The 57,347-nt window shown below is 70.3% G+C and carries 51 protein-coding genes, 1 tRNA gene and 1 pseudogene (1 of these 53 running past the window's edge); 26 read left to right on the top strand and 27 right to left on the bottom strand.

What is annotated here, in order from left to right:
• Together AB0E07_RS31465 and AB0E07_RS31460 are read right to left on the bottom strand one after the other, a co-directional pair.
• On the bottom strand, positions 1–1,250 hold the 5' portion of the coding sequence (locus AB0E07_RS31465; RefSeq protein ID WP_362259794.1) for a trypsin-like serine protease. The gene continues 919 nt to the left of window position 1, outside the view; the window shows 1,250 of its 2,169 coding nt (coding positions 1–1,250); it begins with the start codon at positions 1,248–1,250; the stop codon falls past the left edge of the window.
• On the bottom strand, positions 1,250–1,564 hold the full coding sequence (locus AB0E07_RS31460) for a trypco2 family protein (RefSeq protein ID WP_362259792.1): 315 nt from the start codon (positions 1,562–1,564) through the stop codon (positions 1,250–1,252). The genes AB0E07_RS31465 and AB0E07_RS31460 overlap by 1 nt, the downstream gene beginning before the upstream one ends.
• A 216-nt stretch (positions 1,565–1,780) precedes the next feature.
• Here AB0E07_RS31460 and AB0E07_RS31455 point away from each other — a divergent pair, with 216 nt between their 5' ends.
• Positions 1,781–2,311: a GNAT family N-acetyltransferase gene (locus tag AB0E07_RS31455; RefSeq protein ID WP_362259790.1), complete on the top strand. Its 531-nt coding sequence runs from the start codon at positions 1,781–1,783 to the stop codon at positions 2,309–2,311.
• A 285-nt stretch (positions 2,312–2,596) separates the two neighbouring features.
• On the opposite strand, the gene snpA is transcribed toward AB0E07_RS31455, so the two are convergent.
• Positions 2,597–3,259: a snapalysin gene (gene snpA, locus AB0E07_RS31450; protein WP_362259788.1), complete on the bottom strand. Its 663-nt coding sequence runs from the start codon at positions 3,257–3,259 to the stop codon at positions 2,597–2,599.
• A gap of 181 nt (positions 3,260–3,440) precedes the next feature.
• On the opposite strand from snpA, the gene AB0E07_RS31445 reads away from it, so the two are divergent.
• Entirely contained in the window at positions 3,441–4,421 is a 981-nt protein-coding gene (locus AB0E07_RS31445) for a LysR family transcriptional regulator (RefSeq protein WP_362259786.1), read from the top strand.
• Positions 4,422–4,624: 203 nt separating this feature from the next.
• Here AB0E07_RS31445 and AB0E07_RS31440 read toward each other — a convergent pair whose 3' ends face one another.
• Positions 4,625–6,331 (bottom strand): glycosyltransferase family 4 protein, encoded by a 1,707-nt coding sequence (locus AB0E07_RS31440; RefSeq protein ID WP_362259784.1) that lies wholly within the window; start codon positions 6,329–6,331, stop codon positions 4,625–4,627.
• 555 nt (positions 6,332–6,886) lie between these two features.
• Here AB0E07_RS31440 and AB0E07_RS31435 point away from each other — a divergent pair.
• From AB0E07_RS31435 to AB0E07_RS31415, 5 genes are all read left to right on the top strand, one after another.
• Positions 6,887–8,221: a glycosyltransferase gene (locus AB0E07_RS31435; protein ID WP_362259782.1), complete on the top strand. Its 1,335-nt coding sequence runs from the start codon at positions 6,887–6,889 to the stop codon at positions 8,219–8,221.
• 220 nt (positions 8,222–8,441) lie between these two features.
• On the top strand, positions 8,442–9,041 hold the full coding sequence (locus AB0E07_RS31430) for a lipocalin family protein (RefSeq protein ID WP_362259780.1): 600 nt from the start codon (positions 8,442–8,444) through the stop codon (positions 9,039–9,041).
• 180 nt (positions 9,042–9,221) lie between these two features.
• Positions 9,222–10,361 (top strand): ferrochelatase, encoded by a 1,140-nt coding sequence (locus AB0E07_RS31425; protein ID WP_362259778.1) that lies wholly within the window; start codon positions 9,222–9,224, stop codon positions 10,359–10,361.
• 172 nt (positions 10,362–10,533) lie between these two features.
• Positions 10,534–11,112: an IS607 family transposase gene (locus tag AB0E07_RS31420; RefSeq protein ID WP_362259776.1), complete on the top strand. Its 579-nt coding sequence runs from the start codon at positions 10,534–10,536 to the stop codon at positions 11,110–11,112.
• Entirely contained in the window at positions 11,105–12,751 is a 1,647-nt protein-coding gene (locus tag AB0E07_RS31415; RefSeq protein ID WP_362259774.1) for an IS200/IS605 family accessory protein TnpB-related protein, read from the top strand. The genes AB0E07_RS31420 and AB0E07_RS31415 overlap by 8 nt, the downstream gene beginning before the upstream one ends.
• Here the strand turns inward: AB0E07_RS31415 and AB0E07_RS31410 are convergent.
• A complete protein-coding gene (locus AB0E07_RS31410; RefSeq protein WP_362259772.1) occupies positions 12,748–13,461 on the bottom strand; it encodes a hypothetical protein in 714 nt (237 codons plus the stop codon). The two genes, AB0E07_RS31415 and AB0E07_RS31410, sit on opposite strands and share 4 nt — an antisense overlap.
• 272 nt (positions 13,462–13,733) lie before the next feature.
• Between AB0E07_RS31410 and AB0E07_RS31405 the strand changes: the two genes are divergently transcribed.
• The 3 genes and pseudogenes from AB0E07_RS31405 to AB0E07_RS31395 form a co-directional block, all read left to right on the top strand.
• On the top strand, positions 13,734–14,330 hold the full coding sequence (locus AB0E07_RS31405; RefSeq protein WP_362259770.1) for a TetR/AcrR family transcriptional regulator: 597 nt from the start codon (positions 13,734–13,736) through the stop codon (positions 14,328–14,330).
• 131 nt (positions 14,331–14,461) lie between these two features.
• Positions 14,462–15,280 carry a TlpA disulfide reductase family protein gene (locus AB0E07_RS31400; RefSeq protein WP_362259768.1) on the top strand — a complete coding sequence of 273 codons (819 nt, stop codon included), beginning with the start codon at positions 14,462–14,464 and terminating at the stop codon, positions 15,278–15,280.
• Between the two features lie 314 nt (positions 15,281–15,594).
• Positions 15,595–16,298, top strand: a pseudogene (locus AB0E07_RS31395) (SDR family NAD(P)-dependent oxidoreductase); the annotation flags it as partial.
• A gap of 25 nt (positions 16,299–16,323) precedes the next feature.
• Here the strand turns inward: AB0E07_RS31395 and AB0E07_RS31390 are convergent.
• Both AB0E07_RS31390 and AB0E07_RS31385 read right to left on the bottom strand, forming a co-directional pair.
• Complete coding sequence (locus tag AB0E07_RS31390; protein ID WP_362259834.1) at positions 16,324–17,142, bottom strand: IS982 family transposase; 819 nt, start codon at positions 17,140–17,142, stop codon at positions 16,324–16,326.
• Positions 17,143–17,321: 179 nt separating this feature from the next.
• Positions 17,322–18,920 carry an MFS transporter gene (locus AB0E07_RS31385; RefSeq protein ID WP_362259766.1) on the bottom strand — a complete coding sequence of 533 codons (1,599 nt, stop codon included), beginning with the start codon at positions 18,918–18,920 and terminating at the stop codon, positions 17,322–17,324.
• A gap of 136 nt (positions 18,921–19,056) precedes the next feature.
• Between AB0E07_RS31385 and AB0E07_RS31380 the strand changes: the two genes are divergently transcribed.
• A complete protein-coding gene (locus tag AB0E07_RS31380; RefSeq protein ID WP_362259764.1) occupies positions 19,057–19,662 on the top strand; it encodes an XRE family transcriptional regulator in 606 nt (201 codons plus the stop codon).
• A 129-nt stretch (positions 19,663–19,791) separates the two neighbouring features.
• Positions 19,792–20,655: a class I SAM-dependent methyltransferase gene (locus AB0E07_RS31375; protein WP_362259762.1), complete on the top strand. Its 864-nt coding sequence runs from the start codon at positions 19,792–19,794 to the stop codon at positions 20,653–20,655.
• 124 nt (positions 20,656–20,779) lie between these two features.
• On the opposite strand, the gene AB0E07_RS31370 is transcribed toward AB0E07_RS31375, so the two are convergent.
• Together AB0E07_RS31370 and AB0E07_RS31365 are read right to left on the bottom strand one after the other, a co-directional pair.
• Positions 20,780–21,955, bottom strand: a complete 1,176-nt coding sequence (locus tag AB0E07_RS31370) for a cation:proton antiporter (protein WP_362259760.1) — start codon at positions 21,953–21,955, stop codon at positions 20,780–20,782.
• A gap of 4 nt (positions 21,956–21,959) precedes the next feature.
• A complete protein-coding gene (locus AB0E07_RS31365) occupies positions 21,960–22,460 on the bottom strand; it encodes a cation:proton antiporter regulatory subunit (RefSeq protein WP_362259758.1) in 501 nt (166 codons plus the stop codon).
• A 362-nt stretch (positions 22,461–22,822) separates the two neighbouring features.
• On the opposite strand from AB0E07_RS31365, the gene AB0E07_RS31360 reads away from it, so the two are divergent.
• Positions 22,823–23,104 carry a metal-sensitive transcriptional regulator gene (locus AB0E07_RS31360; RefSeq protein WP_010358257.1) on the top strand — a complete coding sequence of 94 codons (282 nt, stop codon included), beginning with the start codon at positions 22,823–22,825 and terminating at the stop codon, positions 23,102–23,104.
• Between the two features lie 111 nt (positions 23,105–23,215).
• Here AB0E07_RS31360 and AB0E07_RS31355 read toward each other — a convergent pair whose 3' ends face one another.
• The 4 genes from AB0E07_RS31355 to AB0E07_RS31340 form a co-directional block, all read right to left on the bottom strand.
• On the bottom strand, positions 23,216–23,791 hold the full coding sequence (locus AB0E07_RS31355) for a rhodanese-like domain-containing protein (protein ID WP_362259755.1): 576 nt from the start codon (positions 23,789–23,791) through the stop codon (positions 23,216–23,218).
• A 155-nt stretch (positions 23,792–23,946) separates the two neighbouring features.
• Complete coding sequence (locus tag AB0E07_RS31350) at positions 23,947–24,690, bottom strand: sulfite exporter TauE/SafE family protein (protein ID WP_362259753.1); 744 nt, start codon at positions 24,688–24,690, stop codon at positions 23,947–23,949.
• The gene (locus AB0E07_RS31345; protein WP_362259751.1) at positions 24,687–25,052 is read right to left on the bottom strand and encodes a rhodanese-like domain-containing protein; all 366 of its coding nucleotides are present in this window, start codon (positions 25,050–25,052) and stop codon (positions 24,687–24,689) included. Before AB0E07_RS31345 ends, AB0E07_RS31350 begins: the two co-directional genes overlap by 4 nt.
• Positions 25,053–25,087: 35 nt before the next feature.
• Entirely contained in the window at positions 25,088–26,452 is a 1,365-nt protein-coding gene (locus AB0E07_RS31340; protein WP_362259749.1) for an MBL fold metallo-hydrolase, read from the bottom strand.
• A gap of 392 nt (positions 26,453–26,844) precedes the next feature.
• Between AB0E07_RS31340 and AB0E07_RS31335 the strand changes: the two genes are divergently transcribed.
• The 4 genes from AB0E07_RS31335 to AB0E07_RS31320 all read left to right on the top strand — a co-directional run bounded on the left by AB0E07_RS31335 (position 26,845) and on the right by AB0E07_RS31320 (position 31,845).
• On the top strand, positions 26,845–28,356 hold the full coding sequence (locus AB0E07_RS31335; protein ID WP_362259747.1) for a SpoIIE family protein phosphatase: 1,512 nt from the start codon (positions 26,845–26,847) through the stop codon (positions 28,354–28,356).
• 418 nt (positions 28,357–28,774) lie between these two features.
• On the top strand, positions 28,775–29,569 hold the full coding sequence (locus AB0E07_RS31330) for a serine/threonine protein kinase (RefSeq protein ID WP_362259745.1): 795 nt from the start codon (positions 28,775–28,777) through the stop codon (positions 29,567–29,569).
• Entirely contained in the window at positions 29,566–31,113 is a 1,548-nt protein-coding gene (locus tag AB0E07_RS31325; protein ID WP_362259743.1) for a serine/threonine-protein kinase, read from the top strand. Before AB0E07_RS31330 ends, AB0E07_RS31325 begins: the two co-directional genes overlap by 4 nt.
• A 306-nt stretch (positions 31,114–31,419) precedes the next feature.
• Positions 31,420–31,845, top strand: coding sequence for a hypothetical protein (locus tag AB0E07_RS31320; protein ID WP_362259741.1), 426 nt, complete (start codon positions 31,420–31,422; stop codon positions 31,843–31,845).
• A gap of 108 nt (positions 31,846–31,953) precedes the next feature.
• On the opposite strand, the gene AB0E07_RS31315 is transcribed toward AB0E07_RS31320, so the two are convergent.
• The 13 genes from AB0E07_RS31315 to AB0E07_RS31255 form a co-directional block, all read right to left on the bottom strand.
• Entirely contained in the window at positions 31,954–32,613 is a 660-nt protein-coding gene (locus tag AB0E07_RS31315; RefSeq protein ID WP_362259739.1) for a DUF5825 family protein, read from the bottom strand.
• Between the two features lie 77 nt (positions 32,614–32,690).
• Positions 32,691–34,634: a RiPP maturation radical SAM C-methyltransferase gene (locus AB0E07_RS31310; RefSeq protein WP_362259737.1), complete on the bottom strand. Its 1,944-nt coding sequence runs from the start codon at positions 34,632–34,634 to the stop codon at positions 32,691–32,693.
• A gap of 95 nt (positions 34,635–34,729) precedes the next feature.
• Positions 34,730–34,852, bottom strand: coding sequence for a hypothetical protein (locus AB0E07_RS31305; protein ID WP_266720057.1), 123 nt, complete (start codon positions 34,850–34,852; stop codon positions 34,730–34,732).
• Positions 34,853–34,926: 74 nt separating this feature from the next.
• Positions 34,927–36,774 carry an alpha/beta fold hydrolase gene (locus tag AB0E07_RS31300; RefSeq protein WP_362259735.1) on the bottom strand — a complete coding sequence of 616 codons (1,848 nt, stop codon included), beginning with the start codon at positions 36,772–36,774 and terminating at the stop codon, positions 34,927–34,929.
• Positions 36,767–38,152 (bottom strand): MFS transporter, encoded by a 1,386-nt coding sequence (locus AB0E07_RS31295; protein WP_362259733.1) that lies wholly within the window; start codon positions 38,150–38,152, stop codon positions 36,767–36,769. The genes AB0E07_RS31300 and AB0E07_RS31295 overlap by 8 nt, the downstream gene beginning before the upstream one ends.
• Positions 38,153–38,895: 743 nt before the next feature.
• Positions 38,896–40,326, bottom strand: coding sequence for an NADH-quinone oxidoreductase subunit N (locus AB0E07_RS31290; RefSeq protein WP_362259731.1), 1,431 nt, complete (start codon positions 40,324–40,326; stop codon positions 38,896–38,898).
• Positions 40,323–41,831 carry an NADH-quinone oxidoreductase subunit M gene (locus AB0E07_RS31285; protein ID WP_362259729.1) on the bottom strand — a complete coding sequence of 503 codons (1,509 nt, stop codon included), beginning with the start codon at positions 41,829–41,831 and terminating at the stop codon, positions 40,323–40,325. The genes AB0E07_RS31290 and AB0E07_RS31285 overlap by 4 nt, the downstream gene beginning before the upstream one ends.
• A gap of 5 nt (positions 41,832–41,836) precedes the next feature.
• Complete coding sequence (locus AB0E07_RS31280; protein ID WP_362259727.1) at positions 41,837–43,780, bottom strand: proton-conducting transporter membrane subunit; 1,944 nt, start codon at positions 43,778–43,780, stop codon at positions 41,837–41,839.
• On the bottom strand, positions 43,777–44,082 hold the full coding sequence (gene nuoK, locus AB0E07_RS31275; RefSeq protein WP_362259725.1) for an NADH-quinone oxidoreductase subunit NuoK: 306 nt from the start codon (positions 44,080–44,082) through the stop codon (positions 43,777–43,779). The genes AB0E07_RS31280 and nuoK overlap by 4 nt, the downstream gene beginning before the upstream one ends.
• The gene (locus AB0E07_RS31270) at positions 44,079–44,642 is read right to left on the bottom strand and encodes an NADH-quinone oxidoreductase subunit J (protein WP_362259723.1); all 564 of its coding nucleotides are present in this window, start codon (positions 44,640–44,642) and stop codon (positions 44,079–44,081) included. Before AB0E07_RS31270 ends, nuoK begins: the two co-directional genes overlap by 4 nt.
• An 18-nt stretch (positions 44,643–44,660) precedes the next feature.
• A complete protein-coding gene (locus AB0E07_RS31265; protein ID WP_362259721.1) occupies positions 44,661–45,605 on the bottom strand; it encodes a complex I subunit 1 family protein in 945 nt (314 codons plus the stop codon).
• Positions 45,598–46,977, bottom strand: coding sequence for a hypothetical protein (locus tag AB0E07_RS31260; protein ID WP_362259720.1), 1,380 nt, complete (start codon positions 46,975–46,977; stop codon positions 45,598–45,600). Before AB0E07_RS31260 ends, AB0E07_RS31265 begins: the two co-directional genes overlap by 8 nt.
• Before the next feature lie 23 nt (positions 46,978–47,000).
• The gene (locus AB0E07_RS31255; RefSeq protein WP_362259718.1) at positions 47,001–47,351 is read right to left on the bottom strand and encodes an NADH-quinone oxidoreductase subunit A; all 351 of its coding nucleotides are present in this window, start codon (positions 47,349–47,351) and stop codon (positions 47,001–47,003) included.
• A 361-nt stretch (positions 47,352–47,712) separates the two neighbouring features.
• Here AB0E07_RS31255 and AB0E07_RS31250 point away from each other — a divergent pair, with 361 nt between their 5' ends.
• From AB0E07_RS31250 to AB0E07_RS31215, 8 genes are all read left to right on the top strand, one after another.
• Positions 47,713–48,747, top strand: a complete 1,035-nt coding sequence (locus tag AB0E07_RS31250) for a zinc-binding dehydrogenase (protein WP_362259716.1) — start codon at positions 47,713–47,715, stop codon at positions 48,745–48,747.
• A gap of 194 nt (positions 48,748–48,941) precedes the next feature.
• A complete protein-coding gene (locus AB0E07_RS31245) occupies positions 48,942–49,376 on the top strand; it encodes a hypothetical protein (protein ID WP_362259714.1) in 435 nt (144 codons plus the stop codon).
• A gap of 293 nt (positions 49,377–49,669) precedes the next feature.
• Positions 49,670–49,912, top strand: a complete 243-nt coding sequence (locus tag AB0E07_RS31240; protein WP_362259712.1) for a hypothetical protein — start codon at positions 49,670–49,672, stop codon at positions 49,910–49,912.
• A 209-nt stretch (positions 49,913–50,121) separates the two neighbouring features.
• Complete coding sequence (locus AB0E07_RS31235) at positions 50,122–50,328, top strand: cold-shock protein (protein WP_030578348.1); 207 nt, start codon at positions 50,122–50,124, stop codon at positions 50,326–50,328.
• Between the two features lie 58 nt (positions 50,329–50,386).
• A tRNA-Met gene (locus tag AB0E07_RS31230) sits at positions 50,387–50,460 on the top strand.
• Between the two features lie 661 nt (positions 50,461–51,121).
• On the top strand, positions 51,122–51,292 hold the full coding sequence (locus tag AB0E07_RS31225) for a hydrophobic protein (protein WP_362259709.1): 171 nt from the start codon (positions 51,122–51,124) through the stop codon (positions 51,290–51,292).
• 292 nt (positions 51,293–51,584) lie between these two features.
• The gene (locus AB0E07_RS31220) at positions 51,585–51,938 is read left to right on the top strand and encodes a PRC-barrel domain-containing protein (protein ID WP_362259707.1); all 354 of its coding nucleotides are present in this window, start codon (positions 51,585–51,587) and stop codon (positions 51,936–51,938) included.
• A 532-nt stretch (positions 51,939–52,470) separates the two neighbouring features.
• Entirely contained in the window at positions 52,471–54,870 is a 2,400-nt protein-coding gene (locus AB0E07_RS31215; RefSeq protein WP_362259706.1) for a ricin-type beta-trefoil lectin domain protein, read from the top strand.
• 204 nt (positions 54,871–55,074) lie between these two features.
• Here AB0E07_RS31215 and AB0E07_RS31210 read toward each other — a convergent pair whose 3' ends face one another.
• Positions 55,075–55,518: an ATP-binding protein gene (locus AB0E07_RS31210; protein WP_362259704.1), complete on the bottom strand. Its 444-nt coding sequence runs from the start codon at positions 55,516–55,518 to the stop codon at positions 55,075–55,077.
• 417 nt (positions 55,519–55,935) lie between these two features.
• Between AB0E07_RS31210 and AB0E07_RS31205 the strand changes: the two genes are divergently transcribed.
• Positions 55,936–57,347, top strand: a 1,412-nt coding sequence (locus tag AB0E07_RS31205; RefSeq protein ID WP_362259702.1) for a discoidin domain-containing protein, incomplete at its 3' end; no start/stop codon positions are given.

Here is a 57,347-nt window from a genome sequence, read left to right as displayed (position 1 = left end):
TCCCGGCCCAGGGCGGCGGCCACGCATTCGACGAGGCGCAGCAGCGCCGGTACGGGCGGGGTGCACTCCGGTACTGGTTCACTGTCGGACAGGGACTCCAGGTGCTCGACGACGGGTTCGAGGTCGTCGGCGCGGAGGTGGGGGCGGCTGAGCGTATCGGGCAGCCAGGCGTAGCGCAGGGCCTCACGGGCGGCGCGAGGGATCAGCGCCGGGTGCTTCTTGCAGATGCCGCCGAGCAGATCCAGCAGGCGCTCGCACTCGTCCAGGGCCAGCAGCAGGCAGAGCCCGCCGGCACGGGCACGAGTGAGGACGTCCGTCAGACGGGCGCGTTCGTCGTCCCCGGTCAGTGCCGAGGCCAGAGTGCTGCTCAGGGTGGGCAGGGCGCGGGGATGGGACGCCACGAGTGCCGCGAAGTCGGACATGCTCGGTTCATGGCTGTTGGGGGCGTCGTATCCGAGCCGCCGTACGAGGGCACGGGCATGTACCGCATAGCTGCTCCGGCCGCCGAGTACCGACCACAGGAGCCGTTCGGTCTCGCGCTCCGCCGAGCTTCGTTCCCCCTCGGGCCGGGCCGTCGGGAGGACGGCGCCCATCTCGGTGATGTGGGGCGGGCCGCCGGAGTAGCGCCGCAGGATTGCCTCGAAGCCCTGCTCCCGGACGAAGCGATGGGCCGGAAGGGCACGCAGGCGGCGATTGCCGTAGGAGAGGTCGTCGTGAATCACCACGCCCACCAGGTGGTCCTCGCAGAACACCGCGGTACCCGAGGCGCCGGCCCAGGCCTTTCGGCCGTCGTCGCGCCGGTCGGGTGAATGCTCCTGGTCGAGTACGTAGAGGCCTCGAACGCCGCAGGACAGGGGAGGCAGGACACCTCGCAGGTGTTCGGCGTCACGGCCGTCCTCGCCGGACGCCATGGGAAAGCCCAGTCCCTCGTAGCGCAGCGGGGCCGACTCCACGGGGTGGCCCCATCGAACCGACCCGGGCACGTCGACCTCGTCGTGGGTGAGCAGCAGGGCGACGTCCAGGTCCTGCGGATGACTCCAGATCAGCTTCGCTCCGGTGCGCAGCGTCTCACCCAGGCCCGGGTGTCCCACGCTGACCTGGATCTGCTCCCAGCAGGCGCCGCTCTCGTCGTCCCGAAGGACGTGTCCGGCGGTGAGGACCAGACGGGGGGCGACGAGATAGCCGGAGCCGATGCGGCGGGGCAGACGGGTGGTCCCACTGCGGATCAGCACCAGTCGGTGCGGGTCCATCAGTCCTCGTCCCAGGACCCGGTCCCGGTGTCGCTGATCTCGGGGCTGGTTCCGCCGCGGGCCCGGTCCTGGACGGAGAGCCTCAGCGTCAGCCTGTGCGTGCGGACCGTGGAGTGTTCACCGCCGGCGCCGACGGACGCGACACCGAAGCTGACCTTGCCGTCCCCCTTGCCGCTGTGGCGCAGCTCCAGCTGTAACTCCAGTTGGGCCTCCTCGATGCCGAACCTGAACTGTTGGTCCGCCCCCAGGTCCTGCGCTCGATAGAGCTCTTGTCGCAGTTCCTCGATTGCCGCGACAAGACCGATCCCCGCCATCCGCACCCCCAACGCGTACTGTGCTTGCGGGGGTAGTCTGCCAAGTTGGCAGGGCCGCGCGCCGGGGCTTCGCGGAACGGACGCGTCGAAGTGACGGGTCGAAGCCGACCTGAACTCCCGGCCCGGTGGGTGCACCCTTGGAGCGCTGACAAGGATGCCGTGCCCGGCCGGGAAACTTGCTGGTTGCCGCCGGGTGTTGGCGCCCATACTGCCGCGGTGGATCGAGTGACTCTTGAGACCGACCGTCTCGTGCTGAGGGCTTTCGCACCCGTGGACGTGGACGCGGTGTACGCAGCCTGCCAGGACGAGGACATCCAGTACTACACCCCGGTTCCGGTGCCGTACCGGCGTGCGGACGCGGAGCGGCTGATCACCGAGAAGCTGCCCGCTCAATGGGCCGAGGACAGGGACTACACCCTCGGCGCGTTCCGCAAGGACACCGGCGCCCTGGTCGGCTCGTACTGTCTGACCGTCGTCAGCCGCGGCGTCTGGGAGCTCGGCTACTGGGCGGTCAGGGAACAGCGCGGACGCGGGTACTCGGCGGAGGCCGCCCGTGCCCTGTGCGACTGGGGCTGGGCCACGCTCGACGTCCACCGCATCGAGTGGTGGGCCATGGCCGGGAACACCGGTTCGCGTGCCCTCGTCGAGAAGCTCGGCTTCACCCTCGAAGGAACCCTCCGCAACCGCGGCATCGCCAACGACGGCAAGCCGCACGACTGGTGGGTGGGCGGACTGCTGAGGCCTTGACGGAGCGCGATACTCATCCGTACCGGCCAGGGGGTGAGGTTCCGCACGACGCGGTCGTCGACGTCGTCGCCGGCGCGATAGTCGGCCCCCGCTCCGACTGCTGGGGCCGAAGGCCCAGGCCCTCCGAGCCCGTCCGGACCGCTCACGAACGAGTCAGCCTCGCGGTGCGAAGAACGACCGGGCCGGTACGGACCGCGGCCGCGCCACGGTCCGTACCGGGACCCGCTCAGGTGCAGGATCCGGCCGGGTCCGGCCGTTGTGGGTTCAGCCGGGGGAGCGGGCCGGTCAGCGGGCCGCCTCGGCGACGGCCTGGGCGAGCCCATTGGCCCAGAGCTGGTTGACCCGGGCACGCTCGGCGGAGTTCGGGTAGCGGTTGGTGCAGGACGTGCCGGGTCCGCCGCCCGACATCAGTTCGCTGCACGGGCCGCTGTAGTGATCGGGCAGCCCCAGGACGTGACCGGTTTCGTGGGCGGTGACACGGATGGAGTCGTACCGCCGGTTCTGGTTGTAGTCCAGGAAGATGTAGCCGCGGCCGTGGCCGTTGGTGGAGGCGTACGAGCCCCTGGGGTCGTTGCCCTCGTAGAAGGCGAAGTCACCGCTGCCGGAGGTCGCCTGTAGCTTCACGTTCGACACCGAGCTGTTCCAGATGGAGGCGGCGCTCGATATCTGGCTGCGGAAGCTCGGCGCGTTGGTGGCGTTGTAGTAGACGGTCACCGCGAGCGCGGAGGGACGGACCGCCTGCCGTTCGGCGACCGACTTCAGTACGGCCTCGAAGAAGGCCTCGTTCGCCGCGTTCTCGGCGGAGGCGGTATAGCCGACGACAGCACTGCCGGCGGGTGCCTCGGCGGGGCTCTGGGCACTCACGGGGCCGGCACTACCGAGGACGGCGCAGGCGAGGCCGATGGCGAGTGCCAGAAGTCGTCTGGGCTGCTTGGAACTTACGTTCATGCGGGGGCTCCTACTCGTTCTGTGGGGTTGAACGGTCGGTTGCCACAGATTCTGGGACTGACAGTCCGGAGCCGGGTAGTGGCACTTGGGGATAGAGCGGAGCTATCGGTGGTCGACTCATCCGCTTTCGTTGGAAGTTGAACGTCTGGTGCCGCGTTCCGCATCGCCCTACGCTCCCTGCATGGAGCTCGAAGTGAGGCACTTGCGGGTTCTCTGTGCCATCGCCGACACCGGCAGTCTGCACAAAGCGGCTCGTGAACTCGGCATGGCGCAGCCCTCGTTGAGCACCCAGCTCCGGCGTATCGAGAGCACGCTCGGTGCCCAGCTCTTCGTCCGTGCCCGAACCGGCTGTCGCCCCACCCCGCTGGGACATGTCGTTCTGAGCCGTGCCCGGCCCCTGGTAGCGGAGTTCACGGCGATGGTGACCGAGGCCAGGGCCGCGGCAGCCCGTTCCGCCGACGGGTTCCGGCTGCGCATCGGCGCCACGGCCAGCCGGGCCGTGCCGGGCTGGCTGCGTCGCCTGCGCTCGGGATCGCCGCGGCTGGAACCGAGCCTTCAGATGAACGTGTCCGCCAACTCCCTGCTGGGCATGGTCGCCTCCAGCAGGCTGGACGCGGCGTTCGTGCACGAGGTCGAGGGCAGCCCCCTGCGCGTTCCACCGGGGCTCGCTCTGCGTGTACTGGTCGAGCGCGAACCGCAGTTCGTGACCCTGTCGGCGGCCCATCCGGCAGCGTCACGGCGACAGGTACGGCTCGCCGACCTGGCCGGGGACCGGTGGATGGTCGACTCGACGGTCGACGGCGAGTGGGACGGCCTGTCCCGGGTCCTCAGAGCCGCGGGCCTGGAGCCCGAACTGCTGCACGGCGACTACCTCAGCGCCTACTCGCTGGCCGCGGTCGGCGAAGTGGTCACCGTCAGTCAGCCCACCGCCCACCCCCGCCCCGACCTGGCGATCCGCCCGCTCGAGGGCGACCCGATAGGGGTGCGCCTGCTGGTGGCCGCCCGCTCGGAAGCCGAACTGTCAGAGGTGTTCCCGGCCTTGAAGGAAGTCTATTGGGAGGTGGCTCGGCAGGCGCCCGCCTATCGGGAGTGGCTGGAGCGCACACGCTCACCCGGTGCCCGGGTCCCGTCCGATCGCCGGAGCGCGCCGGGCCGTCCGTGAGCGCATCAGCACCGACCGTCGCAACGAACGGCAATTACGTCAAAGCCCTGCTGACCTGCGACCCCGCCCCGGTCACAGCCGCCGGTTCCTGAGCCGCGGAGCGAGGCGGGCCACACTGACGTACCGACCTGTGCGGTTGGGGATGCGTCCGGTGGGGATCCGGCCGCTGATCCGGGATCGGGGTGGCTGTCGGCCTGGGCGAACTAGGACATCACCGCGCGGTATTCGGCTGCGAGGGCGTCAGCCATGTCCGTCACCGAGTAGCGGGCCTTCACGGTGGCACGGGCGGCCCGGGCGAGACGGAGCCTGTCGTCCTCGTGGAGGTTGGCCATCCGCCGCAGGCCGTGTGCGAGGCCGGAGGCGGAGGATGTGTCGAGCAGGAGTCCGTTCAGCCCGTCACGGAGATAGTGCGCCACCCCACCGCGCAGTGGCCCGGCGGGCGGCAGCCCGGCTTCCATCGCCTCCAGGATGGCGATGCCGAACTCCTCCTTGACGCTCGGGCACACGTACCACGCCCTCACTCCGTTCGCGGGTGTCGCCAAGGCGTGTTCCAGGCGCCGGACTTCGTTGTTCGGCATGGCCGGGAGCAGAGCCAGGTGCCGGGCGGCTTCCGCGTGCCCCGCGACCAGTGCGCCCAGTTCGGCACGCATCTGCTGCTCGGACGGTGTCGGACAGTCCCCGCTTCCCCCGACGATCAAGAGGGTCGTCCTGCGCCAGAGGTCCGTGGCGAGCCAGGTGCGCACCAGCAGATCCTGCTGCTTCATGGGGTGCAGTCGGCCCACGCACAACAGCATGGGGAGGTCACGGCTCTCCGGCGCGAGGGAGTCGGGGGACGCACCGCCGGTGAACAGACCGGCCAGGAGCCTGTGCTGCCGTGCCGTCTCGTCGGGTGCGGGCGAGTAGGGGGCGATGCCCTCCGGTGGTGAGGCAGGGCCCGCCGGACCGTATCGCGCGGCGAGCACGGGGAAGTGGCGCAGGAGTTCCCGGCTTCCCGAACTCCCGGGGATACCGATCACCGTGTCGGCGCGGTCGACGAGACGGTCGGCGCAGTAGATGCGATGCAGGTCATCGCGTAGTCGGTCGGCTGCCGAGCTGTCGTCCGGATCGGCCTCGCCGTAGTTCCGTGCGACGGTTCGGTGCGGATCGGGTGTTGCCGTGAAGAACAGCCGGATGCCCGAACGGGCAGCGGCGTGGGCGAGGGCCATGCTGCCGTCGTCGGCGTAGCGCACGTGCAGGACGTCCACGGCACGGGGCAGCGCGCCGAGCAGCCGGGCGGCCCACCAGGCGAGGGCGGCACGGTGCTCGGCGAGTGCGTTCTGCTGGGGTGGCGTGGGTGCGTCCACCGGCAGGCTCAGCACCCAGTGGCCCGTGGTTCGCTCCCTCAGCAGGCCGGGGCCCCGTGCGAGCCCGTCATGGCCGGTGAGGACGACGGTGATCACGCCGGCGATGCCCTCGCTGCGGGCGAGCCGGTCGCCCAAACCGCCCAGCAGCACGGACAGCCCACCGCTCAGCCCCGCACCCGGCGTCAGCAGGTCGCCCAGAAGCATGGTCTGCGCCACGACGATGCCGCCCGAGCGCCATCCTTCGGCGCTCAGCCGAGTGGGCGGACTGAGCAGGAGCCGCTCATAGGCGTCGGTCGCGTGAGTGGTGGCGGCCAGCAGAGCGGGGCCTTCCGGCAGCCGGTGCAGGTAGCGCCACAGGGCGTGCCGCTCGGCACGGTGGGTGGCTTTCGCGGCGTGTTCCGCAGCCTCGTCGCAGGACAGCGGCCGCAGGTCGGCGATCTCGGCGCATTCGAGGAGAAGGGCGGTGCGCGAGGGGTGGGACGCCTCGTGGAGGAGGGCGTGGCGCAGTGCTTCCTCCGCGTATGTGGTGCCGTGGTGGCGGACCGATTCGGGCCATAGCTCCGTCATGACCGCCGCGAGCCTCGGCCCGCCCCGGGCATGGGCCAGGAGCGCTTCGGGGGTGAGTGGAACGGCAAGCCGGCTGGCGCGGCGCAGCGAGGCGGTCGCGGTGTCGTCGCGGCTGAGCCCCGGCGGGGGAGCTGCGGCAATCGGACGGCCGCCGTACTCGGCGTCCAGGAGGGACGCGAGCAGGCCGGGGGACCGTCCGGCGAGGGTGCGCGGGGGACGGAGGGCGCCCGTTCCACCCGGGTGCGAGCCGCTGAAGAAGGCCGCTCGCGCCGCGACGAGCGGGTCGGGATCCCCCTGCGACGCGTGCTGCCCGGTGCCTTTGCACCGTGGCGGGGAGGAGGCGAGCACATGGTCTCCTTGGTCGGGGAAGCTACGACGCTGGTGGTTTCCGCCTGGTGGCACCGCGCGGATGCACCACAGCGCCGGCACCAGCCCGCACGGTTCAACCGGGATGTTCGGTGAGGGGCCCGGGTGCGGCGGACTGCCCCGCTCACCGCCCGGAGCCGAGCACCCGCGGCCCGCATCCACGGAAGGGACATGTCAGGAAGGAAGGGCATGCCACGCATCGTGATCGTCAGTCCGCCCTTCTTGTCCCACGCCCGGCCCCTGTCCGTCCTTGCCGCTGCCCTTCGGACGCGTGGCGCCGAAGTCTTCTTCGCCTGCTCGCAGGATTTCGAAGGGCTTGCGCTCGAAGCCGGTGTCGCCTTCGTCCCTCTGGTGGTGACCCGCAACGCCAACACGGGGGTGGCCGAGTCCACGCAACAGGACGCGGCCGAGGCGGCGCGGCTGGACGAGTTCCTCGACGCGACACGGCACGGGGCCGTCGAGACGCTCATGACGCAGGCCCGTCACCGTCGGGCCGACATGCTCGCCGACCCGGACAAGGTCTTCGACGACCTACGGTCCCTCGACGAGCGCCTCAGACCCGACTGGTACGTCGTGGACCAGCTCAGCTACGCGGTGACGCTCGCCCTTCACTGCCTGCGGCTGCGCTACGCAACCTTCTGCCCCGGACACCCGACCTACGTCCTCAGCGACCAGGACAGCTACTTCGGTGTGCCCTACGACTGGCCCGGCACACTGCGCCCCGATCGAGCCCGCCTGTCCGAACTGCTGGACGTGGCACGCGACAACGACCGAGCGTTCACCTCGGCGTTCGACGCCTTCGCCGCCGACAGGGCACCCGCGGCGCCCAGGCCGGGCCGCGCCTTCGCGCTGACGTCACCGGACGCGGTCGTGTACGCCTACCCGCCGCTGCCATGGCTGTCGGCACGCCCCGAGGGACCCCGCCATCTCTTCGCCGGTCACGCGGTGGGCTCGGTCCAGCCGCTCGACGACCACTGGCAACACACCCTGCGACGGCTGCGCGACCGCGCGGAGCGGATCGTCCTCGTCGCACTGGGCACGTTCCTCGCAGCCCGCGACGACGTCCTGCGCGCCGTCGTGTCCGGCGCCCGGACCGCTTCGCGCCCGACCGCCCTGATCGTCGCGGCGGGCCGGCGCACGGACGCCGTTGACGCGGTGGCCGACGACCTCACGGTGGTGGTGCCGTCCGTCCCGCAGCAGGCACTGCTCCCGCACGTGGATGCCATGGTTCACCACGGCGGCGGCAACTCGTTCACCGAATGTCTCCGATCCGGTGTTCCCGCACTGGTACTGCCCTTCTCCAGCGATCAGTTCGCCGTCGCCCGGGACGCTGAACGGGCCGATGTCGGCATCGTCCACGACCCGAACAGACTCACCGACCATCAAGTCGGCTCGGCGCTCGACCTCCTCGGCACAACGGTCGGGCCCGAGGTGAAGAGGTGGCAGGAGACCCTCAACGGTCTCGGCCCCGACCACGCCGCCACAGCTCTGCTTGAGGTGATGGCTCCTCCCCGGGGCACCTGACCGCCAGCACCTCCGCCCGGTCCCACCGAGCCTGCGGGTCTGTCAGGTCCTGCGTGCTGCTCGTCCGGCGCATTCCGAGGGCCGGGTGAATCCATGCGCCCACCATCGGCAGAAGCCTCACCGCACAAGCCAAGTGGCGGCCACGGAACGAGGCAGTGGCCACCACGCCTCACATCCGTATGCGCCGTGTCCGTGCTGAACGGCGGAAGAAGGGACCAGCGTGTCGTTTTCCAAGTACGTCACCACCCTGGCGGCAGTCTGCTCGCTGGGCGTCATCGCAGGCGCCCCGGCCCAGGCCGCGCCGACGCCTGCCGTCGCCGAGGAACCTCAGGCGGTCGAAAAGGTGGACGTGGAGCGCTATCTCGGAACCTGGTACCAGGTGGCGGCGGTTCCTCAGCTCTTCGAGGTCCAGTGTGCCAAGAACGTCACGGCCGCCTACTCCCTGACGGCGTCGGGCGCGGTCGGCGTACGCAACACCTGCACGACCTGGTGGAACACGACCAGCGCCGTGACAGGGGAGGCCAAGGCGCTCGACGCGTCCAACGCCCGCCTCAACGTCAGCTTCCTCAAGCTGGGCGGATCCTACGTCCACACCGGTGACCCCAACTACATCGTGACAGGGCTCGACACCGGGTACGGCTGGGCCGTCGTCACCGACAGCGACCGGAAGTCCGGGTTCGTCCTCTCCCGCTCGGTCACGCTGACCGCGACCCAGTGGGCGGCCGCCCGGGACTCCATCCGGGCAGCGGGCCTCGACGCCTGCGACTTCCGCACAACGCGTCAGGACGGCGGTACGAAGACGAGCAGCCGCCTCTGCTGACGCTGCCCGTGCCTCCACCTTCGCGCCGGTCGTCCGGAGTCGGCCGTGAGGCCCCGGACGACCGGCGCGAAGACCTTGCACGGATGTGCCGTGCGTCTCGTGCCCGTACCGCATCTGCCGACGACGCCGGACCCGTACCCCTGTCGAAACCCCCTGCCCCACAGACATACGTGCAGAGCCATGAGGAGCATCGTGAACCCCACGCCGTCGCCCCGTCCCTACGACGCCCTGCTCCTGCTGTCCTTCGGCGGTCCCGAAGGCCCGGACGACGTGATCCCGTTCCTGGAGAACGTGACACGCGGGCGGGACATCCCCAGGGAACGCCTTATGGAGGTCGGCGAACACTACTTCCTCCACGGCGGGGTCAGCCCCATCAACGACCAGAACCGCGAGCTGCTCGACGCCCTGCGCAAGGACTTCGCCGACCACGGCCTGGACCTGCCGGTCTACTGGGGCAACCGCAACTGGGCCCCGTACCTGACCGACACCCTGCGCGAGATGGTCGCCGACGGACGCCGCCGCATCCTGGTCCTGGCCACCAGCGCCTACGCCTCCTACTCGGGCTGCCGCCAGTACCGCGAGAACCTCGCCGACTCGCTGGCCGTCCTGCAGGCCGAAGGGCTCGACCTGCCCGAGGTCGCCAAGCTGCGCCACTACTTCAACCACGAGGGCTTCCTGGAGCCCATGATCGAGAGCGTGGTCCGCTCGCTCGCCGACCTGCCCGACGACGTCCGGGACGGCGCCCACCTCGCGTTCTCGACCCACTCGATCCCCGTCGCCTCCGCGGACACCTCCGGTCCCGTCGAGGGCCACGGCGACGGCGGGGCCTACGTCAGGCAGCACCTGGAGACGGCAGGACTGATCACCGACGCCGTCCGACGGCGCACGGGAGTCGACCGCCCCTGGCGGCTCGTCTACCAGTCCCGCTCCGGAGCCCCCCACATCCCGTGGCTGGAGCCCGACATCTGCGACCACCTCGAAACGCTCCACGAGTCGGGCGCACCGGCCGTGGTCATCGCCCCCATCGGCTTCGTCTCGGACCACATGGAGGTGCTCTACGACCTCGACACGGAGGCGAGGGCCAAGGCCGACGAACTCGGCCTCCCCATGCGCCGCTCGGCCACGGTGGGCGCCGACCCGCGCTTCGTGGCGGCCGTCCGCGACCTGGTCCTGGAACGCGCGGCATTCGAGCGTGGCGAGCGTCCCACGCCCTGCGCCCTCGGATCCCTCGGCGCCGGCCACGACGTGTGCCCCGTCGGCTGCTGCCCCGCCCGTGCGCCCAGGCCGGCCGCGGCCGGCGCCGACAGCCCCTACCGGTGACCCACTTCGGCCCTCGAAGGATCGTCTTCCCCCACTGACCAGGCACCTTGCTCCTGGCAAGCTTCCTCGGACGCCCCTGCGACCGCTGTGCGGTGTCAGGGGTCAGGAACTGCTCTCGCGTAAGTGTCCATGAGTGTCCTTTAGGGATCACGAGTGTTGTACGATCTCGTGTATGAACCTGACGGAATGGGCACGCGCGCAGGGGATTGCCCCGCGTACCGCGTATCGCTGGTTCCGTGAGGGCACATTGCCGGTACCCGCGGAACGCGTGGGGCCGCGCACGATCCTGGTGAACATCGACGCGAACACCTCACCCTCCGTGACCGGTGGTGTAGGTCTGTATGCCCGTGTCTCCTCGCACGATCAGAAGCCCGACCTGGAGCGGCAGACCGCTCGCCTGTCGGCATGGGCGGCGATGGCCGGGCAGAAGGTCGTCCGTGTCGAATCCGAGATCGCCTCGGGCATGAACGGCTGCCGCGCGAAGGCGCAGCGGCTGCTGGCCGACCCGGCGGTGACCACGGTCGTGGTCGAGCATAAAGACCGCCTCGGCCGGATGAACGTGGAGCTGATCGAGGCCGCCCTGTCCGCGACTGGTCGCCGACTCGTCGTCCTCGATGACGGCGAAGTTGAAGACGACCTGGTCCGGGACATGGTGGAGGTGCTGACGTCGTTCTGCGCCCGCCTGTACGGCCGTCGGTCGGCGAAGAACCGGGCGAGGAAGGCTCTCGAAGCGGCGGCTGCCGATGAGTGAGCCGAAGAAGAAGCAACTCCGCGCCATCGATGCGTCGTTCGTCGCGCTCGGGCCGTCCGGGGTGGCGATACGCGACCGCCTCAAGAACCTCACCGAGGTGGACGACAAGGTGTTGCGGCTGGTCGGTGAACACCTCGGACGCCTCGCCTCGCTCGACCTCAAGAACTGCTGTGCTGACGGCCTGGACCACAACAGCGACACGTGGGCCGCCCGGAAGCAGGGCCTGACGGCCGACTCCTCGTCCCGGTGGGCCGGTTCGATCACGAAGGCCACTCACGATCAGTGGGCGCTGTCCCGCCGCTGCCGGCTCGCCCACATCCAAGGGCTTGAGGCCGGCGTGCGGACGCTGATGCACCGCCTCTCCCAGCCGATCGGGAAGAAGGGCACCAAACGGGCACCCGGCGGTTACCGCAGTCGGGGCGAGTGGTTCCACAAGTCCCGCCGTCTGGCGACCCTGGAACACCGCCTGGACGTGGCCCGCGCTGAGCGTGAGGCCGGTGTGGTGCACGTCGTGCGCGGCGGCCGGCGCCTGATCAACAACCGTCACAACCTCGAAGCCGCCCAGCTCACCGCCGAGCAGTGGCGTGAGCGGTGGGAAGCCGAACGGTGGTTCCTCGCCGCTGACGGCGAGTCCGGCAAACGCTTCGGCAACGAGACCATCCGCGTCACCCCCGACGGCGAGGTCAGCGTCAAGCTGCCCGCCCCGCTCGCCCGCCTGGCCAACAGCAAGCACGGCCGGTACGTCCTCGCCACCCGCGTACGGTTCCAGCACCGAGGAGCCGAGTGGCGCGACCGGATCGAAGACAACCGGGCCGTGGCCTACCGCATCCACCTGGACGTGGAGCGGGGCCGCTGGTACCTGACAGCGTCATGGACACGGCCCGTTGTCCACACGATCCCGCTTCCAACGGCGCGGTCCGAGGGCATGGTCGGCGTGGACACCAACGCCGACCACTTCGCCGCCTACCAACTCGACCGGCACGGCAACCCCGTTGGCGACCCCAAACGGTTCTTCTACGACCTGTCCGGCAGCGCAGTCCACCGTGACGCCCAGGTCCGGCACGCCATCAGCCGGTTGCTGCACTGGGCCGACCGGTGCGGCGTCAAAGCCATCGGCCTGGAGAACCTGGACTTCGCCGCCGAGAAGACCCGCGAGAAGCACGGCAGACGTAAGCGCTTCAGGCAGCTCATCTCCGGCATCCCCACCGGCAAGCTCAAGGCCCGGCTCGTGTCCATGGCCTCCGAACACGGCCTGTCGGTCGTTGCCGTGGACCCGGCGTACACATCGATGTGGGGCGATCAGCACTGGAAGAAGCCCCTCACCTCGAAGAAACGAAAGATGTCCCGTCACGATGCCGCTGGCATCGCGATCGGGCGACGCGCTCTCGGACACCCGATCCGGCGACGGACGGCACCGCCCCCGCAGCACCAGAGCGATGCTGCGGGGCATCGGACCGCCCAGGCCGGACCAGGCGCACGAGGGCGTGAGGGAACCCGCCCACCCGTCACGGAACGTGCACACGATGCACGCAGCCGGACAGGGACACAGCGAACGCGGGAGACCAGCGCATCCAACACCGTTCGGGACGCGCGCAGTTCCGGGAGCTGGCAGCAAATGTCACTCCTGGACACTGTTTAGGAACGGTACACGTACTCGACGCGGATTCCCGACTGCTCAGGCAGGACGATCACTTTGGGGTGGTCGTACGTCCACCCGCGCGGGATGAGAACGAGCTTTCCGTCGGAGTAGGCGACCAACTTCGGTCCCTGGTATCGGAATCGATATGCGCCCCGAGCGGCGAGGGTTCTGGCTGCGACGCCCGCGTCAGGGGAGAGCCGTAGGTCCTTGTCGCTGAAGACCGTCACGCTCATCCCGTTCTTGAGGTCCGCGGCGAGGCTCTGTGCGGCGCCGCGGCCCTGGATGTCGGCGAAGGTGCCCGCCGTCCAGAACGTCAGCACGACGACGATGCCGAGGACGTAGAGGGAGAGGGGCGTGCTCCGAGTCGGCCAGGCGGACCTGGTGGGTTCGCCTTCCGCCGAAGGGTCGTCACTCGTGTCGACCTCGTTGGTGCCGGACCAGAGGGTGGCGCCCCAGCAGGCCAGCAGAACACCGGCGGTCAGTGAGACAGGCAGTCCGAGCCCCCACCAATCAGGGGCGAGCCGAAGAGCCAGCCATGTGCAGGCGGGAACGACCGCAAGGGCCGACGCCGGCCCTGAGCAGGTCCAACGGCGTGCGGTGCTGTTCGCGTTGAGGGCGCGTTCCAGCGCAGGGTTCGCCGTCCGCCATGCCAACGCCACCGCGGCAGCGGTCAGCAGGGGGATGAAGAGGGCCGGAATGCTGCTGAGCACGGCGGAGTTCCTGCGGAGCTGGGTGCGGCACCCCGCCTTCCGCTTGGTCAAGTAGGCCAGACGGATCCGCGGCGCAGGCCGTGCTGCGATGAAACGTGCGCCAGGTTCCCTGTCCCCGCGGCGAGAGGCGGAGTGCGTTTCGATCGGGTTCGCCCACGAGGCGTAACAGGCCGCCCGCGTTCGCCCGGTTGGGCCCCGCCGTGGAAGGGTTACCGCTTGACTGGTCGGTCAACCAGGTTCTACGGTTGACCGACCAGTCAAGTGGAGGGCTGATGACGGACGACACCCGCACTCGCCTCGTTCGGACGGCGCGCGCGCTGATCCACGGTTCGTCGTTCGCCGAGGTCGGCATCGGGGACCTGTGCCGCGAGGCGGGCGTGCACCGCGGCAGTCTGTACCACTTCTTCCCCTCCAAGGAGGCCGTCGGTCTCGCCGTGATCGACGCGAACTGGGAACTCCTCAAGGCGCTCCTGGACGAGGCGTTCGGCAGTGAGGCGCCACCGCTGGAGCGGATCGACGACTTCGTCGCCGGGTTCGCCGGCATGCTGACCGGGGCCCGGGACCGCATGGGCGTCGTGCCGGGCTGCCCCATCGGCAACCTCGCCCTCGAACTGTCCGGACGGCCCGGAGAGGCGTCCGCCAGAATCGCCGAGATCCTGACCGCGTGGCGGCGGTACTTCCGCGACGCCATCGCCGAGGCCGTACTCAGAGAGCAGCTCCCGCCGGTGGGCGACCCCGACGCCGCAGCCCTGCGCGCGCTGTCCTACCTCCAGGGCGTCACTCTCATGGCCAAGGCGTACGACAGGCCCGCGCTCGTCGCCGAGTCCCGGACGGCGATCCGCGCGCTGATCCAGATCCCGACCACCTGAGCCCCCTCCGGCCGGTGAGCGATCCGGCCGCAGGGGGTGACCACCCCGCGAGGGGCCCCGTTCCCCGTTCTCCGTACCCGTTGACTTGACCGAACGGTCAAGTCAACGGGCGACTCTACCGAGAGGTACCCATGGACCCGCACCTTCCCGCGCGGCAATCCGGCCCGGACTACCGCTTCGAACGCTTCCGCACGCGGCTGCTGATCGACGACATGACATTCGGCCGCGACGCCCTCGGCCCCGGCAACCGTCTGCCGGAGTTCGACCTGCCCACCCTCGACGGAGGCCGCTTCACCTCCCGCGCAATCGGCCGACGGCCGGTGCTCATGGTCTTCGGATCAAGGACCTGCCCCGTCACGGAGAGCGCGGTTCCCGTACTCAAGCGACTCCACGCGCGATTCGGCGAGCAGGTCCGCTTCGTCCTGGTCAACACCCGTGAGGCGCACCCCGGACAGACGATCCGCCAACCGGCCACCGCCGCCGAGAAGCACCGGCACGCACAGCAGCTGCGCGACCATCACGACATCCCCTTCGAGGTCGCGGTCGACGACCTCGACGGCACCCTGCACCGCGCCTTCACCCCCAAGCCGAACTCCGCCTACCTCATCGACACGACCGGAACCATCACCTTCCGCGCCCATTGGGCCAACGACGAGACGGCCCTGCACCGAGCCCTGGCACAGGCGGAGTCCGGGAACGCCGTCCACGGCCGCAGCAGGGCCATGGCAAGGCCACTGCTCCGCGCCGTCGGACACCTCCCGGGCATCGTCACCGCCGCCGGAAGCAGAACCGGTCGCGACGTCTGGCGAGCCGCACCCCCGCTTGCGATCCTCGGCGCGCTTTCACGGCTCTTCCCCCGTCTTCCCGCCGACCGGCGGGGCCCCGCCGCCGCGGCCGCCGCCCTGATCGCCGGCGCGGCAGCCGTCGGCCTGGTCGTCGTACTGGTGTGACGCTCACCCCACAGGGGGCGCCGACTCCACCGGAAGAACTCGACCGGCAGTCGAGCTGAGGCGAGAAGCGTTCGACGCGCTGACCGCCTCACCGGGACAGAACCCAGCTGCCACGCCGGCCACCAGGTCGTCTTGCGTCGCCGCCCCTTCCGGTTGGGCCCTTGCCTTTGCCGATCTTGGGCGGCAGGGTGTCCCGGGTGAATGATGATCTTGTTCCCGAGGATGTGTGGGAGCAGGCGGCCCCGCTGCTGGTGGCGGTGGAGCGGCGCACACCGGGGATTTAAGGAGCCCGTACGGTGAAGGGTCTCACTCGGATGAGCATCAGAACGGTCCTCATCACCGGAACGTCCTCGGGAATCGGCCTTGCCACCGCTGTCGCCGCGGCGCGCGCCGGATGGCACGTGGTCGCCACCACGCGGGACACGGGAAAGTCCGGCTTGCTCGAAGCGGCGGCCCAGGATGCCGGTGTCTCCGTAGACGTCCGGGCGCTGGATGTGACCGACCCCGTCTCCGTCGACGCGTGCCTTGCCGGTCTTGACCCGTTGCATGCTCTCGTCAACGACGCCGGTGCCGGGCACGTAGGCACCTGGAGCGGGAGAGCGTCGAGGACGTACGGGCCGTCGGGCAGCCCTTCAACGAGGCCTACTGTGCGGCCAAGTTCGCGGTCGAGGGCTTCATGGAGTCTCTGGCCCCGGTTGCGGCCACCACTGGCGTATCCGGGAGCGTCGTCGAGCCGGGCGCTGTGGCCAGCGAGTTCGTCAGCAATGTGGGTCTCCACGACAACGTGCCGGACATGGGGCCGTACGCCCCGGCCCTGTCCTCCTGCCCCGAACGCACCCGCAACGCCTTCGCCGACGCGCAGGCACCGATGGAAGTCGCTCGGATTCTGGTCGACCTGCTTGCCACAGAGCAGCCCGCCTTGCGTGTGCTGACTTCGGACCATGCGCGCGCTTTCGCCGGTACCAAGCTTAAGGACCTTGACGGTTCAGCGGTACAGAAGATGACCGGAGCGTGGGTCTCCTGGATGAGTAGTTCCGATGTGGTTAGTGGTCGTACGCGGTCGGGGACCGCAGGACGGGGGCACCGGACTTATGGTTGTGCCAGATCGCGGCGGCCATCGTGAGAATGCGCTGGGCGACGCGGACGGCAACGCCCTCGAAGGTCCGTCCACCGTGCTGTTCCAGATCGAGCTGGCCCTTGAGCGTGTCGTTGACCGACTCGATCAGCTGCCGTACCGACTTCAGTAGCGACTCGCCCTTGCGGCGTTTCTCCCGCTTGAAGGATGGGCGGAGCAACTCGGCGCCTCGGAAGGCGAGATCAGTCTCGAACTCCTTCGAGGCGAAGCCCCTGTCCGCGATGACGAGCAGGCCAGGCCGGTCTTTGGCCAGGGATGGTTCGCGGTCCAGCATCGCGGCCAGCACCTCCCGCTCGTCGATCTTTGGGTTCGCCAGCGCCCACGTGATCGGCATCCCGATCGGCGTGCACACCAGGAACAGCCGCAGGCCCCAGAAGAACCGCGAATGCGAGGCGCAGTACCCGTATCCGGCCCAGCCGGCCATCTCCGACCGCTTCGCGGTCGGCCGGGACATCCCACACGGCACCGGTGTCGAGTCCACGATCCAGTGGTTGTCGAACCAGAAGTCCGTGTCTGTGGCCAGCAGTCGGATTGCTATCTTGACCAGCGGCAACGCCGAGCGAAGCCGCTTGTTGTATCCGGGCCGCTGGGGCAGATACGGAAACATCGACGCGAGGTTGGTGCGGGCGAACCGCAGCCAGCGGGCCTCCGAGGCGAAGCCCAGCAGAGCCTGTGCCACCGCGAGGCACACGAGCTCGGAGTCGCTCAACTGCGGGGGCCTGCCCAGCCATCAGGTCTCCGTGAGCTCGTCGTCGATCTTCACGTACAGTCCGGTAATGAAGGCGTCCAGGCGCTTGTTCGGCATAGGTGTCCCCGTTGCGACGTGCGCTGCTGAGCTGGAGCGTTGGGCACCGCGGTAGCGCGATGCCCAACGCCTGACGGATGATCCGCCCAGTTGTTACGCGGTCATCGGACGGCGACGATCTCCGTGGTCTCCGCCCCGTCCGTGATGGCGGGGTCTGAGCCCTTCGGCCCGCGAATAACGACGTAGACGAGCAGCACGCCCATGACGGCGACGCCTGCCCACATGGCCTGCTGCCAGCCGTCGACGAAGGACTGCTGCGCAGTGCGGATCAGGTCCGGGGCGTGGCTGCCGGTGCTCGGGGCCACCTCGACGGCGTTGGCGATGCCTTCGCGTGCGGTGTCCGCGGCCTTGTGGGGGATGCTGCCGAGCTTGTCGTCGATGGCCCTGTGGTAGCCGTTGGCCAACAGCGCGCCGAGCATTGCGACGCCCAGGGCGGTGCCGAATTCGCGGGTGACGTCGTTGAGGGCGGAGGCCACACCTTGCTTGGCGCGGGGCAAGGAACTGGTGATGGCCTCGGTGGAGGGTGTCATGGACAGGCCCATGCCGATGCCCATGGTGAGCATGCCGACGAGGATGGACAGGTAGCCGCCGTCGACGGAGACGAACAGCGCCATCAGTGCGAGGCCGAGGGTGGACAGGGCGATGCCCACGGTCATGGTGGAGCGGGCGCCGATCCTGGCGGCCATCTTGGGGGCCAGGCCGGAGGTCATCATCATCATGATGGCCATGGGCATCATCGCCACGGTGGACAGCAGGCCCGACCAGCCCAGCACGGCCTGGAAGAACGGGAAGAGGACGACGGCGATGCCGGCTTGGACGCCGAAGACGACGAGCAGTGTGATGGAGCCGCTGGCCAGGCCGCGCTCACGGAAGAGGCGTACGTCCAGCAGTGATGCGTCGCGGCGGTGCACCTGCCAAGCCACGAAGGCGATGGCGGCGGCGACGCCGACGGCCAGGCTGATCAGGGAGACGGGGTCGGTCCAGCCGCGCTCAGGGCTTTCCTGCAGGACGAAGATGAGTCCGATCACGGCGATGGTGGACACCAATGCGCCGATGGTGTCGAAGGAATGGGTGGAGCGTTCGCGGGAGTTGGGCACCGACTTCAGGGTCATCGCCAGCGCGACGACGACCAGTACCACGGGCAGCGCGAACAGCCACCGCCAGTCCGCGACGTCCACGAGGAACGCGGAGAGGAACATGCCCAGGATGCCGCCGCCTCCAGCAACGCCGGTCCACACACCGATAGCCTTGCCCCGTTCCTCCTCGGGGAACGTGGAGGTGATGACGGCCAGCGTGATCGGCATGATCATCGCGGCGCTGACGCCCGTGGCCACGCGAGCGCCGATCATCACTGCGGCCGACGGGGCGAGCCCGGCGACGACGCTGGCTGCGCCGAAGATGATCAGTCCGGTGATCAGCATGGGCTTGCGGCCCAATCGGTCACCGATCGCACCGAGCGGCAGCAGCAGGGCGGCCAGAGCAAGGGTGTAGATATTGATGATCCACAGGACAGTGGTCTGCGAGGCGCCCCACTCGACGGCCAGGTGGGTCTGGGCGACGTTCAGGCCGGACACCGACGCGATGACGGCCATCAGCGCGATCGAGACGGCTATCAGGATTGCGCGCAGCTCACGCGCATCCGGCGTCCGCCCGCCGTCGACTGGTAGGGCCTTCGTCCGGGGAGGCTGGTTGCTACTCATGACTTCCTCTCAAAAAGGGCATGCGGAATCAGCGCGCCGGCACAAGGCCGGTCAAAGAGGGGGGCTGCGCGGACCGCTGGGCGCGGTCGCATTCGACGCTAAGCCCGTATTGCGGAACGGGCATACCATGTTGCCTATGACGCAAGAAGATGGGGCGCTGGACAGCCTCGTACGCAAGCGGATCCGCGCGCTGCGCGTCGCTCAGGGCTGGTCCCTGGAAGAACTGGCCGCGCGCGCGAACCTCAGCCAGTCCTCACTGAGCCGCATCGAGAACGGACAACGCCGCCTCGCCCTGGACCAGCTCGTCACCCTCGCCCGCGCCCTGGACACCACCCTGGACCAGCTCGTGGAGAACGCCGCCGACGATGTCGTCATCAGCCCGATGATCGACGGCACCCACGGCCTGATGCGCTGGCCCGTAAAGGGTGACCCCGGCATCAGCGTCGTGCGTCAGCGCATGACCGAACCACCGCCCGACAATGCCGCCCGCATGCGCGCCCACCCCGGCCGCGAATGGCTCGTCGTGCTCTCCGGCACGGCGATCCTCATGCTCGGCCACCGCCGGTTCCGCATCGAGACCAACCAGGCCGCCGAGTTCCCCACCATGATGCCGCACGCGATCGGGGCCGAGGGTGGCCCGTGCGAGATCATGGGCATCTTCGACCGCGACGCCCGCCGCGGCCACCAGCGCGACACCGGCGGCAGCGGCGAGTGTGACGACGCGCAGGGGCCCTGCGAGTAGCGGCTCCCGGCCGTGTCGCCCGTCCGTGCGAGGATGCGATCTTGCGTGGCGGGCAGCACGCCGAGCCATCTTCTTGCGTATACCGCAAGCGGGCGTGCGTTATGCGCATGACCGTCTTACGGTGGCGCGATGACCCAAGCGCACCAGCACACTCCCCACGGCCACAGCGGCCAACACGGCGGGCACGGCCACGGGCAGGCGGAGATCCTCGACCTGGACGCCGAGGTCCTCGCCGAGCACCTCGCATCCATCACCGCCTGGCTGCCACTGAAGGTCGAGCCGCGCCAGATCGTGGACCTGGGCTGCGGCACTGGCGCGGGCACCTTCGCACTCCTCGAACGCTTCCCCGAGACGCACGTCACCGCGGTCGACGCCTCGGTCGGCCACCTGGAGCTCCTGTGCGAGAAGGCATGCGCCCGCGGCGTCTCGGACCGGGTGCGCACCGTGCAGGCCGACCTCGACACCAGTCACTGGCCCGACCTCGGCACACCTGACCTGGTGTGGGCCTCCGCGTTGATGCACCACATGGCCCACCCCGACCGCGCACTGCGCAGCGTCCACGGACTCCTCGCGCCGGGCGGGCTGTTCGCCGTCGTCGAGCTGGACGGCTTCCCCCGCTTCCTCCCCACCGACGCCCCAGAAGGCCGACCGGGACTCGAGGAGCGCGCCCACTGCGCGACCGACGGCTTCCACGCCGAACACGTCCCGCACCGCGGCGCCGACTGGGGTCCGATGCTGGCCGCCGCCGGGTTCGCCGTCGAGGGCGAGCGCACCGTCACCGTCAACATCGAGGGCAACCGCAGCGCGGCCGTCGGCCGCTACGCCCAGGCTGGCCTGCAACGCATCCGCGGCGCCGCCGCACCCGCACTCAGCCCTGAGGACCTCGCCGCCCTCGATGAACTCCTGGACGTCAACAGCCCACATAGCATCCTGCACCGCGACGACCTCGCCGTACGCACCGAGCGCACCGTCTGGGCCGCCCGCCGCGCCTGACCCTTGGGCTGCCCGGTTGCCTGCCGGGCCGCAACCACACCCCACTTTGGAACTACTCGTCTAGCCGGTCGGGCATGCCGGCGTCCTCCCCTGCCCGGCCTGCGCTGTGCCGGGCAGGGAGCGCTCACTCCGGCGTTGTGAAGCGGCGCGGTTTGCCGGGTTGGGACGGCGGGCGTGCAGGGGAGAAGCGGGTGATCGTGGGGCCGGCCACGGCGAGCAGGAGGACATAGGCGGCCACGAGGGCACCGAGCCGGTCGTGGCGTACTCCGACCAGGCCGACGATGACGATGGAGAACTCACCCCGGGCGATGAGCGCCGTCCCCGCCCGCAGCCGACCCGGGCGTCCCGCACCGTCCCGCCGTGCGGCGTACCAGCCGGATGCCACTTTCGTCAGTGCGGTGACCAGGGCCAGCAACAGGGCGGCGGGCAGCACCGGAAGCAGCGTGTCCGGGTGCACGGACAGACCGATGGCGAGGAAGAACACCGCGGCGAACAGATCCCGCAGGGGGCTCAGCACCTCCCGTGCTCGCTCTGCCGTCTCTCCCGTCAGGGACAGCCCGACGAGGAAGGCCCCCACCGCGGCGGAGACGTGGACGGTCTCGGCGAGAGCCGCGACGATCAGTGTCACGCCCAGGACCCGCAGGAGCAGCTGTTCAGCCTCCGGATGCGCCAGCAGCCTTCCCAGGTGGTGCCCCCACCAGTACGACACGGTGAACGCGACCAGCACCGCTCCGAGGGCCAGCAGCACGCCCAGCAGTGCCTGCCGCCACGTGCCGCCGGCGGCGACGACAGCGAGCAGCGGAAGGTAGGCGGCCATCGCGAAGTCCTCCAGGACCAGCACGGACAGGACCGCGGGGGTCTCCCGGTTGCCCATCCGCCGCAGGTCGGTGAGGAGCCGGGCGATGATGCCGGAGGAGGAGATGTAGGTCACGCCGGCGAGCGCGAGGACCCCTGCGGCGTCGAGCCCGAGCAGCCATCCCGCCACCGCGCCGGGTGCCGCGTTCAGTACCAGGTCGAGCACGGCGGAGGGCAGGTGGCGGCGCAGACTGACCGTGAACTCGGGAATCGTGAACTCGAGCCCGAGGACCAGCAGCAGCAACACCACCCCGATTCCCGCGCCGGTCTCCACGAACGCACCGGCCGCCTGAACCGGCGCGATGCCTCCCTCGCCCAGGGCCAGTCCGGCGAGGAGGTACAGCGGGATCGGGGACAGCGCGAAGCGCCGCGCCAGCGCTCCGAGCAGACTCAGCGCGGCCAGGATGATCCCCAACTCCAGCAGCAGGGGGATGGAGATGTGCACAGGTTCAGCCCCGGACGATCTGTTCCACCGCGGCGATCCCCTCGTGGGTTCCGATCACCACCAGTACGTCCCCGGCGTGCAGGACATGTCCTGGACCCGGGGAGGGGATGACCTCCTCGCCCCGGACGAGCGCCACGACCGACGCACCGGTCCGGGTCCGCGCCCTGGTCTCCCCGAGTGGCCGGCCGGCGAACGGAGTACCCGCCGCCACCTCGATCTGCCCGGCACTGAGGCCGGGTACTTCTCTGGTGAGATCGGCGAAGCGTTCGGCGATGCGCGGGGCACCGAGAATCTCGGCGAGGGCGTCGGCCTCTTCCTCGGTCAGCCGGAGCACGGCCCGTGCTTCGTCGGGATCCGCACCCTCGTAGACGACGACTTCGAAGTCTCCCGACCGCCGGGCGACGACGCCGATCCGGTCGCCGTCGCGGTTGACGAACTCGTACCGCAGCCCCACCCCGGGCAGCAGCACCTCGTTGATGTCCACGCGTGTCACTCCGTCAGTCATGGATCCGGAAGCTGTGCGGGCGGGCTTCCGTACCGGCGGGCCGCCCTGCACAGGTATTCGGCAGATACGGATGGGGACTCGAGCCCGGGCGCCGGGGCCAGGCCCGAGCGGCCCCCCGGGCGGCCGGATGGCCCGGGCCATCCGCGAGGCCGTTGGCCACGCCGTGGCCGATCACCACCGTGCCGGGCACAGCACCGACGCCGTGGATCAAGTTTCGGGAAGGCCGACGCGGAGAGCCTCGGGGCGGTGCTCAATCCGTGGGTTTCGCTGGTGGCGGTGGGCGGCGGGGACTTTCCGTGGCCCGGTCGGGGTTACCCCTTTGGGTAGGGTACCCGAGGGGGTATCTCGAAGGAGTGTGGGTCGTGGAACTGGCGATGGCGGCTGAGGAACTGAAGACGGTGGTCAACCGGCTGCGTAGGGCGCAAGGCCAGATCGCCGGTGTGATCAAGATGATCGAGGAGGGGCGGGACTGCGAGGACGTCGTCACCCAGCTCGCCGCGGCGTCCAGGGCTCTGGACAAGGCAGGCTTCGCGATCATCGCCACGGGGCTGCAGCACTGCCTGACCGACGCGGACATGGCCGCTTCCGGTGACCGGGAGCAGATGCGTACGCGGCTGGAGAAGCTGTTTCTCTCTCTGGCGTGAACTGTGGTGCCGCGAGGCCGGATCACCGGCCCTGTGCGGAGCGGTCGGCCGCATCCTCGGCTGTCGAAGGGGGAGGGATCCGGAGCCGGATCCCTCCCCCTGGTGGTGGGTTCAGCGGTTGCGCAGCGCGGCCAGCGTGCGGTCGAGGTCGGCGGCGCGGGGGCGGTTGTGGGGGAGCTTGGCGAGCATGGCGGCCATGCCGCAGGTGTTGGTGAGGGCGGAGAAGACCAGGCCGCCCGCGATGCCGGTGGAGATGAGCTGGAAGGCGGGGTGGACGACGAGCCCGAGGAGCAGGCCGAGCAGCACGATCACTCCTGCGGTGAGTCGCACCTGCCGCTCCATGGCCCAGGTGGCGCGCGAGGCGCCCTGGGGGCGGTGGAGTTCGTGGCCGTCGGCCGCCCACGCTCCGGTGCCGCCCGACAGGGTGGCGGCGGTGATGCCGTTCTCCGTGAGGATCTTGCAGGCGTTCTCGGAGCGGGCGCCGGAGGCGCAGACGACCAGGACGTCGCCGCGGTCGGCGGCGTGACGGATGTCGGGCAGCGCGCGCTGGATCTGGTCGAGGGGGACGTTGAGTGCGCCGGGGAGATGTCCGGCGGCGTATTCGCCCGGGGTGCGCACGTCGATGACGGTCAGTTCGTGCAGGCGGGTGCGTGCCTCGCCGGTGGCGAGGGCGGGGGAGTTGGTCATGGCAGGTGTCATCCTTGTGTGTCGGGGTGTGCTGAGCTTGGTCCGGCGGGGGCCGGGCGGAAGGCGGTCCTGAGGGGTGTGGCCGGCTGGAGTGGCTCTCCGGGGTCGTCGGACTCTGGTCGGACCCTCGTTCGGGCTGGTGGCCGTTCTCGTCTTCAGGCGATCACGTCGACGAGCATGAAGGCCGCCACGGCCAGCAGTACGCCGGCGAAGATCTTCTGAAGGGTGGTGCCGGAGATCTTCGCCGCGAGGCGCTTGCCGTCCCAGGCACCGAGGATCGCGGCTCCGGTGAAGGGGCCGATGATCTCCCAGCGGAGCCCGCTGCTGGTGCCGGTGCGAGCGGCGAGTGCGGCGAGTGAGTTCACCGTGATGACGAGCAGGCTGGTGCCCACCGCCCGGCGCATGGCCAGGCCCAGGACGCTCACCAGGGCGGGCACGGCGAGGAATCCTCCGCCGACCCCCAGGAAGCCCGTCACGGCGCCGAGTCCGGCGCCGGCGCCGGCCGCTTTGCCGGGACGGATTCGGTCCGGCGGCTCGGACGTGGACGGACGCAGCATGCGCAGGGCCGCCAGCGCGGCGATGATCGCGAACGCCGACGTCAGTACCGCCTCGGGCAGGCTCCCTGCGGCAGCGCCGGCGAGGAAGGCGGGGACGATGCCCGCCGCGGCGAACATCGCTCCTGTCCTCCATGCCACGTTCCCGTCGCGGGTGTGGGCGTACAGGGCGGTGGCGGAGGTGGCGGTGACGATGATCAGGCTGGCGGTGGTGGCGTCGGCCGGACTGAAGTCGAGCAGGTAGATCAGTGCCGGCACGGCAAGGACGCTGCCGCCGCCGCCGAGGGCTCCGAGGGCGAGACCGATGACGGCCCCGGCGATGAGGGCGAGAACGAGTACGGTCACGTTATCCGGCCGCTGTTCCCGCGTTCGTCGACGACGGGATGTCCGGCGGCGGCCCACGCGTTCATGCCGCCCTCGACGTCCACCGCGTGCGCTCCGCGTTCGGTGAGGAGCTTCGCCGCCTGCTGGGAGCGGTGTCCGCTGCGGCAGATCACCACCAGCGGACGGTCCTGCGCCTCGGCGGGCACAGTGGCGCCGGTGACCAGTTTCGTCAGGGGCAGGTGGACGGCGCCCGGGGCGTGGCCCGCGGTCCATTCGGGCTTCTCCCGGACGTCCAGCAGGACGGCGTCAGGCCGGTCGCCGCTGGTACGGCTGTGTGCCTCGTCGACCGTGACGCGAGGCCCGTTTCGGCGAAAGAGGAACATCGCAGGCTTCCTTTCTTGCGGAGGGACGGCCGATCTCAGGCGGAGGTCAGGGGCAGCCCGGCATCCGTCGCGGCGTCGAAGCCGTCGTCGACGGCGACCACATCGCGCCCGGCGGCATCGAGCAGCGAGGCGGCGATCGCCGCGCGCATCCCGCCCGCGCAGTGCACCCACACCGTGCCGTCCGGCACTTCGCCGATCCGGCCGTGCAGCTCGTGGATGGGGATGTGGACCGAGCCGTCGATGGAGCCGCCCGCGCGCTCCGAGTTCCGGCGCACGTCCAGCACGACCACCTCGTCGCCGCGCTCGCGCACCTGGGCCAGGTCGGCGAAGCGGGCACGCGGGAAGGAAGCCAGCGGCTCGCCCTCAGGGACCCAGTCGGCCGGGGTGCCGGTGGCGGCGGCGGCCGGGCGGTCGATGCCCACCCGCGCGAGGTCCCGCTGCGCGTCCGCGATCTGCCGCGGGGTGTCGGCGAGCAGGGTGACGGGCTTGCCCCAGGGGATCAGCCAGGCCAGGTAGGTGGCGAGTTTGCCCTCGCCCTCGAAGTTGAACGAGCCGGCCACGTGCCCCTCGGCGAAGGCCATGCGGCTGCGCAGGTCCACCACCCACTCACCGGCGGCCAGCCGGGAGGAGATCTCCCCCGCGTCCGCACGGCGCGGCGGGGTGAGGTCGACGGGGGCGGGGCCGGCGGCGTTGGCCGGGCCCATGTGCGCGTAGTAGGCGGGCACGTCCTCCAGCCCGGCGAGCATGCGCTGGACGAAGGTGTCCACGTCCAGGGTGAGGGCGTCGTTGCTGGTGCGTTCCTTGCCGATCGTGGTCGCGTCCCCCTCGGCCTGGGCGGAGGAGCAGAAGCTGCCGAACCCGTGGGTGGGCAGCACCGGCACCTCGTCGTCCAGCTCGGTGGCCAGGCGGTGGGCGGAGGCGTGCTGGGCCCGGGCCAGCTGTTCGGTCAGCCGGGGCTCCACCAGGTCGGGGCGGCCCACCGTGCCGATCAGCAGCGATCCGCCGGTGAACGCCGCCACGCCGCGCCCGTCCTGCTCCAGTACGTAGGAGGTGTGGTGCGGGGTGTGCCCGGGAGTGGCGATCGCACGCAGGACCAGACCCGCGTCCACGGCCACGGTGTCGCCGTCGGCGACCGGGGTGCGGGCGAAGGACACGTGCGCCGCGGCCGGCACCAGGTACGAGGCGCCGGTGACGCGGGCCAGCTCCAGGCCACCGGTCACGTAGTCGTTGTGCACGTGGGTCTCCGCCACGTACGCGATGCGCACCCCGCGCCTGGCGGCGGCGGCGATCACTTGGTCGATGTCGCGCGGCGGATCGATGACCACCGCGGCAGTGGCACCGCCGGCCAGGTAGCTGCGGTTGCCCAGGCCCTCGAATTCAAGGGTGTCGACGAAGAACACGACTGCGGCTCCTCACGAGAATCGGTGTACCCCGGGGGGTATTCGGTACTCACCATAACAGGGATACCCCAGGGGGTATTCCGTCGAGAGGTGGCCGCACCGGAGCCGAGCGGTCAACGGGGCGCTGAGGCGGGCTGGCGCCCGTCACGCTTCCTCCACAGTTGTGCGGATGGTGGGGTGGACCGTGGCGCGAGTTGCCAGGAGGGCGTCTCCCGAGGGATTGTTGCCTGAAGACAATGATTCTTTATGGGTGGGTGAGGTGAGGGATCCGCTCAGCGGATCCTCGACATTTGGTCGCTACCGGAGCGCAGGCCGTAGCTGCGGCGGAGCCGGATTTCCCGTGGCGCGGCGCGCCGTACCCGGTGCTGGTCTGTGACCGGGCGGGAATTCTCGTGCAGCGCAACGACGCCGCACGCGCTCTCCTGCCCCGGGCCCACCCGGGAACCTGCCTGGCCGACGTCGTTCCGTCCTGGCTGGCCGTGGCCCACGACGCACTCCGCCTGCCCGGCCCGAGGACCGAACAGGAGTCGGCCGTCGCGCCCACTGGTGTGATCGCGGCGCGCCGTTTCGAGGCGCACCCGAGCCTACGGGACGACGGATCGGTCGCATGGTGGCTGAAGGACGAGACCGACCACCAGCTCGCCCGTGAGGCGCTGCACACGGAACGGGAGCGGACCGCGTTCCTCGCCGACGCGTCGAGCCGGCTGCTCTCCTCCCTCAACCTGGGCCGCTGCATGGACGTGACCGCGCAGATGGCCGCTGAGGGTCTCGCCGACGCGGCCCTGGCCATCGCGCCGGCCCGCGGTCACCGACTGCCGGTGGTGACCTGCCTGCGCGGCGGTACACCCACCGCATCACTGGAAGCGATCGACCCCGACGATGTACCCGGCCTCGGCGAAGCCCTGCGCGGGTTCCCGCCCGTGCCCTCCCGATGGCTCGACCCGTCGACGGCGCCGCAGTGGATGATCCCCGAGGGCTTCGGTCCGGTCGGGGCGATCGTCGTCACTCCGCTGCCCGGCCACGGCGTCCCGGCCGGCGCGCTGATCCTGTTGCGCAAGGCGTGCAGCGCCGCTTTCACCGACGAGGAAGAGGTCTTCGCCCGCCTCTTCGCCGCACGTTCCGGGGCTGCGATGTCGGCCGCCCGCCTGTACGAGGAGCAGAGGGCCATAACCCAGGTCCTGATGCGGGAACTGCTTCCGCCCACACTGCGCGAGATCTCCGGAGTCGACTTCGCCGGCAGTTACCGCCCCTCGGCGGACCACGAGCGGATCGGCGGCGACTTCTACGACGTGCACCCTGCCCCCGTGGCCGGCGAGCCCTCACTCGTCGCCATCGGAGACGTGTGCGGCAAGGGACTTGAAGCCGCCGTCCTCACCGGAAAGATCCGCAACACCCTGCATGCGCTGTTGCACGTGGCGGACGACCACCACCGCATGCTCTCCCTGCTCAACACGGCACTGCTCACCTCTCATCACAGCCGGTTCGCGACCCTTGTCCTCGCCTCCGCCGTCCGCTGCGGCAACGATGTGCAGGTGAGACTGACCAGCGCCGGCCACCCGGCCCCGCTGATCGTCCGTACGGGCGGCACCGTTGAGGCGGCCGACACCCGCGGCACCCTCGTAGGGGCACTGCCGGTCGTCCGCGCCCGCACCGCAACCCTGACGCTGGCCCCAGGAGAGTCCTGCGTGCTGTACACCGACGGAATCACCGAAGCCAAGGGCGGTCCGCTGGGCAGCACCCGTTTCGGCGAGGAACGCCTGGCGCGCGCTCTCGCCGGATGCGCCGGAGCTCCCGCCGCGGCCATCGTGGAGCACCTCCAGATGCTCGCCTCGCAGTGGATCGGCAACGGAGACCACGACGACATCGCCGTCGTCGCGATCTCCGCACCCCGCAAACGCACTTGAGGATGCCCGCACGCGCACACCACTGCGCCGACGGTCACGCGCGAAGGGGAGCTCCGGCAGAGCCGGGGACCGGTCCCGCGAGGGTGCCGAGGGCGCGGATCGGATGCCGGGAACCGAAATGATCGGCCGAACATCCTAATGGGCGTGCTTCACGCCCTCACATCTGGATGCGACCTTTCCGCGGTGTCGGGTCCGGACATCGATGCCACCCGTGCTGCTTTCGACCAGAAGCCGCCGCCCCGTGGCGAGGGTGCCCGTCGACGCCTCCGTATTGATGACCGAGCGGGGCAGGTCGCAGCAGGCCGCGAAGCGGCGACTGTGGCGGTGAGACACGCCCGGCCCGGTGCGGCGACGCAGGGGCTGCGGCAACAGGAACCGCGTCAACACTCCTGGCGACCACATCGGGGGACATGTCGGAATGGAAACGATCCTTGTGCAGCAACCCGGTTCGTCCGGGCCGGATGATGCCGCCGTCGGCGGGCCCGAGTTACTGCACATGGGGCCCGGCGACGTGGCCGACTTCGGTCGCGGGCTGCCCGGTGGCCGGGGTGTCTCCATCGTTCTGCCCGACCCGGGAGTCTCGCGGCGGGCGGGTCGGCTGGAGGCGGCCGAGGACTACTGGCGGCTGTCGAACTTCAGTCGGGACACCGCGTATGCCGTCGAGAACCTGGAAGGTGCCGGCGAATACATCACCGTCGCGCCCGGTCGGCTCGGAGCGCCGGTGCCGTTCGAGTTCTCCAGAGTGGTCCTGCCGGCGTTGTGCGGAACCGTCGATTTCAAGGTGTTCGCCCCGCAACACGCCTATCTGGACAAACAATCCGCGCCCGGGGCCGGGGAGTTGACCGTGCATCCCTACGCCCTCGACGCGACGGCGAAGTACTTCCTGGTGCTGGTGGCCCTGTGCGAACCGAGGCTGCGCCACCCCTCGGACGGCGTGCTGCCGGGCGCGGGGGACATAGCCGAGCGGCTGCGTCCGCTGGAGAGCTGCCGTGATCTGACCCGCTCCGCGGTGAACTACCACATCGACTACCTGGCCTTCTCCAAGCTGCGTCTGGACCTCGGCGACGACGTGGGTGCCGGCGGCAGTGCCCGCACCGGCGCCAAGCGCGCCCGGCTTGCCTCTCTCGCCCTGCGCTTCGGCCTGGTGCGTGAGGAACACCTCGCCCTGTTGCCGTCCCGCAGACGGCCCGTTCCGCTGGAGCGCGACGCATGACCTCCTCAGGTGCCGAAGAGGGCGCTCTCGAAACACCGCGTCTGCCGGCCGGCTTCCGCATCGACGGCTGGGAGCTGGCCGGCGTCATCGGGTCGGGCGGCTGGGGGACCGTGTACGAGGCCCGCGGGGTTGCCGACGGCACGATCGCCGCGGTGAAGGTGCTGCCGACCGGCGCGTTGGCCCCCGGTCAGCGCGCGACGCTCGGTGAACTGGTGGCGCGCGAGGTCCGGTTCAGCGCCGAGGCGGACCACCCCCACCTGGTACGTACTCATGCCGTGTGCACGGTGGACGCGCCGGACCTGCCGGCGCTGGACGGTGCGATCGCGCTCGTCATGGACCGTGCCGAGGCCAGCCTGCGTCAGGTGCTGGACGGCGCCGGGACGGGCGGTCCGATCCCGGACGCCGTCCGGATCCTGCGCGGTGTCGCCGCCGGGCTCTGCCATATGCACGCAGCCGGTTGGGTGCACGGAGACCTCAAGCCCGCCAACGTGCTGCTCGGCGCGGACGGCGCGGTCTGGCTCGCCGACTTCGGCCTGGCCACCGAACTCGACGGCACCCACGCCTACGTGCCACCGCTCGGCACACTCGACCATGTGCCGCCCGAATGGTGGTCCCAGCGCACCCGGGCCGACGGGACGATGGTGCGGCCGACGGCCGACATCTGGGCCTTCGGTGTGCTGGCCCACCAGGTGCTCACCGGAAGCCTCCACCCCTTCCCCGGCGCCACCGCCCGCGCCCGCTCGCTCGCCGCCCAGGCGTACGCCCGCGGCACCGCACCGCTGCGTCTGGACGACGGACTCGACGAGAACTGGCGCCGGCTCATCGCCGACTGTCTGGCACCCGACCACGCGGGCCGCCTCCGTCACACCGCCGAGAGCCTCTCTGCCCGCATCGAGCAACTGGCAAGCCCGCGTGGAAGACGCCGCCTGCGGCCGGTCGTCGCCGCGGCGCTCGCCGCGGTGTCGGCCGCCACCATCGGCGGAGCCACGCTGCTCGGCAGCGGCGGAGGACAGGGAGACGACGATGACGACCGAGGCCGCGGCACACCCGCTGTCGTCACCGGTGCGCACAGCCCGGCCGCCGGGGAGATCCCGGAGGATTCCGACGTGCCCGAGGCCCTGCGACCGGTCTTCGTGAAGGCGGCCCACCGCTGCACCGACGCGGAGGTCACGCCCGCGTTCCTCGCCGCCATGGTCAAGGCGGAGAGCGATTTCGACGTGAACGCCTCCCGCCCGGCCAGCGAGGAGTACGGCATCGCCATGTGGACGCCCTCGGTCTTCCGGGCCTGGGCGGTCGACGGGGACGGCGACGGGGACAAGGACTTCCGGTCGCCGCCGGACGCGATCTCCACGATGTCGCTGTACGTGTGCTGGCTCGACCAGCAGTTCAAGAAGGAGAAGATGCCCGCAGAGGACCTGCCCGCGCTGATGGTGGCCGGCTACCGCACGAGCGACCGCACGGTCATCACGGAGGGCGGCGTCCCCGAACGCGTGCGGCCCCATGTCGAGAAGGTGCTCCGTTACCTCGCCGAGTACGAGAGGTGAGGAAGCGGAGCTGATCGGCAGCGTCGCTCAGCAGTTCCTGACCTCGCGTTGAGACCCTGACATCTGTCAGGAGTGCGCTGTCCCAGGCAGGGACTACATTTCGAGCCGTTGGCACGGGGGAACTCGTGGCAGCCACGGCTGGGCGGCAGGAACGATGTGATCGCACTGGTCATGGTGACCACATGTCCAGAGTCCCGGCAGACGAGCAGGACGGCGCAGGGCAGATCTGTCGGCGAGCCCAGTCCGTCGGTCAACGAAGCGAGCGTTCCGCCGCGTAGCCGCAATCATCGACACTCAAGGGGTTCCATGTTGAAGTCACGTCGCCTGTTCCTGCTCACCCTGCTGGCGGTGGGCACGCTGATGGGCACTTCCGCAGGACCGGCCGGCGCCGCGCAGGAGAAGATCAGCCGGGATCAGGTGCTTGCGATCCCGGACAAGGCGACCGCTGAGTGGACGCCGATCGGCGCGTTCCAGGTTCAGCTGCGCTACGGCACCTACAACGGCACGCAGTACGCCTGGGCCAAGTTGGACAACTACCCGACGGACCGACAAGGTGCCATCTGGCTGGAGTCCAGTGCCGACAGCGGTGCGAACTGGGTCACCCGGTCCATCTACAGCACGACGGCCAGCAACTTCACTGAAGGTGTCGCAACCAGGTCGTCCAGCAGCTACGTGATGCGTGCCTGCTATTCGGGCCCGGAGACGAACAAGTGGTGTACTGACAAGTGGTAACCCGCTAGACCTGTTGGGTGGTGTGGCCGGTTCTGACCGGCCGCACCACCCACGGCGTTGCTCGGAACCGCGAGCCGGAGGGAACTGCGGCGTCTCAGGTTCGCGGCCTCATACGGCCATGGCCTCCTGGAGCCAGCGCGAGACACGGTAGGGCAGCCACCACGCCAGTTCGCCGACCCGCAGGACCAGGTGCTCGGCCGTGAACTCTTCCAGTACATCGGCGGGAACCTCCGCGTGGTGCACGCCCGGAGCGAGGTGGGCGATGGCCTCGCGGTAGTGCGGCTCGTCGGCGGTGAAGCGGCGCAGGTCTCCCCAGCGCCGGTCACGGATCTGGACGAACCCGGGCCCCTGGCGCCAGACGAGTTTGCACAGGTAGTGCCGGGAACGCCAGGCGTGCAGTGCGTCCTCGGCCTCCTCCAGGCCGGCGATCGTGCGGGGCGGTTGCAGATGGGACAGGACCTTCCACTGGTGATCCGACTGCTGCGGCGACAGTCGCAGGTCCCAGTCGACGGAGACCGCCCGAGCGGTGAGGTCGCGGACCAGGCACAGGCGGTCGACGGCCCGCCGATGTGTCACGGGATCGTCGGTGGACAGGTCGACGGCCGTGTCCAGCTCGGCGTGACGTACGCCGAGGGCCCAGAGACGGTCGGCGTCCTGGGGCGCCGGGGCCACCGGCAGGCGGCCCAGTGACATGCCCGGCAGGTCACGGGCTTGTTGGTCGAGGTCGCGCCATGCGCGTATCGCGAGGTCCGGTGCGGTGGCGGTCATCTGGGGTCCTTCGGTCCGGGGCGGGGCGGGGCGCCGGGAGGGGGTGTCGGGCAGCCGGAGGTGAGGGGGAGCGGCGTTCAGGTCAGAGCGGGCTCGGCGCCGGCGGCGGTATCGGCTGCGGCCTCGTCACGGGCGTGGGCGTGCCGCATGTAGTCCAGCCGCAGCAGGTCCTGGTTCACGGCGGCGGGGGCGATGTGCACGTACTGGCCCGCGTCGGTGAACACCACGCCGTGCGCGACCCACTCCTCCAGCAGGGCCTCGATGTCCTGGGGCGTGCAGCGCGCGCCCCAGGACGGATCGGCCGCCTTCAGCTTGCGGTGCATCGCCACGAGGGTGTGCGGTTGGTCCAGGAGCCGGAACAGCGCGGTCGCGAGCGGGTCGGTGAGCTGCATCGTGCGCCACTCGAAGCACGGCCGCCGACTGACCAGCACGATCCGGTCGCCCAGGTCGGTGTGGGTCAGGCGGGCGTCGGCGTGGTGCTTCTTCCACGCGGCGATGCCGTCGTTGAGGAGATTCACCGTGGGCTCGGTGATACCGCGTTCCGGGGCCTGGAAGACGTAGGCCATGTCGTGCAGTTCGGCCTCGGGCAGGTCGTATGTGAACAGGTAGTGCTCCTCGGGGCGCAGTCCGGTGAAGCCCAGCTCGGGGCGGTTGAAGTACGGGCTGAACCGCTCGATGGCGATGCGCGCGGACAGGTCGACCGGCGGGTTGAGGTGTTCCAGAGCGGGCAGTTGGCGGATGACGGGTTCGTAGTCCTCCGCGGTCTCGCCGGGGAATCCGTGCAGGTAGTTCCAGGACACCGACAGCCCCGTCTCCGCCGCGTCGCGGAGCATGCGGACGTTCTGGCAGCCGCTGACGCCCTTGTCCATGAGGTCCAGGACGCGGCTGTTGAGGCTCTCGATACCGGGCTGGACGTAGATCAGTCCGGCGTCCGCGAGGACTTGCAGTTGCGGGCGGCGCATGTTGGCCTTGATCTCGATGTGCATGCGCAGGTCGTAGCCGCTGTCGATGATGCGGGGCAGGACGGTGGACAGGTAGCGCATGTCGAGGATGTTGTCGACGACGTACATGTCGAGCACCTGGTGGCGTTCGGCCAGGTCCATGATCTCGCGGTAGAAGGTGTCCGGGCTCTTGCTGCGGAACTCCATGAAGGAACCGTTGAGTCCGCAGAAGGTGCAGTGGTGCTTCTCGCCCCACCAGCAGCCGCGTGCGCCCTCGACGACCAGCTTCGGCTCGACCCAGTTGCGTGCCACGGACGCCGCGAGCCGTTCGAAGTAGCCGCTGTAGTCGGGGGACAGGATGGCCGCGGGCGGCAGCGGCCGGGACGGCATGGGGTTGGCGGTGTGCGCCGAGCCCGCCGTGCGGTGGCACAGCCCCGGGACCGAGGCGGCCGCTGCCGGGTCGCCGTTCCGCAGTGCGGTCAGCAGCCGGGGGAAGGCGTCCTCGCCCTCGCCGCGGACCACGTAGTCCACGAAGGGGAAGTTCCGGTGGACGGCGGCACCCTGCTCGGCGTCGCAGTTGGCGCCGCCCATCACGGTCACGATGTGGGGGGCGAGGCGCTTGATGTGCCGGGCGGCTGCCAGCGCGGCGGTGTTCTGCTGGAACGTGGACGTGAACCCGACCACGTCGGGCTGCAGTTCGACGACGCGGCGGGCCACCTCGGTGACGAACTCCGGTACGAGCCGGTGCAGTTCCCGGGTCATCCGCATCCGGGAGCGGCGCAGCTTCGGCGTCATCGTCTCGACGAACTCCGGCTCCCGCCAGGCGGGGTCGTCGTAGAGCGCCGAGGAGAAGACCCAGTCACCACAGCCGAGGAAGTAGGAGGAGAGGGCGTAGTAGTCGTAGTCCTCGGCAGTGAACTCGGTGCGGCTGGTGATCCAGTCGGTGAACTCCAGGTTGGCGTGCAGCACTTCGCAGGTGGCTTCGTCGACGCGTTCGTCGACGCTTCGTTTCAGGATGCCGAGCGCCAGTGAGGGCAGGTCGATGGGCGACCAGGGCATGTTGACGAGAAGAACGCGCACGGTGGGCTCCTTGCGCACGAGCGGCCGACAGGGTGGGAAGCGCGGAGGAGGGAGCCCGGCCGGCCCGTGTCAGGACGGGCCGGCCGGGCCGTGGGTCACTCCTCGTCGTCGCTCTCGGCGGCGTTACGGAAGGGGATGGTGATGGTGATGCCGATGCCGGGCTTGCGGTTCTCCTCGTCGCCGGCGAGCGGGTCGTTGTGGATGATGTCCTTCTGCACGGTCGTCCTCCTTCTCGGATCGGAGTGCTCTTCGAGCGGGTGGTGCTGTGCACGACCCGGTCCCGCTGTTTCCGTCAGCGGGACCGGGGTCCTCCCGGACGTGCCGGGGGACGTGAGGGGGTGGCGGGCCGCCGTGCGGGCAGGTGCGCCTGGAGGAAGGTCAGGGAGCGGTGCAGTACCGCGACGTGCGCGGCGCCGTCGTAGCCGTCGTGCCCGGTGTCCAGCCACATCTGTTCGTGGGTGACGCCCGCGGCGGACAACGCGGCGAGATAGCTGCGGATCTGTTCGGGCGGGCATTTGACGTCCCGGTCCGCGCCGACCACGAGCAGGGGTGCCCTGACCTGTGCCGCGAAGGTGAGCGGCGAGCTGTCGGCGTACCGCTCCGGTACCTGGTCCGGGGTGCCGCCGAACCAGCGGATGTCCAGCGCTCGCAGCGTCGGCGTGGTCGTCCGGTGGGCGGTCACCCAGTCGGCGACGGGTTTCACCGCGATGCCGGCCTGCCACAGCCGCGGGCGGGTACCGAGGGCGAGCAGGACGAGGTAGGCACCCCAGGACACGCCCCACAGGGCAGTGGCCCGGTGGTCGACGAGTCCGCGCCGGACGAGGTCGGCCCGTACGGCGGCCAGGTCGGCCACTTGAGGGTGGCCGACACCAGCCTCCACGGCTCGCCGCCAGCGCGGCCCGTAGCCGGTCGAACCCCGGTAGTTGACGCGTGCCACGGCGTAGCCGGAGGCCACCAGGGAGTGCACGGTGGCGTCGTAGGCGTCCCGGTCGTGGTCGGCGGGTCCGCCGTGGACCAGGAACACGGCCGGTGGGGGAGCGGTGTCGGTTTCGGCACGGGAGACGGGGCCGGAGCCGGTTCCGGTGAGCCGGCTGTCGAGGGGGCGTGGCAGGCTGAGCAGGGTGTGTACCGGGCCGTCCGGTGTCGGGGTCCACAGGTCGGTGTGCTGCCCGGGCACCTGCGGCTGCGGGCCGCGGGCCGGCAGCGCGAGGCCGTCGGTCGCGCGCAGCACGGGCGGGTGGGCGGTGTCGGTCCACAGGTAGTGCAGCCCGCCGCCCGGTCGTGGTGCGGCGTCCAGCAGACTCCCGGCCGGAGTGCGGACCCCACGGCGGGCGCGGGCCCGCAGGGACACTCGGTGCAGCTGGGAGCGGCCGTGGCGTTCCTGACGCACCAGCACCTCGTCGCCGTCGGGGTACCAGCGTGCCGTGACCTCGGTGTCGAATCGGCACCAGGAGTGGGTGACCAGCCCGCGGCGTGCGGTCCACGTCGCCAACTCGTAGCGGTCGTCGCGTTCGTGTACCAGCAGCAGTTCCGATCGGCCCGGTCGCGGTGAGAAGCCCCGGCACCAGAATCTGCCGACAGGGCCGTCCGGGCCGGGCAGCGTGGCGACGACCCGGCCGTCGGGGGTGACGACGGTGACGGTCGCCGTGCCGTCGGACACCGTGGCGAGGGCCACCAGCTCGCCTTCGGGGTCGATGCCGCCGAGGCTGCCCTCCCCGGCGACGCGGAGGACCTCGCGCGGGGCGCGGCCCCGCCGCCCCACGAGCAGGCTTGTGCCTCCGTCCGCCAGCCCCAGCGCCGCGGCGACCGTCCCGCCGTCCGTCACGGCCAGGCCGCGCGGTCGGCCGGCCGGGGCTCCGGGCAGGCCGGGCAGCCGTGGTCCTCCGGTGAAAGGCTGGAACCACCAGTGCCCTCGGCCCGCGGTGTCCTCGTCGAACCACCACACGTACGATTCGGCGTCGATCGCACAGTGCACCGTGCCCTCGGGGCTGTTGGTGACCTGCCGCGCCGTACGGGTGGCCGCGTTCCACGTGAACACCTCGCAGCGGCCGTCGGCGTCAGCCGTCAGCACCATGCGGCGCCCGTCCCGCGGGCACACCTCCGGCAGGGCGCCGAGGAAGACCTGGAAGGCGTCACTCACCGCAACCCCCGCGCCCGGCGACAGCCGCGGAACCCGCACGCAGGACCCCGGGGGCTCTCACCTGTGTGTACACGGCCAGCGAGCAGAACAGTACGGTGCACACCAGTGCGGGAGTGCGGAAACTCCAGGTGGTCACCAGCACCGCGGCGAGTGCCGGCGCTCCGGCCGCGGCCAGCGCGGACACCGAGCCGAGCACGCTCGCGGTCCGCGACTGGAGGGCCGCCGGTGTGCACGCGATGGCCACGCTGGACAGGACCACGGTGACCAGCGGCACCAGCAGCGACAGCCCGGCGAACGCCGCTCCCCAGCCGAGGGCACCGTCCACCCACAGCAGTGAGCCGCAGGGCACCGGAAGCAGCCAGGCGGTGAGAGTCAGCAGCCGCGTCGCGCCCAGCCGCCGTACGACGCGGGCCGCCATCAGTGAGCCCAGCAGGCCGGCGGCTCCGGACGCGGCGAGGACCAGACCGGCCGCCGTGCTGCGGGCGTCGGAGCCGAGCCGGAACAGCGCGGTGTAGAACAGCAGCGTCAGTGCGCCCCCGGCCGTCGACGTCCAGACCAGGACGAGTCGCAGGACCGGTGATTCGGCGACGGTGACCACTCCGGCTTTCGCGGAGGCGAGCAGTTCGGTCCGTTTGCTGCGCGGACGGGAACCGGTGCCGGGCGTCGCGCCGTGATCGGCGGCAGGTGTGTCCAGGGGCGTGCGGATCGCCCGCACGCCCAGTGCGGCCGCTGCGTAGGACAACGCGTCCGCCAGGAAGGGCAGAGGCCGGGCGAGTTGGAAGAGGGCGCCGCCGAGCGCCGGACCCGCGACGAGTGCGACCTGGTCGCCGACCTGCATGCCGGCTGCCGCGCGGGGCAGTTCGTCGGTGGTGGCCAGGCGGACCAGGGCGCCGCGTGACGCGGCCTCGTAGGCCACGACGCACAGGCGTTCCGTCATGGCCAGCGCCACCACGACCCATAACGCGGGCCGGCCCAGGCACACCAGGGCCAGCACGCCCGTTCCCAGCGCCGCGAGTGCCGCGGACCCCGCCATCAGTCGTCGCCGCCGTCCCTGGTCGGCGGGTATCGCCACGAGCGGTCCGAGGACGACTCCGGTCAGTGCGGCCGTGCTGGCCAGCGAACCGGCCGTGCCGGGGCTGTGCCCCAACTCCAGGAGCAGCAGCGGGAGGACCAGTCCGGATGCCTGGCTGCCGAGCCCGTCGACCGCGTTGACCCACCACAGGATCCTGAGGTCGCGGTGTGCCCGGCCGGGCGGACGGTTGTGCTTCTCCGGCCGGTCGGCGCTGTGCTTCGGCCCGGCGGCGGGGGAGCGCTCGTCGTGTGACGGGACGGGGTGGCCGGAAGGCGGGCGGATCGGTGACGCGTCGACGTTCCCCACCCCCGTCCCGGCTGGGAGGCCACGCCGTACGGGGGTGGCCCCCTGTGTCGAAAATGTGCACGAAGCGTGAAATTGAGCGGGAGCCTAGTCAGCGCCAGATGTCGGCGACAAGTGGCACACAGTGCGCAATTCTCACTCGTCCCGGGCGCATATGGCCGAGTATCAACTGGTCAGGAGCGTGCGGTCGTGCCCACGGCGCGGGCGCGGACTTGCGACAGGGTGGCACATCCGAGTTGGTCCGCTTCTCTTCACAACCGCACAGCGAGGGCGGCGTGGTTGCGCTGTCGTGCCGTGTTGAGTGGGCCGTGTGCGCGATGCCACAAGTTCTTCTGTCGGCCGCGCCGGGCGCCGTGATGGAGACGTGGGTCGGCACGGCCACCGTTTGCGTCGCCGAATTCGACCACGATCGGATCACCGTCGCAGAGTATCCTCCGCACCTGCGGCGGCGGTCTGTCCGGGCTCGCGCGAACAGGGCGGGCGCGCGGGCCCATTGGCCGACAATCCCTGCTGCGGTCGCTGGAGGAACGCTTGAGAGGCCGGTGCGACACGGCTTGGTCCCGGCCTGGTGGCGAAAAGGGCACGCTCGGGTGGAGACGGCGTCGGAGGCGTAGGTCCAGCCGTGGTGCGCCTCGCGCAGGGCGACGACATCGTGCTGCCCCGAGGGGCCGATCGTCAGCCGCAGGCCCAGGTCGACCGCCCCGGAACCGGGCTCGGACCCGGATGGGGCGACGCCGACAGCGCGGTCAGCCCGCGAACGGACCGCCGAGCACGTCCAGAACGATCCCGCCGAACAGACCGAGTACGAGCGATCCAGTGGCCGCGCCGTAGGCGACGACGGCAGCTGATCGCGACACCGTCCCTCGATCCGTGCCGGGCCGGCGCGTGCGGGCCGCCGGGGCGATCCAGCGCAGGTAGTAGAACAGGGAGGCGACCGTGTTGACGGCCGCGACGACCGCGAGCCATGCGTAGCCGCCGTCGAAGGCCGCGCTGAACGCTACCAGCTTGCCGAGGAAGACGGCGGTCGGAGGTGTTCCCACCAGGCCCAGCAGGCAGACGACGAGCGAGGCGAGCAGCGCCGGGTGCGTCCGCGCCAACCCGCGGTAGCCGTCGATGGTCCGTGCGTCGGGGAGTGCGCAGACCACGGCGAAGGCACCGAGGTTGGTCAAGGCGTAAGCGGCGAGGTAGTACAGCAGCGCTTCCTGAGCGAGGTCCGTGCGTCCGGCGACGGCCACCGGGAGCAGGAGATAGCCGACCTGGCTGATGGTGGAGTAGGCGAGGAGGCGCTTGACGTCCTGCTGGAAGAACGCGGCCAGGTTGCCCAGCGTCATGGAGGCGACCGAGAGGACCGCCATCAGGCCGGCCCAGGGCAGATCGGCGTCGGCGAGCGGCACGACGGCCAGCCGGTACAACGCCACCAGAGCGCCGATCTTGGGGATCGTCGTGAGGAAGGCGGCCACCGGTGCCGAGCTTCCCTGGACGGCGTCCGGCACCCAGAAGTGGCCGGGCACTCCGCCGGCCTTGAACAGGAGCCCCGCGAGCAGGCCCAGCGTGCCGGCCGCCACGAGTCCTCCCGGCGCCGCGGCGAGCTCGGTACGCAGCGCCGGGTACGACGTGGCCCGTCCTGCGGCGAGAAGGACGGTGATGCCGGTGAGCATGAAGACGCCGAGGAGCGCGCCGATCACGTAGTACTTCAGGGCTGCCTCGGTGCCGGGGCCGTCCTTGCGGAATCCGGCCAGTGCGTAGGCGGGCACGCTGGCGAGCAGGTATCCGGCTGCCAGGAGGAGCAGGTCCTGGGCACCGGCCATCATCAAAGCTCCGGCGGAGGCGAGTTGGAGCAGAACGTAGAACTCGGCTTCGCGCCGGTCGGCGCGCATGCGGGGCATGGCGAGCGCGAGGACGAGCAAGGTGGCCGAGAGGATGACGATCCTGCTGGTGGCCGTGAGCGTGTCCAGGGCGAAGGAGTCGCCGAACGCCGTCTCCACAGGGCGGGCCGCGGCGAGCGCGGCGGTCACGATCCCCGCGGTACAGGCGGCGCAGGCCAGGGCGCCGGTCAGCCACTGCCTGCTGCGCGGCAGCCACGCCCCGAGCAGCAGTCCGATCACGGCCGATGCCGCGAGCAGCACCTCGGGCAGGAGATCGAGGGGGTTCTCGTTCATCCCGGTCACCTCGTTCATCGGGCGAGCAACTCCAGCAGGTCGCGCGAGGCGGGCTCGATGACGTCGAGGACGAAGCGGGGAGCGAGCCCCAGGACGATGCCCAGCGCGAGCAGGGGGACGATCGCGACTCCTTCGTGGCGGCGGATGTCCGGGAACGGCCGGTCCGCGCCCGGCGCGGCGACCGGCAGAGCCAGCGGCCCGAGAAAGATCTGCTGGAACGCGCGCAGGAACAGGCCGGCCGTGAGGAGGATCCCGAGGACGGCCAGTGAGGTGGCCACCGGCTCCGGACCGAGGCTCCCGGTGAGGATCTGGAACTCGGCGATGAACCCGGAGAAGCCCGGCAGGCCCAGCGAGGCGAACGCGGCGACCCCGGTCAACGCGGCGAAGACCGGCGCCCGCTCCGCGATCCCGGAGTACGCCGACATCTCGTACGTACGCCCCCGCTCGTAGAGCACACCGGACAGCAGGAACAGTGCCCCGGTCAGCAGCCCATGACTGACCATCTGGAAGACCGAGCCGGTGACGGCCAGACGGCGGGCCGCCTCCTGGTCCGCGCCGACGGCCCCGGCCGCCCCGATCGCGAGGATGATGTATCCCATGTGGTTGACGGAGGTGTAGGCGACCATGCGTTTGAAGTCCGTCTGGGCGAGGGCTACCAGCGCGCCGTAGAGCACGGAGATCACACCGACGATCACGAACACGACGGCGTGGTCGCGCCACGCCTCGGGCAGGACGGGCATGGCGATGCGCAGGAAGCCGTAGGTGCCCATCTTCAGCAGTACCCCTGCGAGGATCGCGGACCCGGCGGCCGGGGCTTCGGTGTGGGCGGGAGGCAGCCAGGTGTGGAAGGGCACGGTCGGTGTCTTCACCGCCAGGCCCACGGCGATGGCGAGCAGGACGAGGGCGCCGTACGTCGTCCGCCCCGCCAGCGGGTTGGCGTTCGTCAATTCGACGATGTCGAAGGTACGGGGTTCGGCCGCCAGGTAGAGGCCGATGAATCCGAGCAGCAGGGCGAGGGAGCCGGTGAAGGTGTAGAGGAAGAACTTCAGCGCGGCACGGGCGGCGTTCTTGTGCCCCCAACCGGCGATGATGAAGTACATCGCCACGATCGACAGGTCGAAGAAGAGGAAGAAGAGGATCAGATCGAGGGCGACGAACAGGCCGAGGCAGGTGGTCTGGAGGAAGAGGAACAGGGCCGCGAACTCCCTGGGCCGCCGGGTCTCGCGCCACGCGTACGCGACGCAGGCCGAGAAGAGCACGCAGGTGACCGCCACCAGTGGCAACGACAGGCCGTCGACTCCGACGTGGTAGCTGATGCCCGCGCTGGGGATCCAGCGGGCCCTGCTCTCGTACTGCATTCCCCCGCCGTACTCGTAGCCCGCCCAGACGATCACCGTCAGGACCAGCTCGGCGGCGGCGGTCGCCGCCCAGGCCGACACGAATACCGCGCGTGGCGCGTTGCGGGGTACGCACAGCAGGAGCAGCGCCATGGCGGTCGGGAGCAGGACGAGGGCCGTGAGCACGGCGGTCACCTCACGAGGACGAGGACGAGGGCGAGGACGGTGAAGGCGGCGACCGTCTGAGCGAGGTACTGGTGCAGCCGGCCCGTCTGCGGTCGACGGGCCAGGCGGCCGAGCGCACGGGAACGGCCCGCCACGCCCTCCACACAACCGTCGACAAGGCGTTCGACACGTGCGTTGGTCCACAGCGCCAGCCGGACGGATCCGCGGCCGCCGCCCTCGACGGCGCGGTCCAGCACCTGGTCGTCGAACCCGGCAAGGCCGTTCGCGAAGCGCAGGACGCGGCGTACGAGGGATCCGCGGGCACTGCTCTCGACGGCACGGTCCAGGACGTGGTCGTCGAATGTGGCAAGGGCGTTCGCCAGGCGCAGGACCGGACGTACGAGGAGGGTCGTCGCCGCGTTCTCCAGGCGCAGCCAGTCGGACCCCCAGGCCGTGATGCGGGCGGGGAACGTGAGGAGCTGCGGCCCGCGCATCCAGACCGCGGCCGAGACGACGACCGCGAGCACGCCGGACAGGACGAACTCCCACGCATGCGGTTCCGGCTGCTGCCCTCCGCCGAGCACGCGCTGGACCGCGTCCCGAACGGGCGGGAAGGACGCCGCTGTCAGGGCGGCGCACGCGACGGCCAGGATCAGCAGCGGCAGCCGGGTCACCCCCGGCAGCGGTTCCCGCCCGCCCTCCGGTGCGGGAACGGGCTGCCAGACGAACCACAGGGCCTTGGCGCTGTAGACGGCGGAGATCACCGCACCGGCCAGCCCGACGGCGTACAGGGCCGGGCTGTCCTCCAGAGCGCCGGCGAGAAGTACGTCCTTGGCCGCCCACAGAGCCAGCGGCGGGACGCCGGCCAGCGTCAGGGCTGCCACGCTGAAGGCGATGCCGACCGTGCGGTGCCGCCGGGCCGCGCCGCGCAGGGCGGGAAGGGCTCTGGTGCCGAACGTCGTCAGCCAGACGCCCGCGACGAGGAAGGCCAGGCTCTTCGCGGCGGCGTGCGCGACGAGCTGAAGGGTTCCGCCGGTGACCGCTCCGGCTCCGGCGGCCAGCACCATGAAGCCGATCTGGGCGCAGGTGGAAGCGGCGAGCAGCTGTTTGAGGTCGCTCTGTGCCACGGCGACCAGGCCGAGAGCGACGGCCGTGAGCGCGCCGGTCCACGCCACGACCGGCCCGCCCCAACCGGAGTGTGCGAGCAGCGGCTCAAGGCGCAGCAGCAGATACGCCCCGGCCACGACCATGGTCGCCGAGTGCAGCAGGGCGGAGACCGGGCTGGGGCCCTGCATGGCTCTGGACAGCCAGAAGCTGAAGGGAAGTTGGGCCGACTTGCCGAACGCGGCCGCGATCAGGCCGGCGGTGATGACGACGGACCACGCGCCGGTCACCTCGGGGAGTTCGTCCAGGGCGAGGGAAGGGGCCTGACCGCTCGCCAGTGCCGCTCCGGCGGCCAGGTAGAGGCCCAGGTCCGCGGTGCGGGTGGTGAGGATCGCCGTGGTGGCGGCGGAGCCGCGCTCGGGGTCGCGCCACCAGTAGCCGATCAGCGCCCAGGACGTGGCCCCCATGACTTCCCACGCCATGAGCAGGACCGGCAGGGTGGTCGCGGTGACCGTCGTCAGCATCGCGCCGGCGAACAGCAGCATGAGCCCGAAGAAGCGGGCGCGGGCCTCGCCCGGACCGATGTCCGCGACGCTGAACACCAGGACGGCCAGGGTTACGGCCGTGACGGTGACGACCATGTAGCCCGACAGGCCGTCGACCGCCAGGCCGACGGACGCCCCTTCGATCAGGGGCGCCTCGGAGCGCGGGTGTTCGAGCGCCGCGGCGACGGCCAGGGCGAGCGCGGCCAGGGCCGTGCCCACCGCGGTGCCGGGGGCGTACCGGTCAGCCGCGCGTCCGGCGACGGCGAGCAGCGTCCCCACGGTCAGCGGCAGCGCCAGGAGCGCCCACAGCAGCCCGCTCACTCCTTCAGCTCCGCCGCCATGTCGGTCACGTCGACCTCACGGGCCCGGAACAGTGCGGTGACCACGGCGAAGCCCATCGCCATCTCCACCGCCATCACCGTGACGGCCAGGACCACCAGGACCTGGCCGTCGGCGGCGGCCGGTGCGATGTAGCGCCAGACGGCGGCCGCGCCGACGATGATGCCGCCCAGCATCAGTTCGAGCCCCATCATGAGCATCACGATCGACTGCTGGGTGAGTGCGCCGAACAGGCCGATGGCGAACAGCGCGGCGGCCAGCAACAGGAACAGCTCCAGGTTCACCGGCCCGCCCCTCCCCGTACCGGATCGTCGGCGGCCCGCGCCTCGAGGTCGTCGCCGAAGCGGTCGTAACGGCCTCGGCGGGTGGCGAGGACGACGGTCGCGACGATGGTGGCGAACAGGGAGAGGCCCAGGGCCATCATGGTGAGCATCTGAGGTCCCATCAGGGACAGGCCCAGGTCCATGGTGGGATCGGCCGACGGCTCGCCCCGCCGGGACGGCCACGGGGCGAGAAGGATCCCCGTGGCGAGCAGGGCGAAGAGGGCCGAGCAGATCGCGGCCGCGCCCTTCGCGTTGTGGACCATGGTCATCGGCATGAGCCCGGCCGGGTTCATCATGTACATCACCATGAAGACCGCCATGATGGCCATCTCAATGGTCATCATCAGCACGATCACGACCCCGAGGTAGTCCAGCCCGAGCAGCAGCACCTCGCCACCCACGCACAACAGCGAGGTCAGCAGGGCGAAGGTCGCCCGGGCCATGGAGTCGAACCGGAACACCATGATCCCGGCAGCGACAGCCGGCAGGGCCAGCACCCAGAAGATCACGTCGTCGGGCATCGGCAGCACATCTCGCTCTCATCGGTTCAGGACGACGACGGCAACGAAGAGCGCCTGAAGCAGCGTCAGCGGCACCAGCACCATCCACGCCACCTCCATGTACCGCTCCATCCGCAGCACGGGCAGCGCCCGCCGCCCGACCACCAGCAGGACCAGCACGGCAGCGGTCTTGATCAGCGTCCAGGCCCAGTCCGGCAGCAGCGGGCCGTGTCCGCCGCCGAGAAACAGCGGAACACTGAAACCGGCGGTGACGACGAGCAGAAGCCACCGTCCGCCGAGGAACACCAGCCGGTCCACGCCTGCCAGTTCGGCCGACGCACCACCGGCCGCGTCCCGCGCCAGCGGGTAGGCGAACGGCCCCCAGAAGGCCATCGCGAGCGCGCTCAGCAGATAGACGACGAACGCGGCGGGCATCCACACCACGAACCACAAGCCGTCCTGAGCCGAGACCACGTCGCCGACCCGCAGGGATTCGGCCCCGAGCGCGGCGGTGGTGATCGCGAGCATGTGGGGAAGCTCGTACGCCAGCCCCTGAGCCAGGAACCGGTACCCGCCGATCAGCGACAGCGCCGAGTTCGGTCCCCAGCCCGCCATCCACACCGCCGCCCAGGCCAGGGCCTCCATGGCGTTGAACCACACGACGCCGACCGACGGATCGCTGACGGCGCGAAAGCCCCACGGCACTACGGCGCCCGCGAGGACCGCCGCCACGGGAACCAGCACCACGCCCAGCCTGCCGAGCAACCGGTCGGCAGCCGTCGTTCGGCGTGGCTGCTGGACCAGGAGCCGCAGTGCCTCGCACAGCGGAGCCAGGGCTCGCAGCCCCGTCTCCCGGAGGCCCCCCGCGGGACCTCGTTCGGCCGACCCGGACACCACCGCGTCGAAGCCCGCCGTGACCACGGCTGCCACTGCCAGGGCGACGGGGAGGACCAGGGCTGCCCACAGGGGCCCGGCCTCAGACATGGGCCGCTCCGGACACGAACGCGGGAGAGAGTTCCTCGACGTCGGGATCCAGGCTGGCCAGGATGATCCGTGCGCAGGCGAACTCCGCGCCGGTCAGCAGGTCCGGCAGAACGTCGAGCAGCGCCTGCGACGGAGGCCGAGAGCCGTCGAGCCGACCGCGTGGACCCGTCAGATCGTCCGGCGCCAAAGGCCTTGTGTCGTCGAGCTCCTCCTGGGCGCGCCCGATCTCCGTCAGCCAGGTCAGCAACCGGTCGTACGCGTCCCCGTCAGCGGCGAGTGCCGGCCCGGTCACCCCGGCCGCTTGCGCCCTGTCCGACGGCAAGGGACCGAGACCGGCGAGGGACCAGCGCAGTGACCGGGACCTGCCGACTCGACGGACCGTCCTGTGCAGTGCCTCACGGGTCGCCTCGCCGGGCGCCCCCGTCAGCAGGCCGTCCCGCAGGCGCCGGCACCGCGCTGCCGCGTCGTCCCAGCCCACGACAGCAAGGAGTCGCCCCGCGCTGTCCAGGTGCGCGGCACAGCGCCGCCGCGCCGCACTGCCCCGGGTGACCTGTTCGCCGCGGGCGGCGCGCAGCCAGGGCTCGGCCCAGAACGGCATCGGTCCGCCGGACGGCACCGACAGGTGATCCACCTCGGCGCCCTGCACCACATCTCCTTGCAGAGTGAGCCGGAGGACGAGCCCTGTCGGCCAATCGGCCAGCGCCGGCCCGAACGGCACGTGCAACTGATCGAGCCTCAGCTCGTCCCGGTCATCGCCGCGTTCGGCCATCGGCAGGCCCGCCACCTCCGCCATGGCGTGCATGTCGTGGCCTCTGTGCTCCATGGCACCGCCACGGCCCTGGTGACGCGGCCGGTCCGCAGGCGCCGCACGGTCTGCGGGTCGGTGGGGTCCGTGGTCCTCGTCGACCGGTCGAGGGGCTTGGTCACCATGGTGCTGATGCGTGCCGTGGTGGCTGTGGCTGCGGCTGTCGCGGTCGTCGAACGTACCGGACGTCGGGGTGTCGTGATGCGCGGTGGGGCTGTGCCCGTTGCGAGGTGTCTCGGCTCCGGCGTCCGTACGGCTTCCCGGCGCGACGGCCGGGCGTGGTGTGAGGGCCCTGGCGATCAGTTCCTCGCGCCCGGAGGTCAGCCCGGGGGTGACCTGCCCGCTTCTGACCACCCCGATGCGCACGGCGGGCTGAGGCATGGACCGCTCGACGGCGTCCAGCCACTGCGCGTCCTGCGGTGGAGGAAAGCCACAGACGACCAGCAGATCCGCCGCGGCCGGCACGCTCGCCAGGGGCCATCCGCGCCGACGCACCTCCGCCTCCAGCTCCAGCCGCAGTGCGGTCGCTCCGGGCAGAGTGACCGCCAGTACCGAGGGGCGGCTCATCGCCGTACGTAGGAGAAGGCCCTTCAGGTCCACCTCAACGCCCCCTCACGCCAGGCGTAGGCGACGGCCGCGAACAGAATGCCGAGGAAGAGGAACATCTCCACCACAGCCGGGGTGCCCACTTCGGAGACGACCCGGGTCCACGGGTACATGAAGAGCATCTCCATGTCGAAGGCCAGAAAGATCATGGTGACCGGGTACCAGCGCACGTGGAATCGGGACACGGCATGCTCACCCGGCTCGAGGCCGCCGGCGAACGGACCGGTTTCGAGGGGATCCCGGACCGCCGCGAGCCACAGGCCCAGTCCGTACAGGGCAAGGAGGCCGGCCGCGAGGACACCGAGGAGAACCAGCACGGGTTGCCATGCGTCCATCTCGCCCGACCTTCGCTCTCGACGTCGCCCCGCTCATGATGCGCGACCGGTCGGCCCAGGTGCCGGAGGCAAGCCCGAGCAACCGGGAACAGCGTGAGTCGGCCTGCTGACGGGCTGTCCCAACCGGCCTCACCGGGGCGACGAGGTCACCCGAACGGCTGCCCAATGCGCCCGGTCCACCCTCACGGCGTCACGGCGGACAGCGCGTCCGGCAGGGGTCGGCAGGCGAGCTGTCGGTACGGCACACATGCCGGGAGCGCCCCCGTTGATCGGGGCCGTCGGTGCAGCGTGTGATCGTTACCGCATGTCATCGACTTCTTCGCCATCGTCCGGGCCCTTGTCGTCTCCCCTCCCTCCCAGCATGCGGGCCGTAGTCATCACCGGCCATGGCGGCCTCGATGTGATGGAGGAGCGCGAGGTGCCCGTCCCCGGCCCGGGGCCGGGCGAGGTGCTGGTCCGGGTCCACGCGGCGGGCTGCAACAACACCGATCTGTGGACCCGCGAAGGCTCCTACGGAGCAGCGGACGACCCGGACGTCAGGACGGGCTGGCTGGGTCCGCTCGACTTCCCGCGAATCCAGGGAGCCGACGTAGCCGGCACGGTGGTGGCCTGCGGCGACGAGGCTGACGCCGGGCGCATCGGGTCAAGGGTGCTGGTCGACCCCGCCGAATACGACGGTCCGGGACCGGACGCGCGCCCGGCCGACGTGCTCGGCAGCGAGCGGAACGGCGGGTTCGCCGAGTACGTCGTGGTGCCGGGCGTACGGGCTCACTCCGTGGACGGTTCATCCTTGACGGACGTGGAGCTGGCTGCCCTTCCCATCGCCTATGGCACCGCGCTGGGCATGCTGGAGCGCGGGTCCGTCCTGGAAGGCCAAACCGTGCTCGTCACGGGAGCCTCGGGAGGTGTGGGCCTGGCCGCGGTCCAGTTGGCCCGCTCGCGTGGGGCCAGGGTTGTCGCCGTGTGCAGCGGTGACAAGGGGGACGCTGTCCGCAGCGCCGGTGCCGACGTAGTGGTGGACAGGCGGCGGGGTGAAGTGCTCGACGACGCAGCCGGGGCAGCACCGGACGGATATGACGCGGTGATCGACGTCGTTGCCGGCGCGGTTCTCGGCCCGGGTCTTGGACTGCTGAAGGCGGGTGGACGCTGGGTGGTTGCCGGTGCCCTCGACGGGTGGGCGGTCAACATCGACGTGCGGCGGCTCTACCTCGCCAATCTCTCGCTGGTGGGCTCAACCATGCATACGCCGCGGATCTTCGACCAGCTGGTCGACATCGCCCGCCGCGGGGACGTCAGGCCCGTCATCGCCGCAACCTTCCCCCTCGAGCAGGTACGTGAGGCTCAGGCGCAACTCGCCCTGCGTCAGCACGTAGGAAAGCTGATCGTCGTTCCTTGACTCCGAGATCGCCCGATGGATCGTGCACGCGACTGTGGTGAAGCCGTCGGTGCCGCCGCGGGGGCCGGTCGGCCCCGGTGATGCCCGCACGGCCCCTGGCCGGGGCCGTGCGCCAGGAGTCAGCCTCAAGGAAACGGGCCTCACGGCCCTCCTGGTCGGCGGGCGTGGTGGGAAGGGTGACGACCATGCCGAGCATGAGAAGGCGTATCGCTGCCACGGTGGCGTCCCTGGTTCTGGCCGGTCCGCTGGCCGCCGGATGCGCGGCAGATGCCGGAACCCCTGACGGGCAGCTGGCCACAGAGGTCTTGGTCGATCCGGCGGATGGCGACTCAGGTATCGAGTACGGCCCGGCGATGATGTGGAAGAGCGAGTACGGCATGCACCGTCGCGACCAGGCACCGTCCCTGTTCCGGATCTCCGCCGGCCAAGCCGAGGAACGGGCCCGGAACTGGCTGCGTGACCGCGACAGCGGTCTCACGGCAGGCGAGGCCGAGGCGTTCCCCGGCTACTTCACCCTGCACATGCTGCGTTCCGGAAAGATCGAAGGAATGCTGTCGGTCAACGCCGCTACCGGCGCCGTGTGGGTGCACACCTGGCACGGCACGTACATCGCCACCAGCGAGCACTGACCGCGCAAGGGCGGTGGTGACCTCGGCGCTCGGGAGCGCCGGCAGGCGTCGGGAATGCCGACGGTGGCCGGCGCCTCGACGGCCTCGCCCGCAGTGTCGCAACGGCGCGGGGTGATCCGGCCGCCCGCCGAGTGGATGTGCCGTCGATGCTGCCCCTGTTCCCTCGGGTGTTGGCGCGTACTGACTCTCTTTGCGGGGGCGCCATGGGAAGGGGTGCGCGGCACATCCCGCATGTGTAAGAGGCCAGGACGAGGAGGGGTAGGACGAGGAGGGGTAGGACGAAGGCGGCCAGGATGACGGCAGAAGGTGGCGTTGGTGATCCGGCTGCGGACGAAGAGCCGCACCACATGCGAGGCGTGAGCCGGCCGCCGGCCTTCTGCGCTGAGACCAGCGAGAAGCCGGAAACCACACTGATGAAGGTCATCATCGGCGATCTGACGGCCCCGACCCGCTCTCGGCTCCTGCTGCGCCACCGCCCGGACGACGAACACGGCCGCCAAGGCAGCGATGGGGGTGAACCAGAAGGCGTCGCGTAGATGCTCCCCGAGGGAGACAACACCCGGGGTCGCCCCCCGGCCCCTCGGCAGGGTGTGCCGGCGCCTCCAGCCGAACGGAGCCGCTCGGAATGCGGATTCGACTCCCGCCCGCGGGGTAGGACGGACATCGCACACTTTCCGGGAGACCGGAGAGCACCACCTGCAGACCGACCGGGAAGAACCCGGCGGCGATTTCGAAGGACTGACGCATGGCCAGTGGCACCGTGAAGTGGTTCAACGCCGAGAAGGGCTTCGGCTTCATCCAGCAGGACGGCGGTGGACCGGACGTCTTCGCGCACTACTCCAACATCTCCGGCAACGGGTTCCGCGAACTGCTGGAGGGCGAGCAGGTCACCTTCGACGTGACCCAGGGCCAGAAGGGCCCTCAGGCCGAGAACATCGTCCGCCGCGGCTGAACCGGAGCTGGAGCCCGTGCGACCCCCAGGGGACACCTGTGTAGAGTGGTGTCACCGACGCGGGGTGGAGCAGCTCGGTAGCTCGCTGGGCTCATAACCCAGAGGTCGCAGGTTCAAATCCTGTCCCCGCTACTGACCGACGACGGGCCCGGCTTTACAGTCGGGCCCGTCGTCGTCTCCGAATGCACCTCGGTCGCCGTCTGGCCGAGGCTGCAACGGGTGCCTGCGGCTCCCGTCACATCCCCCCTGCTCGTTCGGCGACTTGCCGTCCAGAGCTGCGTAGTACTCGTCGAGCAGCAGGAGTACCTGGTCCACCGCGTGCTCGTCGTCCTCGGGTGTCCAAGGGTGTTCGGGGCGGCCGTCGGGGAACGCGGAGTGCAGGACCAGGGCAGTCCAGACCAGGTTCGAGCCGAACCCGAGTCGGGCGGCGAGTCACTCCCGGAAGCCGTTCAGCAGCTCTCTTGCTGCGGCGAGGTCGTAGCCGGTGAGGAACCCGGTCACCAACCGAAGGTGACGCGGCCGACGAACATGTCCGGTCGCGCCCTGAAGCTTGCCCAGTGATCCTGGCGCGACTGCGCCGGCTTGCGCGTGGCTCGGCCCGTCCGTCTTCAGGCCGGGGGAACCGTTGAAAGATCGTTGCCGACTCCCCACGTGGAGTACGAGACCACTTCCGGCCCCACACCAAGTGCGGCGAGGAGCTGGTCCGCGCAGGCGGCCGGGTCAGCCGGCACACGTAAGTCGGCAGGAATGAGCTTCGGAATGCCGGAACATGCTTGCTCGGAGGTTGATAATCGTGGTTCCTATTCTTCTTGTTCTTCTGCTCGCTCTCCTTCTTTTCGGTGCCGGGTTCGCGCTCAAGGCCCTGTGGTGGATCGCTGTCGTGGTGCTGGTCGTGTGGCTCCTCGGCTTCGTGATCCGCCCGGCGGCCAGTGGCGGCAAGCGAGGCCGCTGGTACCGCTGGTAGACATCGTTCACCAGCAAAGTTCATACGGGTGGGGCCCGGCGTTCGCGCCGGGCCCCACCCGTTTCGGCGCCCTGCGACGCTGCCTGCCTGGGCGCCGTCACGCCTGTGGTCGCGGCATCCGTGCCATCGAACCCCGGTTCTCGGATCCGCCGGGTATTTCATGTGTGAGCCCCCAGGCGATGGGCACTCGCCGTGGTGATGAAAGGTCACCAGTAATGGGGTGGACCAGAATTCAGTCCGTTCCTTCCCGCTGTTTCGGCAGGGGCGGACTTTCAATGAAGGAGCCGTTTTCATGAGTGACAGCATGTGGGGCTACAACGCCACCTCCGGCCACACCACGGGCGCCGACCTGATCGGCTACAAGGTGGAGGCGACCGATGGCAGCATCGGCAAGGTCGACAAGCACTCGGACGACGTCGGCTCCGCCTACCTCGTGGTCGACACCGGCGTGTGGATCTTCGGCAAGCATGTCCTGCTGCCGGCCGGGACCGTGAAGTCGGTCGACTCCGCCGAGCGGAAGATCTACGTCGAGCTGACCAAGGAGCAGATCAAGGACTCTCCCGAGTTCGACAAGGACAAGCACGTCGGCGACCCCGCCTACCACGAGCAGGTCGGGAGCTACTACCAGTCCCACCGCCGTATCTGACGCAGCGCCACCCATGAGGGGCTGGACAGGGATTCCCTGTCCAGCCCCTCGCTGTGCTGTGCCGCAGCGCGGTTGGCGTGTGAGTCGGCCGTGCACCGGAAAGCAGGGCTTTTACCGGCTACCACTCCCGCACTTTGTCCTGATCAAGGAAGAAGTTGGCGGATTGGCTGCCGAAGGGGTTACGTCTGCACCCGAAGGCCGCTACCTTCACACCACCGAAGCGGCCAGGTGCACCAACGACCGCCGGTAGAGCCACGAAGCTCCCTCGCACCCCCCACCACAGCTCAAACGCACACCTTCACCCGCCTCGCTCGCAGAGCCCGCAGGACCTGACACTCCCGCTCTCTTCGCGAACGAGGGGGCAGCCTCCAACCGCACGCCTGACACAGCTGCTTGACGTGGAGGAGCCCACCTTCTGACTCCTCCACTTCCTCAGTGACGTCAGGGCATCGCACCCGGGACGACGGCGCGCCCCGACTGCGATGGACACCCGAGTGCCCCACCCCTATCCCGAGGAAGCTCAGGAGTTCCCGTGCACTCACGACCTCACCTCCGTCGGCTGAGCAGACGCCTGACCGGAATCCTCATCGCCCCGGCGCTGGCCGTCGGCCTGGCCTCGGCCCCCGCCCCGGCGGCCGAACGGGCCGTGGCGGATCCGCCTCCGCAGGAACCGGGCGTCACCCTGCGCGTCTTCGACACGCAGGTCCCGCTGAGTACGCTCTGCACCCTCAAACCGGGTCAGACGCCTAACATCGACAAGCTGATGCCCGTCATCGACTGGAGCAGCGCCGCCGAATTCGGCCTGGAGAGCAACTTCGTCACGCACGTCATCGCCAACCTCGACGTGCCCTCGGCCGGCGCCCACACCTTCCGCCTGACCAGCGACGACGGTTCCCGACTCTGGATCGACGACCAACTGGTCATCGACCACGACGGATTGCACGGCGCCGAACCGAAGGACGGTGCCGTCCAACTGTCCGCCGGCTACCACAGTGTGCGCATCGAGCACTTCGAGCGCGACGGCGGCCAGCAACTCACCCTGGCCTGGCAGCCGCCCGGCGCGTCGGGATTCAGCGTCGTACCCAACTCCGCGCTCAGTACGGACGCCGACGTCGTGCGGGTGACGTCGCCAGGGCGCAAGGAGTGCGAGGGCGGCGCGGATTCACCCGGCGACGGCCTGCCACTGACCGGCGTGCACCCCAACTACACCCTGACCAACTTGCGGCCCAGCGGCTTCGAGCCGCAGGTCTCCGCGATGGACTGGCTGCCCGACGACCGGTTGGCCATCACCACCTGGGGCGGCAGCAACAACACCACGGGCGAGGTGTATCTGCTCGACCACGTCACCGGCAGCACCGGACCGGGGCAGGTCACGTACAAGAAGATCGCCCAGGGGCTCAAGGAGCCCATGGGCATCAAGTACGTCGACGGCAAGCTCTACGTCTCCGAGAAGCACCGGCTGACCGAGCTGAACGACACCGACGGCGACGAGGTCACCGACCAGTACCGGACCGTCGCGACCTGGCCGTTCGGCGGAAACTTCCACGAGTTCGCCTTCGGTCTGCTGTACAAGGAGGGGTCCTTCTATCTGAACCTGTCGGTGTCCATCAACTACGGTGGCGCGACGACCGACCCGCAGCCGGCCGCGAACCGCGGCACCACCATCAAGGTGAACAAGGACACCGGAGCGGTCACCTACGTCGCCGGCGGGCTGCGCACCCCCAACGGCATCGGCTGGGGGCCCGAGGGCGACATGTTCGTCACCGACAACCAGGGCGGCTGGCTGCCCTCCTCCAAGCTGGTGCACATCAAGCAGGGCCGGTTCTTCAACCACCACACCAATCCCGACGGCCCCTTCGACACCCAGCCGGTGACCAAGCCCGTGCTCTGGCTGCCCCAGAACGAGATCGCCAACTCGCCCAGCACACCTCTGCAGTTGAGCAGCGGACCGTTCGCGGGGCAGATGCTCTTCGGCGACGTGACCTACGGCGGTATCCAGCGTGGCTACCTGGAGAAGGTGGGCGGCGAGTACCAGGGCGCCGTCTTCCGCCTCACCCAGGGCCTGGAGGCCGGTGTCGCCCGGATCAGTGTCGGCCCCGACGGCGCCCTGTACGCGGGTGGCCTGGGCGCGGGCGGCAACTGGGGCCAGGAGGGCAAGCTCGCGTTCGGCCTGCAGAAGCTGACACCGAACGGCTCCGACTCCTTCGACATCCGCGCCATGCGCGCCGTCCCGGGCGGATTCGAGCTGGAGTACACCCAGCCCCTGTCCGTACAGACTGCGGGCAACCTGCTCCAGCGCTACCGGATCAAGCAGTGGCGCTACGTGCCGACCGCCGCCTACGGCGGCCCCAAGGTTGACGAGGAGACCCTCACCGCCCAGTCGGCCACTCTCTCCGCGGACGGCAAGAAGGTCACACTCGCCATCGCCGGCCTGAAGGCCGACCGGGTCGTCCATGTACGCTCACCGCGTCCCTTCAGCTCCTCCGGCGGCGAGGCGCTGTGGAGTACCGAAGCCTGGTACACGCTCAACAAGCTGCCCGGCGCGACGTCCACCACCGGTGAGGTGAAGGGCGTCGGCGGCAAGTGCCTCGACGTGGACAACTCCCAGACCGCGGACGGCACCCAGGTGCAAGTGTGGACCTGCAACGGAACGGGCGCCCAGGAGTGGACCGTCGGCGGCGACGCAACGATGCGAGCCTTGGGCAAGTGCCTCGACGTCTCCGGCGGCGCGAGCGCGGACGGCACGAAGATCCAGCTGTGGACCTGCAACGGGTCCGGCGCGCAGTCCTGGCAGCCGCAGGCGGACGGAACGGTGCGCAACCCGCAGTCCGGCAAGTGCCTCGACGCCTCGGGCGGCACCTGGAATGACGGCACCAAGGTCCATCTGTGGACGTGCCACACCGGCCCCAACCAGAAGTGGGCCCTGCCGTAGAAGGCCCTGAGGCCCGCAGCTGATTGCCTCGGTGGCCTGACCCGCACCCCCGCCGACTCACGGCGGGCGGTTCAGGTCGCCGGGGTCATGTGCGGATGCCTCCGAGGGCGACGCTGGTCGGTGCATGGGCGGCGCATGGGCCGTGAGTCCGACGCCGAGGCGGGTGCCGGCGTGGCAGTCACGCCACGATCACCGGTCGCACTGTCACCCCGGTCGGCGATCGGGATCGACATCGGGATCAACACCGGGATCGGCTTCTGCGGGGCGGAAGCATGCTGTCACCGTCTTGCCCTGCCGCTGGCACCTTACGCCCCACTCGTCGGCGAGGGTTTTCACAATGGCCATACCGCGGCCGGAGACCGCGGCGGGGTCTGGTTCGCGGTGGAGCGGCAGTGCGGGGTCCTCGTCGTGGACGCTCACGTGGAGGCAGTCGCCGTCCCAGGTGAGGACCAGGTGTGCGTCGCTGTGCGCGTGGATGTGCGCATTGGTGATCAGCTCGGACACCGCCAGCACGATGGCGTCCACGGTCTGCGGTTCGGCGGCGGCCCATGGCAGAGACTTGAGGTGCTCGCGGGTCCAATCCCGCCCGGCGCGGACGTTCTTGGACATGGGAAACGAATGGGCCCACCCCATGGCTTTGACTGCCACTGCTCCGACTCCCTGCTTCAGCCCTTGCGACGGTAGGCACCGTGTACCCGGCGCTTGACGTCACAGACACGAAGTGCGCGCCGAGCCGAGCGGGCACGGGACCGGCGCCCGCCGTCTCGCCCGCGAAGCCGCCGAGTTGAGCCGACCCGATGGCGAGGGGGGAGCTGCCTTCCCGCGCGGCGGACTACCTCTTGTTCCGGGGTTCGGCGGCCCAAAGGGGCGCTGCTGCGGGGCTGTTGTGCCTCGTCGCCGAGTGAGGGCCCGCGCCCGTGGGGGAGAGCCCTCCGTCCACCCGGATGACCTCTCTACTTAATGAAAGCCTAAAGAAAAGTCGTTCCGGGTCCTTGACCGCACTCGCGGGAAGGGGTCAAGGTCTGGAGAGCGCTCTCCCGATTCAGGTTTGTTAAGGAGCTCTCCATGCCCGTTGGCATACCGGATGCCACACCACCCCGCAGACGCCAGGGCCTTCCGGCCCGCAGGAGCATCGCGGGCGCAGTCGCCGCCACCCTGGCCGGCGGCCTGCTCGCCCTCGCCCCTGCCACGACGGCCCAGGCTGCCCCCACCCTGCTCTCCCAGGGGAAGACCGCCACCGCCTCCTCCACCGAAGGCGCGGCCTTCTCCGCGGCCGCCGCCGTCGACGGGAACCTCACCGGCACCCGCTGGGCCAGCCAGTGGAACGACAACCAGTGGATCCAGGTCGACCTCGGCAGCAGCGCCACGCTCAGCAGTGCCACCCTCACCTGGGAGGCCGCCTACGGCAAGGGCTACCAGATCCAGGCCTCCGACAACGGCACCGACTGGCGGACCGTCACCACCGTCACCGCCGGTGACGGTGGCACCGACGAGGTCACCCTCTCCGGCACCGGCCGCTACGTCCGTATGAACGGACAGACCCGCGCCACCGGATACGGCTTCTCCCTCTGGGAGTTCCAGGTGTACGGCTCCACCGACTCCACCGGTCCGACGCTGCCCGGCGGCGGCGATCTCGGCCCCAACGTGCACGTCTTCGACCCGTCCACGCCCGGCATCCAGGCCAAGCTGGACCAGGTTTTCCAGGAGCAGGAGTCGGCCCAGTTCGGCAACGGCCGGCACGCCTTCCTCTTCAAGCCCGGCACGTACAACAACCTGAACGCCCAGATCGGCTTCTACACCCAGATCGCCGGTCTCGGCCTGCGCCCGGGCGACACCACCATCAACGGTGACGTCACCGTCGACGCAGGCTGGTTCAACGGCAACGCCACCCAGAACTTCTGGCGCGGTGCCGAAGGTCTGACCCTCAACCCGGTCAACGGCACCAACCGGTGGGCCGTCTCGCAGGCATCCGCCTTCCGTCGCATGCACGTCAAGGGCGGCCTCAACCTCGCGCCGAACGGCTACGGTTGGGCCTCCGGCGGCTACATCGCCGACTCCAAGATCGACGGCCAGGTCGGGAACTACTCGCAGCAGCAGTGGTACACCCGCGAGAGCTCGATCGGCGGCTGGTCCAACAGCGTCTGGAACCAGACCTTCTCGGGTGTCGAGGGCGCCCCGGCCACCTCGTTCCCCGAGCCGCGCTACACCACGCTCGACACCACGCCGATCTCGCGCGAGAAGCCGTACCTCTACCTGGACGGCAGTGAGTACAAGGTGTTCGCGCCCGCCAAGCGGACCAATGCCCGCGGCACCAGCTGGGCGAGCGGCACCCCGCAGGGTGAGTCGATCCCGCTGAGCCAGTTCTACGTGGTGAAGCCGGGCGCGACCGCCGCCACCATCAACGCGGCGCTCGCCCAGGGGCTGCACCTGCTGTTCACCCCGGGCGTCTACCACGTCGACCAGACCATCAACGTGAA

The sequence above is a fragment of the Streptomyces sp. NPDC048002 genome, assembly GCF_040653275.1.
In the GTDB taxonomy this organism is placed as follows: domain Bacteria; phylum Actinomycetota; class Actinomycetes; order Streptomycetales; family Streptomycetaceae; genus Streptomyces.
This window is presented reverse-complemented; position numbering and strand designations above follow the sequence as displayed.

Excerpts from the sequence above, each read along its gene's own strand:
- AB0E07_RS31460 (WP_362259792.1), bottom strand. The coding sequence starts at position 1,564 with ATGGCGGGGATCGGTCTTGTCGCGGCAATCGAGGAACTGCGACAAGAG.
- snpA (WP_362259788.1), bottom strand. The coding sequence starts at position 3,259 with ATGAACGTAAGTTCCAAGCAGCCCAGACGACTTCTGGCACTCGCCATC.
- AB0E07_RS31445 (WP_362259786.1), top strand. The coding sequence starts at position 3,441 with ATGGAGCTCGAAGTGAGGCACTTGCGGGTTCTCTGTGCCATCGCCGAC.
- AB0E07_RS31440 (WP_362259784.1), bottom strand. The coding sequence starts at position 6,331 with ATGACGGAGCTATGGCCCGAATCGGTCCGCCACCACGGCACCACATAC.
- AB0E07_RS31435 (WP_362259782.1), top strand. The coding sequence starts at position 6,887 with ATGCCACGCATCGTGATCGTCAGTCCGCCCTTCTTGTCCCACGCCCGG.
- AB0E07_RS31425 (WP_362259778.1), top strand. The coding sequence starts at position 9,222 with ATGAGGAGCATCGTGAACCCCACGCCGTCGCCCCGTCCCTACGACGCC.
- AB0E07_RS31420 (WP_362259776.1), top strand. The coding sequence starts at position 10,534 with ATGAACCTGACGGAATGGGCACGCGCGCAGGGGATTGCCCCGCGTACC.
- AB0E07_RS31415 (WP_362259774.1), top strand. The coding sequence starts at position 11,105 with ATGAGTGAGCCGAAGAAGAAGCAACTCCGCGCCATCGATGCGTCGTTC.
- AB0E07_RS31405 (WP_362259770.1), top strand. The coding sequence starts at position 13,734 with ATGACGGACGACACCCGCACTCGCCTCGTTCGGACGGCGCGCGCGCTG.
- AB0E07_RS31400 (WP_362259768.1), top strand. The coding sequence starts at position 14,462 with ATGGACCCGCACCTTCCCGCGCGGCAATCCGGCCCGGACTACCGCTTC.
- AB0E07_RS31385 (WP_362259766.1), bottom strand. The coding sequence starts at position 18,920 with ATGAGTAGCAACCAGCCTCCCCGGACGAAGGCCCTACCAGTCGACGGC.
- AB0E07_RS31380 (WP_362259764.1), top strand. The coding sequence starts at position 19,057 with ATGACGCAAGAAGATGGGGCGCTGGACAGCCTCGTACGCAAGCGGATC.
- AB0E07_RS31375 (WP_362259762.1), top strand. The coding sequence starts at position 19,792 with ATGACCCAAGCGCACCAGCACACTCCCCACGGCCACAGCGGCCAACAC.
- AB0E07_RS31365 (WP_362259758.1), bottom strand. The coding sequence starts at position 22,460 with ATGACTGACGGAGTGACACGCGTGGACATCAACGAGGTGCTGCTGCCC.
- AB0E07_RS31355 (WP_362259755.1), bottom strand. The coding sequence starts at position 23,791 with ATGACCAACTCCCCCGCCCTCGCCACCGGCGAGGCACGCACCCGCCTG.
- AB0E07_RS31345 (WP_362259751.1), bottom strand. The coding sequence starts at position 25,052 with ATGTTCCTCTTTCGCCGAAACGGGCCTCGCGTCACGGTCGACGAGGCA.
- AB0E07_RS31330 (WP_362259745.1), top strand. The coding sequence starts at position 28,775 with ATGGAAACGATCCTTGTGCAGCAACCCGGTTCGTCCGGGCCGGATGAT.
- AB0E07_RS31325 (WP_362259743.1), top strand. The coding sequence starts at position 29,566 with ATGACCTCCTCAGGTGCCGAAGAGGGCGCTCTCGAAACACCGCGTCTG.
- AB0E07_RS31320 (WP_362259741.1), top strand. The coding sequence starts at position 31,420 with ATGTTGAAGTCACGTCGCCTGTTCCTGCTCACCCTGCTGGCGGTGGGC.
- AB0E07_RS31315 (WP_362259739.1), bottom strand. The coding sequence starts at position 32,613 with ATGACCGCCACCGCACCGGACCTCGCGATACGCGCATGGCGCGACCTC.
- AB0E07_RS31290 (WP_362259731.1), bottom strand. The coding sequence starts at position 40,326 with ATGAACGAGGTGACCGGGATGAACGAGAACCCCCTCGATCTCCTGCCC.
- AB0E07_RS31270 (WP_362259723.1), bottom strand. The coding sequence starts at position 44,642 with ATGCCCGACGACGTGATCTTCTGGGTGCTGGCCCTGCCGGCTGTCGCT.
- AB0E07_RS31265 (WP_362259721.1), bottom strand. The coding sequence starts at position 45,605 with ATGTCTGAGGCCGGGCCCCTGTGGGCAGCCCTGGTCCTCCCCGTCGCC.
- AB0E07_RS31260 (WP_362259720.1), bottom strand. The coding sequence starts at position 46,977 with ATGAGCCGCCCCTCGGTACTGGCGGTCACTCTGCCCGGAGCGACCGCA.
- AB0E07_RS31255 (WP_362259718.1), bottom strand. The coding sequence starts at position 47,351 with ATGGACGCATGGCAACCCGTGCTGGTTCTCCTCGGTGTCCTCGCGGCC.
- AB0E07_RS31250 (WP_362259716.1), top strand. The coding sequence starts at position 47,713 with ATGCGGGCCGTAGTCATCACCGGCCATGGCGGCCTCGATGTGATGGAG.
- AB0E07_RS31245 (WP_362259714.1), top strand. The coding sequence starts at position 48,942 with ATGAGAAGGCGTATCGCTGCCACGGTGGCGTCCCTGGTTCTGGCCGGT.
- AB0E07_RS31240 (WP_362259712.1), top strand. The coding sequence starts at position 49,670 with ATGACGGCAGAAGGTGGCGTTGGTGATCCGGCTGCGGACGAAGAGCCG.
- AB0E07_RS31235 (WP_030578348.1), top strand. The coding sequence starts at position 50,122 with ATGGCCAGTGGCACCGTGAAGTGGTTCAACGCCGAGAAGGGCTTCGGC.
- AB0E07_RS31220 (WP_362259707.1), top strand. The coding sequence starts at position 51,585 with ATGAGTGACAGCATGTGGGGCTACAACGCCACCTCCGGCCACACCACG.